Here is a 47,718-nt window from a genome sequence, read left to right on the forward strand (position 1 = left end):
CGATCACGTCGCGCGCGCTGAAGTGCCGGCCCTGGTAGCTGAACGGCTCGCCGCTCCAGTGCAGCGGGAGCACGTCGAGGGCCTCGTCGAACAGGGCGTTGCGCTCGTCCATGTCGACGCCGAGGGCGTAGAACTCGCTCTTCTGGTATCCGGTGCCGAGGCCGAGGGTCAGGCGTCCCCCCGAGAGCTTGTCCAGCGTCGCCGCCGCCTTGGCGAGGAGGAAGGGGTTCCGGTAGGGGGCGACCGCCAGGTGGGTGAGCAGCCGTAGCCGTTCGGTCGCGCCGGCCACGTAGCCGAGCGCGACCAGCGGGTCGAGCGTCTGGTGCCCGCCGGAGTTCAGCCAGCGGGTGCCCGGTATCGGGTGCTCGCTGAACGACAGGCCGTCGAAGCCGTACCGCTCGGCCGTGACCGCCACCTCGCGCAGCGGTCCGGCGTCGAGGAGGTCGCCGTCGGGTCCGTTCTTCTCCGGGTAATGGAAGATGAAGCGCATCGTCACCTCTGGAACCTGGCGGCATCGTCGGGAGCCGTGCCGGTCATGGATTGAGAACCATCCATGCCGGAATCCTACTAAGGTTCCATACTTTTACAAGAGTGACGCTCTCTGTTGAGAGAAAGTCGTTCTCATCTCCTCCGGTCCCGGCCCGGCGGGCTACACGGTCTGCGGATGTACGGGGACCTACGCCGGGAAGGCGGCCGCCAGATCCCGCGAGACGCTGGCCCTGACGTGCTCCCACTCCCCCTCGCCGACGTACTGCCGGAGGGCCTGCAAGACCGTCTGCACCAGGCGTTCCATGCCGTCCTGGACGTCGTAGCGGAACTCGCCCCTGACCCGCCGCAGGAACTCGTCCTTGCCCATCTTCTGCGGCACTTTGCTCGGGTCCCAGCCGTCGTAGTACACGCCCCGGACCAGGAGCGGCAGTTGGGCGGCCAGTTTCGCGGACTCCTCCACGGTCAGCCGGTCCCGCAGCGCGTGCAGGACCGCCCGCAGGGCCTCGTACGACTGGTTCCGCCGATCTTTCGGCCACCCGTAGGCGTGCTCGATCTCCTTCAGCAACCGGTTCGTCTTGTCCACGGTCGTGTCGAAGGTCGGATATCCGGTACCACTCATTTCGCTGCTCGCCTCCCTGTCTGGACGGAAGGCCGGCCACGAGCCGCTGCGGGCGCCGCGCGGCGGGAGCCGGCGCACTTGGAAGCACCTCCCACGATGTGCGAGCCGGCGCCGCCGCGTATCCCCAGGCCGGATAGTTCCGGACCGCGCGAGCGCGGCCGCCGCCCACGGCGAACGGTGCCACGGCCGGTCAATCCCGGCGCGCACCCGATCCCGCCGCACCTGCCGGATCAGCGCGCTACGCGGCGATCTAGCCGGTCATCTGTGGACAAAGCCGGAAGCGATCACTAAGTTCCACGACGACAGGCAGGACGACGACGCTCCAGGGAGTACCGGTGGCGGCCCAGCACACGATGCCCTCGCCGGTCCGGACCGTCCGGGTCCTGCTCCTCCTCGCCGCGCTGCTGACCTTGATGGCGGCGCTGGACGGCGGCCTCCGGATCGGCGGCTCGGAGGGGTTCGGTGTCGCGTTCGCGTTCGCGCTGCCCGCCGTGGCCGGCCTGGCGGCGGCCTGGGCGATCGAGAAACGCCCGAGCCGGAAGCTGTGGATCGCCGTCATCGTGCTGGAAGTCCTCTACCTGTTCTGGCAGTTCGGCCGGATCTCCGACGGCGACCCCTTCGGCCTGCTGGGACTGGTCTTCCCGATCGCGATCCTCGTCCTGGTCAGCCGCTCGTCGGCACGGGACTACTTCTACCGCGCCCGGTGAGGCGCGGGCCGGGCCACCCCCCGAAGGTGATCCGGCTCACGGAGCCGGCCCTGACCTGGGCCCACGGGCAGGCCCTTGTGACACCCGGTTCATTTAGGTCTCCGGACCCTGGGAACCGGGGGCGACGATCACTAGCCTCCCGGCTGAGGTGATCTGTGTGTTTTTGCCCCAGCGTCGCTCCCCGCGTTCACCGGCGCAGCCTGGTGACCGCGGCGAGGGCGCCGCCCCCTACATCGGCGTCATCATGCTGGTGGCCGTGCTGGTGGGCGCGCTCGTCACCTCCAACATCCCCGCCCGCATCTACACCGGCGTCGGGACCGCCATCTGCGAGGTCTCCCAGGACCCCGGGTGCGACCGGCCGAGCCCGTCGGTCGTCCAGGTCAGCGGCGGCCCGCGGGACCCGGCCCACCTGCCGGCCCACCAGCTCGCGGGGCAGGAGTCCCCGGACGACGGCAACTGCTGGGACTGGCTGAGCTGGGCCTGCAGCGCCGTCGACGGGCTGCGGCTGGGCACCTGGGACGTCATCACGGACGCCTGGGACGGGATCACCTTCGTCGGCTGCCTGGTGCACATCTGCAGCCACGAGGGGTTCAAGAGCAACTGGGGCAGCATCGGCGCGCTGTTCACCACCAACCCGCTGACCACGCTCGAGACCATCTGGAACGAGGCCACCGAACCGGTCCGCACCGACTGGAACGAGGGGCGCGAGGTCCGCGCCGTCTTCCGGGCCATCCCCAGCGTTCTCGGCATCGTCTTCGGCGGCAAGGGCCTCACCAAGCTCAAGAACCTGGGCAAGGGCGACCAGAAACCTCCCGATCCGCCACCGACCCGCCATGTGCCCGCCGAACCTCCAGACGTGCGGATCATGTCCAGCAGGCAGAATCCCACGCAGAACATGCGCGTTTTCCAGGAGGCGCAGATAGGGGACGGATTCAGCGGCGTGTACGATACGAGGACCGGCCATTTCGAGGCACGCCTGAGCAGCGGCCCCAATGCCGTGGTGGATCGTTATGGCGGGCACGGGAAGACCAATGATGAGGTGTTCGGCGGTTCTCGCCAGACTGTCGGGTTCGTCGCCATCCGAACTGAATACGGATATGAGATCCGCTGGAACTCCTACAGCGTGAACAACGAGAACTGGGGCGACCGGGCCGCACCGCAGCAGTACCGGCAAGGCGTCATCGACGCGATGAAGGCGGCGACGGGACTGGAAGTCCGGGGCTAGTTCCTCGGGAGGGCGACATGTCACATTCGATTGGCGGGCTGGAACTTCCGCAGGAGCTGGTTTCGGCCATTCAGTCGGGCCGGTGGACGCCCCCCGAGGACACCGGAACATACCTGTCCGTCTTCGGCGAGGAGCCCGAGCAGCCGGAGTTCTACGACCTTGACGGAATGGCCCGCCAGAACGAATCCTGGCAGCGGCTGCCGAGCGAGAAGGTTTTCGGCGAGGAGATCGCCGGGGTCAGCCTCGGCATCGACCCCCGGCGCTCCCTGGTGATCGGCGATCTCGGCCCCGACCTGCCGATCGCCCTCGACTACCGCGCCGGCGGCGATCCGAGAGTTCTCTACCTGGCGTACCAGGGCCGGCCCGTCTGGAAGCTGGTCGCGGCGGACGTGGAATCGCTGCTGCTTCGGCTCGGCGCCTGAGGCTTCCCGGCCCACCCGGCCCGCAGAGGCGCTCCCCCGCCGGTCCCGGCGCGGGATCATGACCCGTCGCCCCAGGTCGTGGCTTGATCGCCGGATTACGTGAAGAAGATTCACAAATACCTCAGGGTCTCATTGTCGTTACCCAGCGCTATAGACGGAACTACTCGCAGATATTGACTGGTTGTCAGGCATCGGATTACATAGCGTTATCTCCTGCGGTGAAGGTACGAAAGAACGGCGCCGCAGACTTCAATGGGGCGGACTTTTCACCTGAAATGCTGCCGCCCCGGAAGGGGGTCTACCTTATGCCGCGATACGGGTAATTGCGGACAAAGGCAACGGGTTCCTCAGTCCCCGATGCTCCGCGACCGTGTTCGCGGTGGCCGTCCCTTCGCCCATTTCTCGGAGCGGGGCGAAACCAACCTCCACCCGTTCCGGAACGGTATGAAGAAAGGAGCAGGAGAATGTCCGACAACCTCATCGAGACCGTGGCCCCCCACCTCGCGCCGCCCATCACCAGGCAGCCCGGTGGGACCGCCGCCGACAGCGGCGAGGGCGCCGACCTGGCCATGATGTGCGTCATGCCGATGATGTTCGCCGGGGACGACGACGACTGACGACCACGTCGTCCTCCCTGGTAGGTCACCCGCCGTAGCAGGCCGCGGCGCGTGACCGGTACGGGTGGTCACCGGCGGAGCACGGCACCCCGCCGGTGATCATCCTCCCGTCCGACTCGCTTCGCGTAGCGCCGCGCCCTCCCGATGGAGCGTCTTTGGATGAGTGATGTTCCCGCCCTTCCCGGACTGGCCGAACTCTGGCGCCAGACCACGGGAGACGAACAGATTCGCATCGCCGTCATCGACGGCCCCGTGGACCGCGACCACCCCGTCCTGGCGGGTGCGAATCTCTCCCGGCTGGCCGGAGTGTGGCCGGAAGAGGGCTTCGCAGGGGCCAAGGCCGCGCACGGCACGGCGGTGGCGAGCGTCATTTTCGGCCGGCACGACGGCGAGGTCTCCGGAATCGCCCCGAACTGTAGCGGGCTGAGCATTCCGGCCTTCTCCGACCGGCGATCAAAAACCTCCCAATTGGAGATCGCCCGCGGTATCGAACTGGCGGTGGAGGCCGGCGCCCACGTCATCAACATCAGCGGCGGGCAGCTCAGCCCCTCGGGCGAGGCCGAGGACGTCCTGGCCGGCGCGGTGCGCCTGTGCCAGGAACGGAACGTGCTGCTGGTGGCGGCCGCGGGCAACGACGGCTGCTTCTGCGTGCACGTCCCCGCCGCGCTGCCCTCCGTCCTGGCGGTGGGGGCCCTGGACGACTCCGGGCACCCGCTGCCGATGAGCAACCGGGGCCCGGAGTACCGGCACCAGGGAATCCTGGCCCCCGGCGAGAACATCCTCGTCGCCGCGCCCGGCGGCGGCACGGCGCGGCGGACCGGGACCAGCCTCGCCGCCCCCATCGTCTCCGGCGTGGCGGCGCTGCTGCTGTGCCTGCAAGTCCGGTCCGGCCGCGCTCCGGACCCGCTCGCGGTCCGCGCCGCGCTGCTCGCCGGCGCCGACCCCTGCCCGTTCGAGGAACCCGACACCTGCCTCCCCTACCTGTCCGGGGTGCTGAACATAGAGAGAGCGGTGGAAGCCGTGACGACCAGTCCGATCGAATCAACCGAGCCCGCAGCGCAGACGCCTCCCGCCGAGGAAGTGCACGCCACCACCACGCCGTGCGCCTGTACCGGGGCCGCGCCGCCCCCTCCGGCGGTGGTGGTCTCGGCGGAGGAGCCCGCCCCGAAGCAGCAGTGGAACCCGCTGGTGTACGCCATGGGGGTGCTGGGCTACGACTTCGGCACCGAGGCCCGCCGCGACTCGTTCAAGCAGATCATGTCCGCGGTGACCATGGACGGCACCGCCGTCCCGGCCAACCCCTACGACGCGCGGCAGCTCGTCGACCACCTGGAGGCGCACCCCTCCGAGGCCAGGACGCTGATCTGGACGCTGAACCTGGAACTGACCCCCATCTACGCAATCGAGCCGACCGGCCCGTACGCCGCGGACGTGTACCAGCTGCTGACCCGGTTGCTGTCCGGCGAGACCGCCGGCGAGGAGCACGCCGACTACATCGAGCGGATCGCCATCCCCGGCCGGCTGACCGGCCGCACCGTGCGGCTGTTCTCCGGTCAGGACCTGCCCGTCATCGAGGTCGAGCAGCGCCGCGGCATCTACGGCTGGGAGGTCAACCGGCTGGTCCAGGCCGCCACCAGCGCCGCCGACACCCAGCCCGGCGACACCGACCCGCAGGCCGTCAACCGGACCCTGCGGGAGTTCCTCACCCGGGTGTACTACGACCTGCGCAACCTCGGCGCCACCTCACGCGACCGCGCCCTCAACTTCGCCGCCACCAACGCCTTCCAAGCCGCCCACACCATCTCCTCCGCCGTCGCCCAAGGCATGGCCCTGGACACCATCCAGGTCGAAAAAAGCCCCTTCTGCCGCATCGACAGCGACTGCTGGGACGTCAAACTCCGCTTCTTCGACCCCGAAAACAGCCGCCGCGCCAAACGCATCTACCGCTTCACCATCGACGTCAGCGACATCCTCCCCGTCACCCTCGGCGACGTCCGCACCTGGTCGGAGACATGACCGGGGCGCGGACGGGCCGGGCGGACCTCCTGCCGAAGCAGGCCGCGCCGGTCCGCAGACCCGAACTGATCCATCCGCACCGCACCGTGGACGTCGTGCACGGCACCCCGGAACAGCTCATCGCCATGCGCCTGCGGCTCGTCCACGGCGCCAACTTCAACGACCCCCAGCGGTTCGAGTACCCGAGCTTCGATCGGATGAGGTTCTCCATGCAGGAACGCCCATGACCGGGCCCGCGAAGCCGGCCGCGCCCCGGCCCAAGCGACCGCGCGCGCCACGGAAGAGCACCCGGAAGAGCCCCGAGCAGAAGCGGCCGGACGACCGGCCCGTGCCGATCGCCCCCGAGTACCACCTCGACACCGGGCTGGCCGAGTACGGGACGTGGGTGCGCCTGTTCACCGAGGCCGTGCCGCTACCGGACCCCGGCACCTTCCGCCGCGGCCGGATCTGGACGTAGGTGGTCATGCCCACCATCGAGGAGCTCCCGGACGTCCGGGACCTGTGGGAGGACACCCTGGGCGACCCCGGCCTCACCATCGGCCTGGTCGAGAGCCTGCCCGACCTCTCACACCCGTGCTTCGCCGGGGCCGACCTGACCCTGCTCGACCCCGGGTGGCTGCCCGAGACGCCGGTGGACGACTTCTACATGTTGCACGCGACGTTCGTCGCCAGCGTCCTGTTCGGCCAGCACGACGGTCCGGTCAAGGGGTTGGCGCCGCGGTGCCGGGGCGTCGTCGTCCCGGTGCTGCGCGAGGAGGTCACGGCGCTGGACCCGATGAACTACGCCCGGGCCATCGACGCGCTCCTCGACGCGGGCGCCGACATCATCCACTTCGCCGGCGGGCAGCCCACCGTCTCCGACGGCACCGACGAGCTGGTCAGGCGGGCGGTCGAGAAGGCCACCGCCGCGGGTGTCCTCGTCGTCTCCCCGGCGGGCAACGACTACGGCCGGAGCCGCCGCACCCCCGGCATGCTGCCCCAGGTGCTGGCCGTGGGGGCGATGGACGACCAGGGCCGGATGTTCAACTTCAGCAACTGGGGCCCGCAGTACCGCGACCACGGCATCGTCGCCCCGGGCGGCAACATCGTCGCGGCGGTACCGGGCGGCGGCACCGAGGCGCGCAAGGGGACGAGCGTCTCCGCGCCGATCGTCACCGGCGTCGCCGCGCTGCTGGCGAGCCTGCGCCGGGCGCGCGGGCTGCCGGCCGACCCGCTCGCGGTCCGGGACGCCCTCCTCGCCGGCGCCCTGCCGTGCACGCCCGAGCAGAGCCGCGGCGAACCGGACCGCTGCCTGTCGGGCCGGCTGCACATCCCGGGGGCGCGGCGGTTCGCCCTGGACCCCGGCGTGGTGACCTCGGCGCGGGAGCCGGACCGGCCGCCGCAGGTGTACGCGCTGGGGGTGCTGGGCTACGACTTCGGCACCGAGGCGCGGCGCGACTCCTTCACCCAGGCGATGGAGTCCGGCGGCCCGCACGACGCCCGGCGGATGGTCGACCACCTGGAGGCGCACCCCTCCGAGGCCAAGGGGTTGATCTGGACGCTGAACCTGGAACTGACCCCCATCTACGCGATCGAGCCGGCCGGCCCGTACGCCGCGGACGTGTACGAGTTACTGGTCCGGTTGCTGTCCGGTGAGACCGCCGGCGAGGAGCACGCCGACTACATCGAGCGGATCGCCGTCCCCGGCCGGCTGACCGGCCGCACCGTGCGGCTGTTCTCCGGGCAGGTCCTGCCCGTCATCGAGGTCGAGCAGCGCCGCGGGGTCTACGGCTGGGAGGTCAACCGGCTCATGTCGGCGGCCGTGCGGGCCGCCGGCGGCGACGAGCGGGCCGTCCAGGGGCCGCTCCGGGAGTTCCTCACCCGGGTGTACTACGACCTGCGCAACCTCGGCGCCACCTCACGCGACCGCGCCCTCAACTTCGCCGCCACCAACGCCTTCCAAGCCGCCCACACCATCTCCTCCGCCGTCGCCCAAGGCATGGCCCTGGACACCATCCAGGTCGAAAAAAGCCCCTTCTGCCGCATCGACAGCGACTGCTGGGACGTCAAACTCCGCTTCTTCGACCCCGAAAACAGCCGCCGCGCCAAACGCATCTACCGCTTCACCATCGACGTCAGCGACATCCTCCCCGTCACCCTCGGCGACGTCCGCACCTGGGTTGAACCATAGAAAGGAATCGCGAATGTCCGAGCTCAACAGCAGGGCCGGTGAAATCGATGTGCCCTGGAACCTCATCATCCCGGAGGCCGACATCTACCTGGTGGGTTACGGGATGCGGATGCCCAACGACTTCACCCTCGAAATGCTCGCCGTCCTCAAGCGCTGCCAGCGGATCTTCGCCGTGCCCCCGATCAACGCCCCGGAGTTCGGCATCCCGCGGATGGAGAACCTGCTGCACTTCTACGCCCCGGACAAGAACCGGCACAAGACCTACCGGGAGATGCTGGAACTGATCCTGGACGCCGCCGCCGAGGACGCCCCGGTCGCGCTGGCCACGTACGGCAGCGCCATGGTCGGCACCTTCGTCGCCCACCGCATCCTGGAGGAGGCGCCCGAGCGCGGCCTCACCGTGCACGTGACCAACGCCGTGTCGTCCTTCGACGGCATCTGGGCGGACCTCAACATCGAGCCCTTCTACGGGTTCGAGATCTGGGAGGCCACCGCCTTCGTCAAGCTGGAGATCCAGCCCGACCCGCGGGTCAACCTGCTGCTCCCGCAGGCGCCCATCTTCGGGGTGGCGAAGGGCCCGGACATCTCCCGGCTGACGATGGAGACCAGCTCGACCCTGGTCGACCTGCGCGACTACCTGCTGCGCTTCTATCCCCCCGAGCACCGGGTGCACTTCATCAAGACCGGCTCCGGGGCCGGGCCGCGCTCCGTCGGCCCGGCCATCGAGACCCTGCCGCTGGCCGAACTCCACCGCTCCGGCCGGAACCAGGGCAGCACGCTGCTCGTGCCCCGCATGGACTCGGGCGAGGAGTTGAACTTCCGGCAGCCGGCCGCGGCGACCGAGATGCCGGCCGTAGCGGCCGGCTGACCGACCGCGGGACGGTCGGGGGCCCCGGTGCGCTCCCGGCCGTCCCGCTCCCACCGGCCGGGACCGGATCGGGCGATCTCCGGCCCTGTCGAACCTGGCACCCCGGCCGAACCGGCCGGACTGGGCATCCCGGCCGGACCGGGCTGACCGGGCTGACCAGGCGGACCGGGCGGACCGGGCGGACCAAGCGTCCCTGCCGAACCGGGCGGACCGGGCGTCCCTGCCGAACCGGCCGCCTCGGCCGAACTGGCCGGACCGGGACGGTCAACCGCGGTCGTCGGGCGGAGGGAGGGCGAACGGGTCCTCGGCCGGGAAGCAGCCGTAGTCCTGCAACGGCCTGGGGTCGTCGAGCACGATCTGCTGGAGTTCGCCGGCCGGGGACAGGCCGTCGGGGCGATCCGGCACCCGCCGGCCCGGCAGCGGCCCGCCCCGGCCGATCATCATGTCCGGCGCGTCGTCCGCGAGCCGGCCGAACCGGTCCAGCAGGACGTGCACGGCGTCGTAGACGTCGCGGACGGTCTCGGCCGCGCTCTCCTCGGTGGCATCCGGGTGCAGGTCGCGGTACGCCTGGCGGGCCGTGGCGAGGAAACGCTCCGGATCGACGATCACCACGTCCCGGCGCGTCCGGACGCTGATGGTCATGCCCTCTGCCGGAACCGCGGTCTCGTCCACCGGACGAAGGTACTCCGTCTCCCTTCCCACGGCCACGGGGCGGCCGGGGGGCACCGGCCGCCCCGCTCCGCCGGCCGGGGTCGGGACGGTGCACCGTCCCGGCCCCGGCCGAACCCGCATGGGACGGTGACCCGACCTCCGCCATGCAGGTGCTTCGTGGGGTCGTTCTCAGAAGACGCGGCCGATGTCCTGGCGGACGATGGTGGCCATGCTGTGCTCGGCCAGGGCCGCGATGGTCATGGACGGGTTGCAGGCGCCGGTGGAGCCCGGGATCCGGGCGCCGTCCAGCACGTACAGCCCGCGGTGGCCCAGGACCCGGCCGAAGCGGTCCACCGCACCGCCCATCGGCACCCCGCCCAGCGCGTGCCAGGTGGAGTTCTCCCGCGCGTTCGTGTCGATCATCTGGCCGCCGCCGACCCGGACGAACTCGTCCATCCGGGCGCGGATCAGCGCCTGGAGTTCGGCGTCGCCCGAGGCCGGCCAGGTGAGCTGGGCGTCGTCCTTGGCCGCGTCGTAGGTCCAGGTGCCGGCGGGCTGGTTGATGCCGAAGCCGACGACGACCATCGCCTTGATGCCGGGCGGCAGCAGGGGCGACCCGGCGTGGATGATGGTGAGCGGGATCGAGCTGTCGGGGTCGCGGCCGCCGACGCAGGCCGGGCCGCCCTGCGGGAAGCCCGGCTCGCCGTTCATCTGGACCCACTGGTAGATGCGGTCGCCGTTGTTGCCCCACTGGGTACCGATGGCGTCGGGCAGGTTCGGGATGAGGTTCTTGCCCTTGGCCTTGACCATGAGCCGGGTGGTGCCCGGGGAGCCGGCGTTGAGGAACACCGCGTCCGCGACGATCCGCTTGCGTTCCTGGAGGACACCGTCGGTGTCGATCCGGTCCACGTGGACGACCCAGCGCCGGAGCAGGTCCATCGAGATGTCCCGCACCACGTGCAGGGTCTCCACCCGGACCCGCCCGGTGGCCTGCGCGGCGGCCAGGTAGGTGACGTCGATGGAGTGCTTGCCGCCGTTGTTGACGCCGAACGCCAGGTCGCTGGTGATGTAGGTCGGCTCGTACCGGCCCGCCAGCTCGCCGCGGACGAAGCTCCAGTCGATGGGCAGCGGCACCTTGAAGGTCTCCAGGCCCGCCTGCGGCGCCACGTCCATGAACAGCCGGGACGACTTGTAGGGGTCGGTGGCGAGGATGTCGTCGGGAATGGTGGTGATCTTCAGCATCTGGGCGACGGTGGGGTAGGCCCACCGGTTCAGTTCCGCGTAGTCGCCCGCCATCATCGGGATGGACTGGGCGAAGTACTCCGCGGTGGGCTGCAAGGTCATCCCGTGGTACATCAGCGACCCGCCGCCGACCGCGGCACCGCAGTTGATCGTCATGCCCTGCCCTTTCAGGGTCTCGATCAGTCCCGTGTAGGGCTCCCACGTCCCGGGGATGCCCGGGAGGCCGCTGCGGTCGGACAGCCAGGTCGAGCGGCGGTCCACGTTGGCGATGCGGGGGAAGGTCGTGGCGTTGGGGCCGGTCGGCCAGCGCAGGCCGCGCTCCAGGACCAGCGTCCGCACCCCGGCGCGGGCCAGCCGCAGCGCGGTCACGCCGCCGCCGAAGCCGGTGCCGATGACGACGGCCCGCTCGCGCTGCTCGATCGTGCGGACCCGGGCCGGGGCCGGGCTCGGCGCGGCGTGCGCGGCTCCGCCGGAGCCGAGCGCGGCACCGAGCCCGCCGAGGGCGGCGGCACCGAGCACCTTCCGGCGGCCGACGCCGGGTGCGGAAGCGGGGTGGGGGGAGGTGTTGTCGGACATGGCGGGCTCCAAATCATCCGTCGCAGGCCGGGCCCGGCGACCTCGGGGGCACGAGGCGGGAGCACCGGGACGGGCCGTGCGGGGGGTGGGGACGGGAGCAGAGGCCGCTGACCAGGAACGGAATGACGCCAACTCTCGCGATAGTCAAATTCTCGTTGACAAAGGCACTCATATCCGTTTCTTGCCAATGACATTCTCCGCCGAGGAACATATGACTCGCATCACGGGTCGGCAAGCCCCTGGTTCCTGCCGCACCTCAGCACTCACCCCGGCAGAACTGTCACGAACGGACAACCAAAAAAGCCCCTCAGCGCCCCGCTGAGCAGCGAACCCACCAAGATCGGCCGACTTCCCCACCGCCCCGACCAGGCACCCCGGCCCCTCCGAACGGTGTAGCCGAGCACAACCACCAAGCGGTAAGTCGCGGACCCCGCCCACCCGGTCCCTCGGCACCCGGAAACCCGACCAGCCGCGTGCCACCGACCTCTCCGAACAGAACACCCCGGGCAGCCGCACACATAAGTGATCGTTGAGGATGGGTGGGGCCAGGGCCCCACCCATCCTCAACGATCATGATGGTCAGGGGTCAGGGGCGGCCGGTGCTGCTGCGTAGCAGGACCTCCTGGGCCACCGAGGCGACCAGGGTCCCGTCGGTGGTCCGGATCGAGCCCTGGGCCAGGCCGCGGGCGCCGACGTGGGCGGCGGAGTTCATGTCGTACAGCAGCCACTGATCGGTCCGGGGCGGCCGGTGGAACCAGAGGGAATGGTCCAGGCTCATCATCGAGTCGTAGCGCACCCGCGACTCCGGCGACCGGGCCGCGTTCACGACGACGAGGTCCGACAGGTAGGTGAGCAGGCACGCGTGCAGGTCCGGTTCGGTGCCGACGGGCATGGTCACCCGGGCCCAGAACGGGTGGGTCAGCGGGAACCCGTCGGGGTCGGGGGTGACGACGGGCCGGATCTCGACGGGCGCGTCTTCCCCGAACAGCCAGGGGAACCGGATGGGGTGGAGGTCCTCCGGCGGCGGCACGGCCGGCGGGGCGGGCGGCTGCCAGTCCTCGCCCGGTTCGGGTTCGTGGAAGGAGGCGACCATCTCGAAGATCGGCTTGCCCTCCTGCACGGCGGTCACGTGGCGGGTGGAGAAGGCACGCCCGTCCCGGGTCCGGGCGACCTCGAAGCGCACCGGCTCCGCCACCTGGCCGGGGCGGAGGAAGTAGGAGTGCAGGGAGTGCACGAGCCGGGGTCCGTCGATGGTGCGGCTCGCGGCGCGCAGGGCCTGCGCCGCCACCTGCCCGCCGAAGAGCCGGCCCTGGCTGAACCCGTCGGGGGCGGCCACGAACAGGTCGCCGTCCCGCTGTTCCAGGTCCAGTGCGGTCCGGAGCGGTGATGTGTCGGTCACGGGGTTCCTCCCACCCGGGCGAACGGGTGGGGCTTCCGACGACCACGACCCGTGCGTTGTACACACGATTTATAACGCACGTGACGACAGGCCGGATGATCTACCCCCGCCGGGGGTCAGGCGTCGCGGCGCAGCGCGATCAGGGCGACGTCGTCCTCGCGGTGGCCGAACTCGGCGATGATCCGGTCGCGGAAGGTCTCCAGGTCGCCCTCGGTCTCGGTGCACAGCCGGCGCAGGCGTTCCAGGTTGTCGTCGATGGGGATGCCGCGGTCCTCGATGAGGCCGTCGGTGAACAGGACGGCCGTGGCGCCGGGCGGGATCTCGGTCTCCTCCAGGGCGACCTCGTCCACCGGGAAGCCGAGCAGGATGCCGCCGCCGGCGCCCCACCGGGCCCGCCCCTCGTGCAGGAACAGGACGGGCAGGTGGCCCGCGCTGGCGACCACGGTGCCGCCGGTGGCGGGGTCCAGGGTCAGCAGGCAGACCGTGGCCGTCTGGTGGGGGTGGTAGCGCTGCATCACGCTGTTCATCCGGCGCAGGATCTCGGTGGCGTCCAGGCCCTGGTCGGCGAACGCCCGCAGGGCGTGCCGGAGCTCGCCCATCACCGCCGCGGCCTCCAGCGAATGCCCCTGGACGTCGCCGATGGCCACCAGCACCCGGCCGTCCAGGTCGAGCATTTCGTAGAAGTCGCCGCCGATCTCGGCGGTCTCGCTGGCGGGCTCGTACCGGACGGCGACGCTCCAGCCGGGCAGGTCGGGGATGCCCTGAGGGAGCAGGCTGCGCTGCAGGGTGAGCGCGATCGTGTGCTCCTCGGTGTAGTTGCGCAGCGCCTGCACGGCCAGCGCGAGGGTCTGCGCGAGCTGCTGGAGGATGGTGTACTCCTCCGCGTCGGGGATCCCCCCGGCGGCGACGGCGATGCAGGTCGGCGGGCGGCCGGGCTTCGTCCGGGTCAGGACGGCGCACGCGTCGTGGCTGGTGAGCTTGTCCGGCTGGAACTCCCGCCACCGCGCGTCGGGGACGACGCCGCTGACGGTTCCGGCCGCGTCGCCGTCCATGCCGAGGGCTGCGCCGATGCGGGCGAGCACGTCGGGGGCGAGCGTGGAGATCACCGGCTCGTCGTCGGCCGACAGGACGGTGGCGCGGCGCGGCGGGCCGTTCGGCGGGGCGATGTAGGCACCGGCCGGCACGGCGAAGATCTCCGCGGCCGACTGGGCGGCGATCGCGGCCAGCTCGTCGAAGCTGGTCGCGGAGTTGATCGCCAGGGTGGCCCGGGCCAGGGCGGCCATCCGGCCGGCGAGCTGCTCGGCGCGGCGGCGGGCCCGGTAGTAGCGCAGGACGGCGTCGACGGTGGCGATGAACTCGCCCGGGTCGATCGGGTCGGTGATGTAGGCGTCGGCGCCCTGCCGCAGGCCGTGGGTGCGGTCGGTCACCGCGGTCGCCGACGCCGAGATGTGGATGACCGGCAGCGAGCCGGTCTCGGGACCGGCCTTGATCTGCTCGCAGACCTCGAACCCGCTCATGTCGGGCAGCCGGACGTCGAGGATGACCAGGTCGACCGCGTGCTCGGCCAGCCGCTCCCAGGTCTCGGCCCCCGACGCCGCCTCCACCACGGTGTGCCCGGCCCGGCGCAGCCAGCTGCTGATGATGTAGCGCTTGGTCGCGGTGTCGTCGACCACGAGGGTGGTGACGCCGGCGTGTTCAGGCACCGGTGCTTCCTCTCCCGGCCCGGCGGATCGCGTCCGCCAGGATAGGCCAGGTCAGCCGGGCCTTGTCCACCCACGCCCCGGCCCGGTCGAGCCGGGGGTCGGCGAGGGCGGCCGGGTCGATCGCGGTGACCAGCACGACCGGGATGCCGGGGGCGAGCCCGTCCAGCACGTCCATCCCGTCGCCCTCCGGCATGCGCAGGTCGAGCAGCACCAGGTCGGGGGCGTCCCCGGCGGCCAGTTCCAGCGCCGCGAAGCCGCCCGCCGCCTCGCTGAGCCGGTCGCTCACCGGCCCGACCAGCTCGCGCAGCGCCGCCCGCTGCCCGGCCTCGTCGTCCACGATGAGGACGTGCCCCAGGCCCGACACCTCCGCCGGGACGGGCAGCCGGAGCGTCACCGTCGTGCCCTCGCCCGGGGCGGAGACCAGGTCGAGGTCGCCGCCGAGCGCCTCCGCCAGCCGGCGCGCGTACGGCAGGCCCAGCCCGGTGCCGGTGGTGGCGCGGCCGGGCACCCGGTAGAACTCCTCGAACACCAGCGCCTGGTGCTCGGGGGCGATGCCGGCGCCGGTGTCGGTGACGGCGAAGCAGGCCATCCGGTCCTCGGTGCGGGTGGTCAGCCGCACCTCGCCCTCGGTGGTGAACTTCAGCCCGTTGGCGAGCAGGTTACGCAGGATCCGGGTGAGCATGACCTCGTCGCTGACCAGCGTCTCCGGCCCCGCGGAGCCGTCCAGGAGGAGGGTCAGGCCGGTCTGCGCGGCCACCGGGGCGAGCTCGTCGGACAGGCCGGCCAGCAGCCGCGGCACGTCCACCACGCCGAGTTCCGGCTGCAACCGGCCGCCCTCGGCGCGGGCCATGTCCAGCAGCTCGTTGACCAGGGCCAGCAGGGTCTGCCCGGAGTCGCCGATCAGGGTGATCTGGTGCCGCTGCTCCTCGCCGAGCGGGTCGGCGCCCTCGTCGAGCAGCAGCCGGACGAGGCCGATCACCGAGTTGATCGGGGTGCGCAGCTCGTGGCTGACCGTCGCCCAGAACCGCTTCCGGGCCTCGCCCGCCGCACGGAGCTGGTCGGACTTCTCCTCCAGCTCGGCGTTGAGCGCGACGACGCCCAGGTTGGTCTCCTCCAGCTCGGCCGAGAGCTGGGTGTAGAGGGCCAGCACGCCGGCGTTGGTCTCCTCCAGCTCGGCGTTGAGCGAGCGCAGCTCGTCGCTCTGCCGGCGCAACCCCTCCAGGGTCTCGACGAGCTCGGCGTTCTGCTGGCGCAGCTCCTCGACCGCGGTGACCGGCGCGAGGTGCGCCAGCCGCTCCCGGGTCGCGCCCAGGTCCGCGCGGGCCGGGACCGGGCCGGACGGCAGCCGCTTGCGCAGCCGGACGACGACCCGGTCCCCCTCCCTGGTCCGGTCCACCGTGTCCATCAGGCGCGCGGCGGCGTCCAGGCCGGTGGCGGGCGGCTCGCCGCTCTCGTGCGGGTGGCTCATCTCCAGCAGCAGCGCCTCGCCCGCGGCGCCGTCGAGGACGAACCGGACGGCGACCTCGCCCGCCTGCGCGAACAGCTCCCGCCCCACCTCGCTGAGCGCGGTGGCCACCCGCACCTGGTCCTGGGTGTCGAGCCCCGCCGCGGCGGCGGCCTCGCGGCCGACCCGCCGGACGGTGAAGATGTCCTCCTCGCCGCGGATCTCCGTCGCGAGCAGCTCGTCACCCATCGTCCACCGCCTTGACCGCAAGAATCGCGCGATCGTCCCGGCGTACCCCCGCATCGCGCATCAAAGCGCCGGCCGCGACCAGCGGGCCGCGGGAGAACAGGCCGGGGTAGTCGGCGGGCTTCCACCGGTCGGTCAGCCCGTCGGAGTGCAGCAGGACGGTGGCGCCCGCGGGCAGGGTGTACCGGTGCTCCCGGAACGTCCTGGCCTGGTGGCCCGCGATGCCCGGGGCGGAGATCATCCCCTGCCGCCCGTCCGGCCGCACGATCCAGCCGGCGACGTTGCCGAGGCCGGCGAAGGCCACCGAGCCGCGCCCGGCGTCGATCGCCGCGACCGCGAGCGCGCCGCCCCGGGTGCCGGCCAGGGCGGCGTGCAGCCGGCGCAGGATCGCCTCCGGGCTCGGCCGGCCCGGCAGGTCACGGAACGCCCGGACGGCCTCCTCGCTCGCCCGGGCGGCCAGCGGCCCGTGCCCGAGGCCGTCGCACAGCATCGCGTACCCGACGCCCTCGCTGACGCAGAACGCGAAGCGGTCGCCGCTGACCTCCTCGCCCAGCAGCGGGCGGATCAGCCCGCCGGTCGCGTACCCGCCCTCGGGTTGCGGTTCCAGCGCGAACCGCGCCGTCATGACCGTGCCGCGGTCCGGCAGCGAGTGCAGGTCGAACGCGTCGGCCAGCCGCGAGATCGTGCCCAGCCCCACGCCGAGCGTCCCGCCGGTGGTGTGGCCGTCGCGCAGCGACCGGGAGACGTCGGCCATGCCGGGGCCGGTGTCCATGCACACCAGGTCGAGCGCGACCGAGTCGCCGGTGCGGACGGTGCTCAGCACCATCTCGCCCTGGACGGCATGGCGTTGCAGGTTCGTGGCCGCCTCGGTGGCCGCGAGCTGGATCTCCGCCAGCCGCTGCGCGGAGAACCCCAGCGGGGCGGCGATCGCCGCGGCCTGGCGGCGGGCGCCGGCCGCGGAGCTGGCCTCCTCGATCCGCAGCCAGACGGACTCGCCCGGGGCGGGGCCGGCGGTCCAGCCGGTCACCGGGTCCACTTGGTCACCGAGATCCGGGTGCCGGTGCCGGGCTCGGTTTCCAGGTCGAACTCGTCCACCAGCCTGCGGGTGCCCGACAGGCCGAGGCCCAGCCCGCTGCCGCTGGACCAGCCCTCGGTGAGCGCCAGGTCCACATCGGGAATGCCGGGGCCCTCATCGGTGAAGACGATCTTCACTCCGGTGCGTCCGGTGGCGGGGTTGGTGACCAGCTCGACCGTGGCCGTGCCGCCGCCCCCGTAGACGAAGGTGTTGCGGGCCAGCTCGCTCGCCGCCGTGACGACCTTCGTCTGGTCGACCAGCGACATCTTCACCTCGGCGGCCAGGCCGCGGACGACCTGCCGCACCCGCACGACGTCGTCGTTGGAGGTGATGGGGACCTCGGCCGGGGAGGTCACCGCAGGTCAGCGCCCGAGTCCAGCAGCTTCATGCCGCGCTCCAGGTCCAGTGCGGTGCGCACCCCGCCCAGGGACAGGCCCAGCTCCACCAGGGTGATCGCCACGGCGGGGCGCATGCCGACCACCACGGTCTCGGCGTCCAGCAGCCGGGACATCGAGGCGATCGTGGCGAACATGCGGCCGATGAAGGAGTCCACGATCTCGACGGCCGTGATGTCGATGATCACGCCGCGTGCCTGGGTCTGGACGATCCGCTCGGCGAGATCCTCCTGCAGCGCCAGGACCGTCTGGTCCTGGAGGTCGATCTGGATCGACACCAGCAGGGTGTCCCCGATCTTGAGAATGGGCACCCGCTCCATCAGCCCGCCCCCACCCGCACCCCGCTGCGCTCCAGCGCGTAGGCCAGGGCGTCGGCCAGGGTCGCCTTGGTGACGATGTCGCCGAACTCGATGCCGAGCGCGACGATCGTCTGGGCGATCTGCGGCCGGATCCCGGAGATGACGCACTCGGCGCCCATCAGCCGGGCCGCCACGACGGTCTTCAGCAGGTGCTGGGCCACCTCGGTGTCCACGGCCGGGACGCCGGTGATGTCGATGACCGCGTGCTCCGAGCCGGTGTCCACCAGGGTCTGCAGCAGGGACTCCATGACGACCTGGGTCCGCGCCGAGTCGAGCGTGCCGACCAGCGGCACCCCCACGATGCCCTCCCAGAGCTTCACCACCGGCGTCGAGAGCTCCAGCAGCTGCTCGGCCTGGTCGGCGATCACCTGCTCGCGGGTGCGGGCGTAGGTCTCGAAGGTGAGCAGGCCGAGGTCGTCGATGTCCTTGGAGAAGGACGCGAACTCGCGGTAGACGACGACGCCCGTGCCGCCCCCCGCCTCGATCTCGTGCAGGACGGCGTCCTTCAGCCCGAAGACGCTGACCGCGGTCTCCGACGGGCTGAACCCCTGGCGGGCCCGGGTCCGCGAGAGCTCCTGCAGGGCGGCGCTCAGCTCACCGGCGGCCGTCCCGTCCTCCTCGCCCATCGCCTGCACCACGAGCTCGTACAGTTCGGCCAGCTGCCCGCGCAACTCGGCCTGCGTCGTCCGACCACGCACCGTGTTCAGAACCGCGGCCACCCAGTGGTCGAGGACGCCCTCCCGCCGTTCTCGCAGCAAGGTCGCGATGCGCTGCTGCCTGCCTGCTCCCAAGGTCATCCGGCTACTCCCGAATACGGTCGGAACGTCCGCAATGGTCGGCGCAACACTACCGTCAGCGACGAGAACCGGGCACTCCACGTGGGATAACAGCTCGAGGTCGGCTTTTCCCCCAAGACGAACCAGCCCGCCGCCGGCGCCTCCCGCGAGCCGTGCTCGGCCCGGGTTCCCGTCGTGCCCGGCGGGCGCGATTCCGGAAAAAGCGCACCTCATCCCTCCGGCGAGGTACCGCTGTCGCGGTGTTCGCACCGGGACGGTTCGCGCACCGCGGCGGGGCCGGCGCCGAAGAACGGCAGAACCGTGACGGCGGCGGAGATCAGGGCTTCGGCGAGGCTCGCACCGTTCGCCAGCGCGAGACCGATCACCCCGCCCGCCACGGCGCTCATGACGATCGCCGACCGGATCGAGATCATGTCACGCCCCGATCCATTGCGGGACCTTCGCGGGTCCGCGTCTCGTGGAGCGCGCATCCATTTTTCGCCACTTGTTGACCCCCAGTCCGGTTGATCGGTGAATCCCCGTTCCCGATCTGTCCCAATGCGCGAAGGACGATTCCATTCCTTGCTGGGTCAATCCCGTGCCGATCTCGGCCGTCCGCGGGCTTGTTTCGGACACTGCGGGACAGCTTGGGACGCCCGCCAAACACATTCCCGGCCGTCCCGATAGGCGTCCGTTAAAGGTGACCCCGGGAGGGACCTGGTCATTCTCCGCCGGCCCGGCGGAGAGCGGCAGAGTGCACAGATCTGGTGTGCCGTTCGTCGGTACCGTTGAGCCGGGACAAGCCGGGACAACCTGGGACGGCCAAGAGCGACGGGAGAGAACCGATGGCTCCGCGACCGGTGGATGACATCGACCCTTCGGCGGCTGAGACCAAGGAAGACCTGGCTCGCTGCCTTCGTATGGTGCGGGCTCGCGCCGACAACCCGTCATATCGGAACCTGGAAAAGCAGGCGATCACCCGCGGGCAGGTCATGCCCCGGACGACCCTCGGCGAAGTGCTGAACGGACGCCGATTTCCCAGCAAGATCTTTCTCCGCACATTTTTGAAGTTGTGCGGCGTCGACCCCGACACCGATCCCCGCTGGGAACAGACCTGGAACCGGATCGCGGTCGCCTCGCACACCATGGACGGCCCGCCGGCCGGCCTGGAGCCACGGGGGGCCGGCGCCGGGTACGGCCCGTCCGGCGCCCGCCCGCCGGGGACGTTGCCGCGCATCTGGAACGTCGACCCGCGCAACCCGGAGTTCGCCGGCCGGGAACGGCTCCTGGACGAGTTGCACCAGCGGCTGGGCAGCACCGGGCACACCGTCGTCCAGGCGCTGCGCGGCATGGGCGGCGTCGGCAAGACCCATCTGGCGATCGAGTACGCGCACCGGTTCTCCGACCGGTACGAGCTGGTCTGGTGGATCTCCGCGGAGGACGCCTCGCTCATCGGGGAGCAGTTCTCCGCGCTGGCCGTCCAGCTCGGGCTGGCCGAGGTCGGGGCCGACACGGTGGCCGTCGCCGGGATGCTCAAGGCCTACCTGCGCGGGCGCGGCAGGTGGCTCCTCATCTTCGACAACGCCGAGGCCGTCGAGGCCGTCCGCGAGTGGCTGCCCGGCGGGCCGGGGCACGTGCTCATCACCTCGCGGGCCGGCGGATGGGAGCGGGTGGCGAGCGGCCTCACCGTGGACGTGATGGACCGCTGGGAATCGGTGACGCTGCTGCGCAACCACCACGGCGAGCTGACCGAACCCGAGGCCGACGAGCTCGCCGCGGCGCTCGGTGACCTGCCGCTCGCGCTGGCGCAGGCGGGCGGCTTCCTGGCCGAGACCGGCACGTCCGTCACCGACTACCTGCGGCTGCTCTCCGACCACCCGGACGCCGTCATGGGCGTGGGCGCCACGGACGGGTACCCGCGCCCGCTGGCGGCGGCCATCGCGCTGAGCACGACCAGGCTGGGCCGCGACGACGCCGTCGGTTCCGCGGTCGTGCGGCTGTGCGCCTTCCTCGCGCCCGAGACCGTCCCCGTGCAGTGGCTGATCAGTGCTCCGCGGGCCGAGGGGGGCCCGCTCGGCGAGCTCAGCTCCGCGGGCGGCGGCCCGATGGCGGTGCTGCGGGGGGTGGGGGCCGTCAGCCGCTTCGGCCTGGCGGTGGTGACGCGCGAGGGCATCCGCCTGCACCGGCTCACCCGCGGGATCATCCAGGACCAGCTGGACCGGAGTGACCGCGAGGCCGCGCTGGAGCACGCGCGGCTCCTGCTGGTCGCCAACCGCCCGGGGGATCCGGAAGCGCCGGTGAACTGGCCGCAGTGGGCGCAGCTCGTCCCCCACCTGCTCGCGGTCGAGCCCGCCGAAGGCACCTCGGCCGAACTGCGCCGGGTGTCCTGCGACGCCGCCTGGTACCTCATCGAGCGCGGCGACGCCGAGGCCAGCCGGCGCCTCGCCGACGGCGCGGTCCGGAACTGGCGGGAGACGATCGGCCCCGACCATCCGGACACGCTGCTGGCCACGCGGTGCCTCGCCCGCGCTCACCGGGAGATGGGGCGGTACGGGGAGGCGCTGGGGCTGTACGAGGCGACGCTGCCGCGCTATCGCGGCGCCCTGGGCGACGACCACCCCGACACGTTGCGGTTCGCCCACGGGATGGCGATCGCGCTGGCCCTGCTGGGCCGCCACGAGGAGGCGCGCTCGCTCCAGGCCGACACGCTGGGCCGTTACCGGCGGGTGCTGGGCGCCGACCATCCTCATGCGCTGCATTCGGCCAACCACCTCGCGGTGGCGCTGCGGGCGCTCGGCGAGATCCAGGAGGCGATCCGCCTGCATCAGGAGACGTGGGACAGTTACCGCCGGGTCCTGGGCGACGACCATCCGGACACGCTGCGCTCGGCGGCCAATCTCGCGCTGGACCTGAGAGCGCGGGGCCTCCTCGACCGGGCGCACGAACTCCAGCGGCAGACCCTGGACGAGCGGCGACGCATCCTGGGCGACGACCACCTTTACACCCTGCAGTCGGCCCGCGAACTGGCCGAGACCCTGTTCCTTCTCGGCCGGGCCGAAGAGGCCCTCGCCCTGCAGCGGAACGCCCTTGAGCGGGCCAGGACGACACTCGGTGACGATCACCCGGAAACACAATTCGCAAAGCGAAACATAGCAGACATTTTCAATGTGATTCCGTCCGACAAAAACCTCAGTGGTTTCGAAGGAGGAGCCGAGCCTTAGGATCGACGCAAATCCCCTTGGTGCCGTTTGTCGACCAGTGGCCGTGTATGGTTCGATCCAGTCGACAAAAGGAAAGGATTGATCATGTCGGTAGCGCAGTTGAAGATCGCTCTCGTCACGGCACGACAACGACCCGAAGTAAATGTCGATCATGACATGTCGTCGCTCTGCCAAGCGCTCTTGGACGCCGGAGTGAGCGCCGAGGCGGCGGCCTGGGACGACCCCTCTCTGGAGTGGTCGTCCTTCGATCTCGTGGTGATCAGATCGCCCTGGGATTACTCGTGGCGCTCCACCGAGTTCCTTTCCTGGGTCGACGAGGCGGCGACGAAAACGCGGCTGGCCAACCCCGCGAAACTCGTGCACTGGAACGCGAACAAGGAGTACCTGAAGGTACTGGCCGAAAAAGGCGTTCCGGTCGTTCCAACGTCGTATATCTGGCCCGAAGACCCGATCGAGCTTCCGCGCGACCACGAGTTCGTGGTCAAGCCGGCCGTCGGCGCGGGTGCCCGCTACGCCGCCCGGTACCGGCCCGAGGAGTCGGCCGCCGCCGCCGAACACGTCGCGAAGATCCAGGCCACCGGTGTTCCGGTCATGATGCAGCCCTACCTCCACAACATCGACGTCACCGGGGAACGCGCGCTGGTCTTCCTGCACGGCACGTTCCTCCACGCCATCCGCAAGCGCGCCGTCCTCAGCCCGGGGCTGCGCTTCGACGCCCCCCGCGACGCGCACCCGGGCACCGAACCGTGGACACCCACCGCGGACGAGAGGGCGCTGGCGGCCCAGGCGCTCGAAGCGGTCCCGAACTCGCGCGACCTCCTCTACGCGCGGGTCGACATGGCCGACGGGCCGGACGGCCGCCCGATCATCACCGAACTCGAACTCGTGGAACCCGGCCTGTACCTGCGGTTCCACAAGGGGTCCGAACGCGTCTTCGCCGACGCGATCATCCGCCACGCCCAGTCGGTCACCAGGGAGGGCGCGTAGAACAGTGGTTGACCGGCCGGCGCAGGTCGCCTGTCACAACTTCTGGCATGGAGATCACGTATGGAACACCCCCGTGTCATCCCCTTCTCATGTCCGGAGCCACTCGCCGAACCCGCAGAACTAGCCGAACTACGCGAAACCGAAGGGCTCGCCCGAGTACGCACCTCCACCGGCCATCCCGCCTGGCTGGCCACCCGGTACGACGACGTCCGCTCCCTGTGCGCCGACCGCAGGATAGGAAAGAGCCACCCCGACCCGGCGCGCGCCCCCCGACTCTGGAACGCAGAACTGTTCGCCCCGGAACGCAGAGAACCGGAAAAGGAACTCGACGAACGCCGGAGGGTGCGAGCCGTCGTCATGTCCACGTTCGGACGGCAGCGCATCGAGGGCCTGCGGCCGAGCGCGACGGAAACCTGCGAAGACCTGCTCAGCGGCCTCGTAGCACGCGGGACGACCGCCGACCTCGTCGCGGAGTTCGCCGAACCCTTCGCCACCGACCTGTTATTCGATTACCTCGGAATTCCACTGACCGACCGGGAGGCGGTCCGCGCCGGAATCATCGCCGTCAGGAAACCGGGCGGCAGTTCCGGGATGCGCGCACAGATGCGCTCCTACTTTCACGACCTGATGCAGGAAAAAAGCCGGAACCCGGGCGCCGACGCGCTCTCAGAAATGATCTCCAGGCTTGCGTCCCCCACCGATATCACGCTACTGAGCGGCTTCTTTCCGGCCCTTGCCGAGTACGACACCATCGCCAACAGGATCGGCTACGGGCTGCTGGCGCTGCTGGCGCACCCCGGCCAGCTCGCCGCGGTGCGCCGGGACGGATCGCTCGTCCCCTCCGCCATCGAGGAGATCATGCGCTTCGCCGTGCCCGGCGGTAGCTGGCTCCCCCGCTACGCGCTGGTCGATTTCACCTTCCAGGGCGCCGACATCCGCCGCGGCGACCTCATCGTCTGCTCCGCGCAGTCCGCCAACCGGGACAGCGGTGTCTTCGCCGACCCGGACACGTTCGACGCCGCGCGGACACCCAACCCGCACCTCGGCTTCGGGCACGGCAAGTTCTACTGCCCCGGGGCACCCCTGTCCCGCATGATGCTGGAGATCGTGATCGTGGCCGTGTTCCGCCGGTTGCCGAACCTGCGGCTGGCGGTGCCCCCCACCGAACTGCTCGTCGATACCGGGAAGGTGACCGGCGGCCTGGTGGCCCTGCCCGTGTCCTGGGACGCGAACTGATCCGGGCCCGCTGGTCCGTCCGCCCGTGCTACGCGGCGGGGCGGAGGGGCCAGGAGCCGTCCGCTGGTTTGTTCTGGCCCTGGGAGCGCCAGTAGCTGGTGAGTTTGTCGGCCCACTGGCGGGACCAGCCGATCTGGTCGCGGTAGAGCTTGGCCAGGTCGGCGTCGCCGACCTCGGCCGGGTACTTCCGGGCGAGGCGCCAGGCGAGGCGGGCGGCGGCCAGCGCGTCCTCGGCCGCGTCGTGGGCGCCGCCGTGCCGCACCTTGTAGTGCCGGCAGGTCTCCTCCAGGGTGCGGCGGCCGCGGCGGTGGTCGAGTGCCCGGTCGATGACGTGGGGGTCGACGACGGGGCCGGAGATGGTGAGGGCGGTGCCGCAGTGCCGGCGGAGTTCGCGGTCCAGGACGGTGAAGTCGTAGCTGACGTTGTAGCCGATCACCGGGATCCGGTCGGACCAGGCGGTGGCGAGCCTGCGGGCGATCTCCCGGATGGCTTCGGCCGGCTTGCGGCCCCCGGCGCGGGCCTGTTCGGTGGTGATGCCGTGAATGGCGGTGGCCTCGGCGGGGATCTCGACGCCGGGGTCGATGAGGAAGTCGATGGTCTCGGTGGGTTTTCCGGCGCCGACGAATACGAGGGTCGCGGTGACGATTCTGGCGGTGTCACGATCGGCACCGGTCGTCTCGGTGTCGAAACCGCACAGCCGACCATCGGCCCAGCCCACAAGCACACCGCCATTCTGTTCGGAGAAATCCCTCGGCAGCGGCGCTCACCTTATCGGCAGCCCCCGACAAGCCGCCCAACGCGCCATTTTCCCATGCCGATGGGGCATGCACCGGCTTTTCGCCGGGTGGTGGGAGACTCCGCGGGACGCTGGCGCCCAGCAGCGAGATTGCGGAGGTCGTCTGGCTGGGCCATGCCGACCGGGACCGGGTGTCCCCCGTCGACCAGATCATCTTTGACCATCTGCACCGGGCGGGGCGGCTCGGCTGACCGGATGCTGCCATCTCCGGATGGGCGCGGACGGTTCCCAGTACGGTGAGCCACTGCCATGAACGATCTTCCGGAGGCGTGCCGTGCTGATGTTCTACGGAGGCGTCGGTCTCCTCGTCCTCGCGCTCTGGATCTTCTGCCTGCTCGACGTGATCACCACGAACGAGTATGCCTGCCGTAACCTGCCGAAAACGCTCTGGCTGATCCTCGTGCTGATCCTGCCGACCGTGGGCTCGATCGCCTGGCTGATCGCGGGCCGCCCCCAGGCCGACCACTCGCCGGGCCTTCCCTACAAGGGCAACACCGCGAGCAGGTTCCCCGAGTACGACCGTCCGGGGCGGGCCGTGGCGTTCAATCCCGAGGACGACGAGGCGTTCCTGCAGAGCCTGCGCGATCGCGCCGAGGAGCAGCGCCGCAAGGCCCGCGAGCAGAGCCGGGAGAAGGACAAGGACGGTCTCTAGACCGAGTCCGGCCTGGGTTGACGCCAGGATGAGATAGGACATATCAGACCAAGATCGCAAATTTACTGAACTATCAATATATGACCGCACCACCCGGGTACTGGCGGTTAGTAGCCTGTGAAATCTCTACAACCGTCCCGCCCTCGGCGGACGGGATGGCCCCCACCATCACCGAGAAAAGGGGGCACGACCATGGCGACCCGAACCGAGCTCGTCCTCGAACCCGCCGCGCAGGAACTCGTCGACACCACCTCGCGGCCGCCCTTCCTGTACGAGCTGGAACCGGCCGCGGCGCGCAAGTTCATCGACGACATCCAGGCCGCGCCGATCGACAAACCGCCGGTCGACGAGGAGTGGATCACCGTGCCGGCCGAGGTCGGCGACGTGCGCGTGCGCATCGTCCGGCCGCGGGGCGCCACGGGCACGCTGCCCGTCGTGCTGTACATGCACGGCGGCGGCTGGGTGCTGGGCAACGCGGGCACCCACGACCGGCTCGTCCGCGAACTCGCCATCGGCGCGGGGGCGGCCGTCGTCTTCGTCGAGTACACGCCCGCACCGGAGGCGCGCTACCCGGTGGCCATCGAGCAGGGGTACGCCGTCGCCCGGTGGGTCACCCGCAAGGGCGCCGACCGGGGGCTGGACGGCGGGCGGATGGCGGTCGCCGGCGACTCGGTCGGCGGGAACATGGCCGCCGCGCTGGCCCTCATGGCCAAGGAACGCGGCGACGTCACCTTCGTCCACCAGTCGATGTACTACCCGGTGACGGACGCGGCCATGGACACCGGCTCCTACGAGGAGTTCGCCAGCGGCCACTACCTCAGCCGCCGGCTGATGGAGTGGTTCTGGGACGCCTACACCACCGACCCGGCCCAGCGCGCGGAGATCACCGCGTCACCCAACCGGGCCACCGCCGAGCAGCTCGCCGGGCTGCCACCGGCCTTCCTGCTGGTGGACGAGGTGGACGTGCTGCGCGACGAGGGCGAGAGCTACGCGGCCAAGCTGCGCGCCGCAGGGGTGCCGGTCGCGACCGTCCGCTACGACGGCACGGTGCACGACTTCATGATGCTCAACCCGCTCAACGACACCCAGGCGACCCGGGCCGCCGTCGCCCAGGCCGGCACGGTCCTGCGGAACGCGCTCCATACCAGGTGAGCGCGCTGTCACAACCGAGGGGGGCTGTCTTGTCCTACCTGACGACCGGATACCGTCCTCCAACAGGGGAGGCAGACCAATGCGAGGCGACACGTCCACCGACGACCTGGCCCGACAGCGCCGGTTCACCGCTGACGCCGCCCACGAGCTGAGCACACCTCTCGCGGGGCTCAGGGTCGAGCTCGAAGAGGCCCGGCTGCACCCGGAGGAGACCGACCTGCACCGGCTCATCGACTCGGCGATCCGCGACGTCAACCGGCTCGAGGCGATCGTCACCGACCTGCTGCTGCTCGCGCGGGTCACGGGCTGCGCGGCCATGCAGTGCCGGCCCATCGACCTCGCCGACACGGTCCGCTCCCATGTCATCCCGCGGCCGGGCGACCCGGACATCCGGCTGCGGACGGTACCCGAGGTCATGGTCAACGCGGTCCCCGCCCACCTGGGCCGGGCGGTCACCTGCCTGCTCGACAACGCCCGCCGGCACGCCCGGCGCCTGGTGCAGGTCCAGGTGAGCCGGTACGACTGCACCGCCGAGCTCACCGTCACCGACGACGGGCCCGGCATCCCCGTCCAGGAGCGCGAGCGCATCTTCGAGCGCTTCGCCCGGCTCGACACCGCCCGCGACCGTCATCAGGGGGGCACCGGTCTCGGCCTGACCATCGCCCGCGACATCGCCCACGCCTACAGCGGCACCCTGCACGTGGAGGAGGCATCGGGCGGCGGGGCGCGTTTCGTGTTCCGGCTCCCCTTGCACCGCGTGGCGTGAGCCGCTGGACCGAGGGAGGAGTTCATGCGTTCGAAGCGGCCACCGGAACCGGAGGCGCTCGACCACTTCCTCGGCCTGCGTCCTCGGCTCTTCGGCATCGCGTACCGCATCCTCGGCAGTTCGGCCGAGGCCGAGGACATCGTGCAGGAGGTCTGGCTGCGGTGGCAGACCACGGACCGCTCGGTCGTGGTGGCCCCGCCGGCGTTCCTCGCCACGATGACGACCCGGCTGGCGATCAACGCCGCCCAGTCCGCCCGGCGGCGGCGCGAGAAGTACGTCGGCCCCTGGCTGCCCGAACCGGTGGACACCAGCGCCGACCCCACGGCCGGGGCGGAGACGGGAGAGGCGCTGGAACTGGCGGTCCTCCTGCTGCTGGAGCGCCTGTCGCCCACGGAACGGGCGGCGTACGTCCTGCGGGAGTCGTTCGACTACCCGTACGGGCAGATCGCGGACATCCTCCAGCTCACCGATGCGAACGCCCGGCAGCTCGTCAGCCGGGCGCGCAAGCACATCTCCGCGCAGCGGCGCCGGCCGGTGAGCACGTCCGCGCACCGGCGGCTCCTGAAGACCTTCCTCGCCGCGGCCCGGCGGGGCGACCTCGCCGCCCTCGAAGAACTCTTCGCCGAGGAGGTCGTCAGCTACTCCGACGGCGGGGGCGTGGTGCGGAACGCCGCGCGGATACCCGTGGTCGGGTCCAGGCGGGTGGGAAGGCTGCTCGTCGCGTTCGCACCGCGGTTCTGGCCCGACACGGAGGTCTCGTGGGTCGAGGCGAACGGCTGGCCGGGCGCGCTGGTCCGGCGCGGCGGGGAGCCCGTCGTGTTCGTGACCGTGAGCGCCTCCGAGCACGGCATCGACCAGATCCTGTGGGTGATGAACCCGGCCAAACTCACCCGGATCGCGGCGGCGCCGGCGGAGCCCTCCCGGATCTGATCGCCCGTCACGGGCCGGGGCGCGTGGCCTCGGGGTGGTGCTCGGCGGCCAGGCGGGCGAGTTCGAAGCGGGAGGCGATACCGAGCTTGCGGAAGACCTGGCGCAGGTGGAATTTCACCGTGTGGGCGGAGACGAACATCTGGTCGGCGATCTGGGGGTTGGTCAGCCCCTGGGCGACGAGCGCGGTGACCTTGCGTTCGGTACTGGTGAGACTGTCCCAGCCGCGGTCGGGGCGTTCGGCGCTGGTCCAGTGCCGGCGGCGGACGCCCAGGTTCCGCAGCCGGGCGCGGACGCGCGCGACGTCGCGGAGGGCGCCGCCGCGCTGGTAGCCGTCCAGGGCCTGGTCCAGGGCGTCGATCGCGGCCGTGCGGTCGGCGTCCTGGTCCGCCAGCAGGACGCCCAGGTCCTCGGCGATGGAGGCGCGGCTCCATCCGCCCAGGTGGGTGCAGGCGGCGGCGCGGGCCACGGGGCCGGCGTCGCGGTGCAGGATGCCGTGGGCGTGCTCGGCCGCGGCGGTCAGGAAGGGGAAGTCGGGGTTGGTGGCGGCCAGTTCCGCGGCGGTGGCGGCGATGACTTCGGCACTGGGGCGGTCTCCGGCGGCCAGTGCGGTGCGGACCAGCCAGGCCGCGGCGTTGGTCTCCGCCAGGAGCAGCCAGCGGCGCTTCAGCGGGTCGGTGTAGTAGGGGCGGGCGATCCGCAGCGCTCTGTCGAGGTCGCCGCGGGCCTCGGCGACCGTCGCCATGATCCAACTGCTCCACATGCGCGCGTACATCACGCCCTGGCCCTCGCAGTACAGGGAGTCGTGCCGTTCGGCCTGCCGGGCGGCGGTGTCGAGGTCGCCGCGGCGCACCGCGACCACGGCGAGCACGGCGATCCCCACCAGCACGAAGGCGTGCACACCCAGCTCGTCGGCCATGGCCAGCCCGGCCCGGGCCTCGGCGGCGGCGTCGTCGAGCCGGTCGGCGGCAAGGCGCAGCCGGGCGCGGAACAGGGCGGGGCTGGGGGCGTGCGCGGTGTGGCCCAGCGCGGTGATCTCCTCGTCGGCGGCGCGCAGAACGGTCTCCGCCTCGTCGAGCAGCCGGAGGTTGGTGAGCACGGCGCCCAGGGGCAGCGCGGGGTGCGCGTGCCGGGCCCGGATCGGCCCGGAGGCCGCGACGCGCACCGCCTCACGGCTGTGGGCGAGCGCTTCGGCGGCCCGCCCGCTCATCCACCGCACGTTGATGAGCAGCATGTGCGCTCCGGCCAGGACGGCGTGGCTGTGGCGTTCCGGATGTGCCACGACGGCCTCGGCTCGCTCCCGCCCGCGCGCGTGGTCGAGGGTGAAGTACAGCGCCCGGAACAGTACGTGCTCGGCCTGGCCGCGCAGTTCGCTGGAGATGCCCTTCTCGGCGAGTGCCCGCTCGGCCTCGGCGATGGCGTCGGTCGATCGGCCGGCCAGCAGCAGGGCGTAGGCCAGCTCGTAGCGCAGCCGGGCGACCTGCTCGGGGCGCAGGGCCTGGCCCAGCGCGGTGCGGGCGAGTTCGGCCGCCTCGGCCAGCCGCCCCCCGGCGGTCAGGGCGTAGACGGTGGTCACCGACCGGTCGAACCGGTTCGGGTCGGTGGCGGCGGTCAGCTCCACCGCCCGGGCCGCCAGCTCGGCCGCGGTCTGCGGCGAGGACGACAACACCTCCTGCACCGCCTGGTCCAGGGCGACCAGGGCCTTGGTGTCGCCGGGGCGGGTGTAGCGCATCAGGTGGCCGGCGGCGGGGATGGCCGAACCGCCGCGGGCCAGCAGCATCTCCCCGGCCTGCCGGTGCAGGGCCAGCCGCACCGGCAGGGGGAGGCCTTCGACCACCGCTCGCCACATCAGGTGGTGCCGGAAGGCGAGCAGACCGCCATCGGGTGTCACGACCCCCGCGGTCTGGGCCTCCTCCAGTTCCGGCAGCAGGGCGCCGGCGGGCTCGCCGAGCATCTCGGCCAGGTCGTCCACCGGGAACGAGCGCCCCAGGACGGCCGCGACCTCCAGCAGATGCCGGGTGCTCGCGCACAGCTTGCCCAGCCGCCGGCAGACGATCGTCTGCACCCGTTGCGGGACCTGGTGGGAGATCAGCCGGGCCCGGCCACCGGCCCGCTCGACCGCGCCCTCGTCCAGTAGCCCCTCGAACAGTTCGGTGAGCACGTAGGGGGCACCGCCGGCCTCGTCGGCCAGGGCGAGGAGAGCGGGATCAGGTTCGGCGCCGAGCACGTCGATGGCGACCTCGGCCGTCGCCGCGCGATCCAGTGGTCGCAGCTCGATCCGGGTGGCGCCCTCGCCCGCCAGGACGTCGAAGAGCCGTTCGGCGTCGCCGGGGTCGTCGCCTCCGGTGGTACGGGACAGGATCCACACCAGCGGGTAGGAGGCCAGTTCGGGGACCAGCGACCGCAGGGCCAGCAACGCGGTGGGGTCGGCCCAGTGCAGGTCGTCCAGCACGACCAGCATCGGGCCGCGCGCGACCCGCTCCTCCAGCCGGGCCTGCAACCGCTCCAGCAGCCACAACCGCAGGTCGGCCGGGTCCTGGTGGATTTCGCTCCGTACCGCCCGCAGGGTGTGGGCCGATTCCCGCAGCGCAGACATCAGCGGCTCCAGCGGCCGCAACCGGCTCGACTCGTCGGCCACGCCCCGGGCCAGCAGGAAACCGTGCCCGGCCGCGACGTCCACCGCCTCGGCCAGCAGCCGGCTCTTCCCCACCCCGGACCGGCCCTCCACCAGCAGCACGCCGCCCCGGCCGCTCTCGGCGGCGGACAGCAGTTCGGCGATGGCCCGTGACTCGCGATCCCGGCCACGCCAGCCGGGCCGCGACGGCCGCTCAAGACCGGCACCGGTCACGGTGTCGTGGGCAGTCGGTGACGAACCTGCCATAGCTCAATAAAACACCTGGCAGCCACCCTTATGCCCGATCATGCTCCGCGACTCGATCGGGCCCTGGACGACGGGCCGGCCTTCCGCCGTTCCCGCGCGCCCGAACGGCCCCGGCCGCCTTCGCTCGCGCAGCGCATCCCCGGGCGGCTATGCGGTGTCCGTTTCGGGGTGGTGCTCGGTGGCCAGGCGGGCGAGTTCGACGCGGGAGGCGATGCCGAGCTTGCGGAAGACCTGGCGCAGGTGGAACTTCACCGTGTGGGCGGAGATGAACATCTGGTCGGCGATCTGGGGGTTGGTCAGCCCCTGGGCGACGAGCGCGGTGACCTTGCGTTCGGTGTCGGTGAGGGCGGCCCAGCCGGTGTCGGGGCGTTCGGCGCTGGTCCAGTGCCGGCGGCGGACACCCAGGTCGCGGAGGCGGGCGCGGACGCGCGCGGCGTCCCGGGGGGCGCAGCCACGCTGGTAGCCGTCCAGAGCCTGTTCCAGGGCGCCGATCACGGCCGTGCGGTCGGCGTTGTGGCGTGCCAGCAGGGCGCCCAGGTCCTCGGCCGCGGAGGCGCGGCCCCACACCCCGAGGTCGGGAGAGGCGGCGGCGCGGGCCAGGGCCTCGCCGTCGCCGTGCAGGATGCCGTGGGCGTGGGTCGCGGCGGCGGCCAGCGAGCGGAACTCCGGGTTGGCGGCGGCCAGTTCCCCGGCGGTGGTGGTGATGTCTTCGGCGGCGGAGCGGTGGCCGGTGGCGAGTGCGGTGCGGGTCAGCCAGGGCGCGGCGTTGGTCTCCACCATGAGCAGCCAGCTGCGCTTCATCGGGTCGGTGTAACAGGTACGGGCGACATCCATCGCCCTGCCGAGGTCGCCCTGAGCCTCCGCGACCGTCGCCATGATCCAGGTGCCCCACACGCCTCCGTACAGCACGCCCTGGCCCTCCCGGTACAGGGAGTCGTGCCGTTCGGCCTGCCGGGCGGCGGTGTCCAGGTCGCCGCGGCGCACCGCGACGAGGGCGAGCACGGCGATCCCCATCAGCACGAAGGCGCGCACACCCAGCTCGTCGGCCATGGCCAGCCCGGCCTGGGCCTCGGCGACGGCGTCGTCGAGCCGGTCGGCGTTGAGCCGGACCCGGGCGCGGAACAGCGCCGGGCTGGGGGCCTGCACGGTGTGGCCCAGCGCGGTGATCTCCTCCTCGGCGGCCCGCAGTGCGGCCTCGGCCTCGTCGAGTCGCCGGACGTTGGTGAGCAGGGCGCCCAGGTGCAGTGCCGGGTGCGCGTGCTGCGCCCGGATCGGCCCGGACGCCGCCACGCGCACCGCCTCCCGGGCGTAGTCGAACGCTTCGGCAGCCCGCCCGTCCGTCCACATGACGTGGATGAGCAGCATGTTGGCCCCGACCAGGACGGGGTGGCCGTGGCGTTCCGGATGCGCCAGGACCGCCTCGGCCCGATCCCGGCCGCTCCGATGATCGAAGCCAACGAAAAGCGCCCGGAACAACACATGCTCGGCCAGGTCGCGTAGTTCGTCGGAGATGTTTTTCTCGGCGAGGGCTTGTTCGGCTTCGGTGATGGCGTCGGCGGGGCGTCCGGCCAGCATGAGGGCGTAGGCCAGTTCGTAGCGCAGCCGGGCGGCCTGTTCGGGGCGCAGGGTCTGGGCGAGCGCGGTGCGGGCGAGTTCGGCCGCCTCGGCCAGCCGCCCGCCGGCGGTCAGGGCGTACACGGCCGTCACCGACCGGTCGAAGCGTTCGAGGTCGGTGGGGGCGGTGAGTTCCACCGCTCGTGCGGCCAGGTCGGCGGCGGTCTGCGGCGAGGTCGGCAGGACTTCCTGCACCGCCTGGTCCAGGGCGGCCAGGGCGCACTTGTCTCCGGGGCGGACGTAGCGCATCAGGTGGCCGGCGGCGGGGATGGCCGAACCGCCCCGGGCGAGCAGCATCTCGCCGGCCTGCCGGTGCAGAGCCAGCCGCACCGGCCGGGAAAGGATCTCGGTCACCGCTCGCCACATCAGGTGGTGCCGGAAGGTGAGCAGGTCCCCGTCGGGCGTCACGACGCCCGCGGTCTGGGCTTCTTCCAGTTCGGGCAGCAGGGCGCTGGCGGGTTCGCCGAGCATGTCGGCCAGGTCGTCCACGGGGAAGGAGCGGCCGAGGATGGCGGCGACCTCCAGGACGTGCCGGGTACGCGGGGACAGCCTGTCCAGCCGCCTGCGGACGACCGTCTGCACCCGCTGGGGGACCTGGTGGGAGGTCAACCGGGCCCGGCCGTCCGCTATCTCGACCGCGCCTTCGTCCAGCAGTCCTTCGTACAGCTCGGTGAGCACGTAGGGGGAGCCCCCGGCCTGGTCGGCCAGGGTGAGCAGATCCGGCTCGGGCTCGGCGCCGAGGATGTCGGTGGCGATTTCGGCTCGCGCCGCGGCGTCCAGCAGTCGCAGCGCGATCCGGGTGGCGCCCTCGGCCTCCAGGAAGTCGAACAGCCGCTCCGCGCTGCCCGGGTCGTCGCCGGTGGTGCGCGACAGGATCCACACCAGCGGGTAGGAGGCCAGTTCGGGGACCAGCGACCGCAACGCCAGCAACGCGGTGGGGTCGGCCCAGTGCAGGTCGTCCAGCACGACCAGCATCGGGCCGCGCGCGACCCGCTCCTCCAGCCGGGCCTGCAACCGCTCCACCAGCCACAACCGCACGTCGGCCACGTCCGGGCGCAGTTCGGCCTGCGCCGCGCGCAGCGAGTGGGGGGATTCCCCCAGCGCCGACATCAGCGGCTCCATCGGCCGCAACCGGCTCGACTCGTCGGCCACACCCCGGGCCAGCAGGAAACCGTGCTCGGCCGCCGTGTCCACCGCCTCGGCCAGCAGCCGGCTCTTGCCCACCCCGGACTGGCCCTCGACCAGCAGCACCCCGCCCCGGCTGCCCTTGGCGGCGTGCAACAGATCCGCGATCGCTCGTGCCTCGCGACCCCGGCCACGCCAGCCACGGCGGGACGGCCGCTCGAGACCGGATCTGTTCTCGAGCCGCAGAGCAGATGGCAACGTGAGCGTCACAGTTCGATAAAGCACCAGGTCACAGCCTACATGGTCATCCTCTCCGACTTACCGGTCACGAGCAGATCGGCGGCCACCGGCGGCCAGAACCCGTGAGATCGGGGTTCTGGCCGCCGGTGGCCGCCGGTATGTCCGTCCCGGCCGTACCGTGGTCCGCTCAGCTCGCTGCGGCGGCGCACGCCCGGGTCACCGCCCCGGACGGTCCGGCGGCGGGAAGCCGGAGGACGAACCGGGCGCCGCCCATGGCCGACTCCTCCACCCGCAGCAGGCCGGAGTGCGCCCGGGCGATGTCCCAGGCGATCGCCAGGCCCAGCCCCGCGCCCCCCGGGTCACGGTCACGCGCCGCGCCCAGCCGGGTGAACCGCTGGAAGATCCGTTGCCGATCGGCCTCGGCCACCCCGTCACCGTCGTCCTCGACCACCAGTTCCGCGCAGTGCCCGTCCCGCCGCACCTGGATCTGGAGAACCTGGTCGGCGTGCCGCTGCGCGTTGTCCACCAGGTTGGTGAGCACCCGGACGAGCTGGGTGGGAACGGCGCTGACGGCCACTCCCGGCTCCAGCCGGAGGCTGATCGGAACGCGGCTCACCCGCCGCACGACCTCGGCGCGGACCATCGTCGCCAGATCCACCCGCCGCTGCCCGTCGGTCATCCCGGCCTGCGCCTTGCTGAGGAGCAGCAGGTCGCTGATGATCGCGTCCAGCCGGTCGACGCTGTCCAGCGCCCGGGCGAGCACCTGGTCGATGTCGGTCTGCCCGGGGTGGTGCAGGGCGTCCTCCAGTTCCGCCCGCAGCCCCGCCAGCGGGGTGCGGAGCTCGTGCGAGGCGTCGGAGACGAACCGCTGCTTCTTCTCCAGTTCCCGTTCCAGTTCCCGCACGGTGCCGGTGTCGATCTGGTCCGTCCGCGCGATCTTGCGCTCGCCGGACGTGGGGGTTATCTCGTCGTACAGTGCGGTCAGGGGTTTCATCGCAGAACCTCTTCTTCCGGGCGGGTTCCGCCCCCGCTTGTCTCCGCGGGGAACTGGAAGTACACCCCCCATGGTGACCAGGCGACCCCGTCCCGCACACCACCCATCCGGCTAGTTACGAACCCAAAGGACCCAAACGACCGGGTAGGCCCCAGGTCAAGAGCCCGGGGATGCGTCCAGAACCTGGAAGATCACCGCACGGACGGGATGACCGGGCCGGTCGCCGCCAGGTCGAGCACCCGGACCGGTAGAACGCGCACGGGCCCCCGGAAAACGCCACGGCCGGGGACGCCTCGCGAGGCGTCCCCGGCCGCCGGTACCGGACCTCAACGCGAAGCGGCCAGGCCGGACCGGAGAATCGGGTGCGGATCAGTCCGGGCAGGTGTGCCGGTACTCCTGGAAGGTGCTGCTGGGGGCGCCGGGCGCCGGGCACAGGAACTTGCTGTAGCGGGTGTCGTCGTCGACGTAGCGCTTGAGCCAGGCGATGGAGTACTTGGCGATCGGGGTGTTGGCGGAGATCCACGACATGTGGCCGTAGTTCTCGAACAGCAGGTACGCCTTCTCGGGGGCGTTGGTGAGGTTCTGGTAGAAGGGCTGGGCGTGGTTGCCGACGCCGGCGATGAAGTCGTTGTCGGCCGCCTGGATCATGGTCGGCACGCGAACGTTGCGCCAGTCGCCGTGCAGGTGCCACGGGGCCAGCGGGATGGCCGCCTGGAGGGAAGGACGCATCTCGGCCGCCCGCAGGGTGCCGCCGCCGCCCATCGAGTGGCCCATGACCGCCAGGCGGGAGGCGTCCACCCGGCTGCGGACGCTGCTGCTGCCGGTCAGGTAGTCCAGCGCGGCGAGGAGCTGGTTCGCCCGGTCGTCGGGGAAGTTCAGGACCGAGAAGGGTTCCAGGGTGAAAACGACGAAGCCCTGGGAGGCCAGGCGGGGCCCGTACCAGCTCATGGTGGACTCGGGCTCGATGAAGCCCGGGATGATCGCCACGGCCCCGAAGGTGCCCTGGGAGGTGTCGGTGGGGTAGTAGATCGTGCCCCGGTTGAAACCGCTGGCCGAGTTCGCCGGTACGGTCGCCGTCGCCACCTGGAACGGGCCCCGCTCGGCGGTGATGGTCTGCTCGGTCGGGTCGGGGCCGCGCTCGTACGGGCTCGCCGCCGCCTGGGCGGTGGTGGGAGCGGCCGCCATGGCGGCGACCAGCGCGGCGGCCGCCGGGATCAGGTGAAGCGCTCGTTTCACACGGGGGGTCATCTGCCGGCCGTCCTCTCGCTGCCGAAGCCTGGGCGAGAGATATGTAAGCCGGATCGACCCCGTGATTCATGTCACTCAACCACACAGATTGGCGACACACTCCGTCCAAAACAATCCATGAATTGGATCTGTCCAGGTAGCCGTGCCGATCCGCCGGAATAGCGCTCCGGACTTTTCTCCGGGTGCGCCCGCTCAGCGGTGGGCGCGGAGCACCGCGTGGTGGTCGGTGCCCGCCGGGCCGTCGGGGTCGGTGTGGACGGTGGCGGCCCGCAGCCGGGGCAGCTCGTGGATGAGCCGGTGCTCGGCCTCCACCGCCACGGCGTGCGCCTGGACCAGGGACAGGGACGGGGCGAGGACGATGTCGGCCTCGGCGCGCAGCGCGTGCCCGACCCAGCGCAGCCGGACCGCCCCGACCCGGCGCACCCCCTCGACGCCCGCCAGGATCCGCTCGGCCCGGGCGACCAGGTCGGGTTCGACGGCGTCCATCAGCCGGTGGTAGATCTCCCGGGCCGCGTCCCGCAGCACGAAACAGATCGCGAGCGTGATCAGCAGCCCGATGACGGGGTCGGCGAGGGGGATCCCGGCCGCGGTGCCACCGGCGCTCGCCAGCACGGCCAGCGAGGTGAACCCGTCGGTGCGGGCGTGCAGGCCGTCGGCGACCAGCGCGGCCGAGCCGATCTCCCGGCCGACCCTGATCCGGTACCGGGCCACCCATTCGTTCCCGGCGAAGCCCACCAGCCCGGCCACCGCGACCCAGCCCAGCGCGCGCACGTCCTGCGGGTCCACCAGGCGTTGCACGGCCTCGTGCCCGGCGAAGGCCGCGGACGCGGCGATGACGGCCACGATGGCGATGCCCGCCAGGTCCTCGGCCCGGCCGTACCCGTAGGTGAAGCGCCGGGTGGCCGCCCGCCGCCCGAGCAGGAACGCGACCGCGAGGGGGACGGCCGTCAGCGCGTCGGCGACGTTGTGCAGCGTGTCCCCCAGCAGGGCCACCGAGCCCGACATCACCACGATCACGGCCTGCACGGCGGCGGTGAGGGCCAGCACCGCGAACGAGACGCCCAGCACCCGCAGCCCCCTGCTGCTGGACTCCAGCGCCGCATCGGTCTTGCCGGCGCTGTCGTGGCGGTGCGGCACGAAGGCGTGCCGCACCCGCGCCAGGACGCGGCCCGCCCGGGTGTGCCCGTGCCCGTGCTCGTGCTCGTGCTCGTGCCCGTGCTGCGGCCGATGACCGGTCATGGCATCAGGATTACGGACAAATCCGGTTGCAGCATCTCCACAACAGCCCAGGTACCGCAGCTGCGACCGCACCGCGACGGCGACCGGGACGCACCCGGCGGAAACCACCCGGCCAGGAGGTCGTTTGTTCAACGGTCCGCCGCCCGCTTCGATGTCTCCGGGCGACGGGAGGGCGGGTCGGCATGCGGGCGAGGCGGTCGCTGGGGCGGCGGTTCGGGTGGCTGTGGGCGTCGTACGCGGTCAGCGCGTTCGGCACGAGGCTCGCGTTCGACGCGTTCCCCCTGATCGCGATCCTCGTGCTGGACGCCGGGCCGGCCGAGGTGTCGGCGCTGGCGGCGGCGGGGCTGGTGGTGGGCGCGGCGGTGGCGGTGCCGCTCGGCCCGTGGGTGGAGTTCCGCCGCAAGCGGCCAGTGATGATCAGCATGGATCTGGTCCGGTTCGCGGCGCTGCTGAGCGTCCCCGCCGCGTACGCGCTCGGCCGGCTCGGCTTCGCCCACCTCCTGGTCGTGTCGGTCGTCGTCGCCGCGGCCGACCTCACCTTCGTCGCGGCGAGCGGCGCGTTCCTGAAAACGCTCGTCCGCCGGGAGGACCTGCTCGTCGCGAACGGGCGGCTGGAGTCCACCACCTGGACGGCCACCATGCTCGGGCCGCCGCTCGGCGGGGCCGCGATCGGGCTGTTCGGCCCGGTGACGACCATGGCGGCCGACGCGGTCAGCTACCTGCTCTCGGCCCTGGGGATCCGCGCGATCGGCGGCACGGAGCCGCGCCCCGCGCGCACCGGCGCCCCGCGGCTGCGCGCCGGCGACCTGCTCGACGGCTGGCGGCACATCCTGGCCCACCCGGCGCTGCGCCCGCTGTTCCTCAACACGGTCCTGGTCAACGGCCTGATCATGGCGACCTCGCCGCCGCTCGCCGTCCTCATGCTCGGGGACCTCGGGTTCGCCCCCTGGCAGTACGGTCTCGCCTTCGCCGTGCCCTGCGCCGGCGGCCTGATCGGCGCCCGGCTGGCCCCCCGGCTCGTCGCCCGGTTCGGGCGGCACCGGGTCATGCTCACCGCCGGGGCCCTGCGCGCGTGCTGGCTGCTCGGGCTGGCCTTCGTCGGCCCCGGCACCGCCGGGCTCGTCCTCGTCATGGTCGTCGAGCTCGGGCTGATCACTTGCATGGGCGTGTTCAACCCCGTGTTCGCCACCTACCGGCTCGACCAGACCGCCCCGGACCGGATCGTCCGCACCCTGTCCGCATGGTCGATCACCAGCAAGATCACCATCGCGGTCATGACCGCCCTGTGGGGCCTGCTGGCCGCTCTCACCGGCCCCCGCACCGCGATCGCCGCCGCCGGCCTCCTCATCCTGGCCACCCCGCTGCTGCTGCCCCGGCGCGACCACGCGGCACGGCACGGGCAGGAGCCGCGCGTGCCACCTGACGTCCCTCGCACGTGATGAACCGGCGGGCGGTTCCGGATCGGGGCGGCGTCCGGCGAGGGTTCGCCGCGGCCGGTGTCCGCGCACGGTCGAACGCCCGCCGGCGGGTAGGGGATCTGCGCGGCGGCGCGCCGGACGCCCGCCGGCCGAGGAGGGCCGAATGGACGAGCGACCGCCGCTGCCGCCGTTCACCGAGGCGACGGCGATCCGGAAGGTGCGGGCCGCCGAGGACGCCTGGAACACCCGTGACCCCGAGCGCGTCTCCCTGGCGTACACGGTGGACAGCAGGTGGCGTAACCGCGACCTGTTCCTGCGGGGACGCGCCGAGATCGTGGAGTTCCTGACCGCCAAGTGGGCGCGCGAACTCGACTACCGGCTGGTCAAGGAGCTGTGGGCCTACACCGGCGACCGCATCGCGGTGCGGTTCGTCTACGAGAGCCACGACCGGGACGGCCGGTGGTGGCGCTCGCACGGCAACGAGAACTGGGAGTTCGACGCGACCGGCCTGATGCGCACCCGGCACGCGAGCATCAACGACCAGCCGATCAGCGAGGCCGAGCGCAGGTTCCGCTGGGACTCCGCCGGCCCGCGCCCGGCCGACCATCCCGGGCTGTCCGACCTCGGCCTCTGATCACGTCCGCGTCGGCTCGACGACGCGGTGAACGCCCGGCGCCGGCCGCCCTGTGATGGACGTGCGCGTGTTCCGCACCCGCTGGTGCCTGGGGTCAGGGCCGGTTTCACGGGGAGGTGGCGGTGCGGCGGTACCGCCAAGGGCTGCCGGCCCCACTTTGAGACAGGCCTCAGGGGTGTCTAGGGGGTGAGGACGATGCGGCCGCCGGCGCCGCCCCCCTCCAGGAGTTCGTGTGCCGCGCGGGCCTGGTCGAGCGGGAACGTGCGGGTGACCCGGGGGGTGAGGGCCCCGTCGTCCACGAGTTCCGACAGCCGGGCGAGCCGGTTCCCGTCCCCGAGGACCTCCTGGACGATGACGCGGGCGCCCCGGGTCGGCGGCGGGGCGAGCAGCGCGACGTAGGCGCCGGTACAGAGGGCCCTGGCGTCGATCGAGGCGTCCGGCGGGTTCCGGCGCACGGCGGCGCCGACGTCGTCGGGGGACGTGACGATCTCGGTCGCCAGGTCCCGGACGCCGTCCGCCTCGTCCGGGCGGACCAGGGCGATCGTGTGCAGCCCGCGCATCCCGGCGAGTTCGAGAACGAACCTCCCGACGCTCCCGGCGGCGCCGCTGACCAGCAGGGTCCGGCCCGGCTCCAGGTCGACGAGGTCGAGGGCGCGGTCCGCCGTCAGGGCGTTCAGCGGCAGCGTGGCGGCGACGGTGAGCGGGACCGACGCCGGGGCGGGCGCGAGGGCCGACTCGTCCAGCACCACGTATTCCGCGTGCGCGCCGCCGGCGAACAGCAGGTCACGCAGCCCGATCACCGCGTCGCCGGCCCGGAACCGGGTGGTGCCCGGCCCGACGGCGTCCACGTGCCCGGCGACGTCCCAGCCGAGCCCGTACCGCGGCATCGGCGGCACGAGACCGGCGGCGGTGAGGCGCCCGGTCCGGGCGGACAGGTCGATCAGGTTGAGGGAGGAGGCCACGACCTTGACCCGGACCTGCCCTGGCCCGGCCTCAGGCTGGGGGGTCTCGGCGATTTCAAGGACGTCCGGACCTCCAGGTTTGCGAACGATGACCGACTTCATGGAATCAACGTTACGCAGAGACTGTTGACCTGCGAAGACGGAACTTAGGCGACCCTAAGGAACCAGGAGGAACCTACATGGCCACGACGAGTGCCATGCAAGGGTGCAGGCACCCCGAGTGCGACGCCAACGTCATCGGAGGCCCCGGCCACGAGGTGCTCGTGATGTTGAGCGACAAGTGGGTGACCCTGATCGTCAGCGCCCTGGCCGGCGGGCCACGGCGGCACAGCGAGCTCGCCCGGACCGTCCACGGCGCGACCCGGAAGATGCTCACCCAGACCCTGCGCAAGCTGGAACGCAACGGCCTGGTCACCCGCACTGTCACACCCTCGGTCCCGCCACGGGTGGACTACGAGCTCACCCGGCTCGGCCGGAGCCTGCTCCCGCACCAGCGCGCCCTCAAGTCCTGGGCGGAATCCAACATCGAGACCATCTACGCCGCCCGCGAACGCTACGACGCCGGCCAGTGACCGCCGCCGCCGATCCGGAGCCCGCCCGCTCCCGCCGGGCCGCCGCTCCGGCCGCCCCGCCGGCATGGCCGCGAAACTCCCCTAGCCTCGCGCCACGCCGTCGCCGCGAGCGCTCTTATAGGCCCCGTACAAGGCCTCCATGCCTCCGATGACCATCAGGACCACGCCGACCTTGGACGGCGTGAAGATGAAGACCTGCTCATCCGATCCGAACAGCCAGAGCGCCAGTCCCACCACAAAGGTGATCGAACCGGTGAGGAGCGTCCTACGGGCAGGGGCCATGAGCGATCCTTCGAAGAGGGATGAACGCATCGCATCTTCAAAAAACCCTAGTCAGGCCGCACCCGCACGGCCTCCTGCCGATTGAGGAAACCGGGCCTACATCCTTCGATCGACACCGCCGCCCTGTTCGACTACGCCTGCCGAGGCCACCGCGTCAGGGCTCCACGGGTCCGCACCGTCAACCGGTCAGGCTGCGTACGAGGTGCTGGCGCATGTCGGGGCGGCTCGCGGCGACCATCGTGAACGTCGCCTCCCGGACCAGCCGCTGGGCGTGCTGGCCGATCAGCAGCGCGGGGCCGCCGACCCCGGCCACCAGCGCGCCGGCCGCCCGTAGCGCGAGTTCTGCCGCGCCGGCCCGGGCCGACGGCATCGTCGCGGGGTCGTGCAGGCCGGCGTCCAGCGCGGACCGCACGTGGTCGAGGCGGGCGGTCAGTGCCGTGGCGGCCTCCGGGTGGCCCGCCTCCGCCAGCAGGCGGATGGCGCGGTGGGCGATGCCGCAGGCCACGCAGCCGTTGAGCCGGGATCCGAACGCCTGGTAGGCCAGGAAGTCCGCGTGCGGGACGGTCCCGGTGATCTGATCCGTGGGCAGCAGGTAGCCGTCGAAGCGCAGCCGGACGGTGTTGGTGGCCTGCCCGGCGACCAGCCGGACGGGTTCGGCGGTGAGCCCGTCGCCCGGCCTGGCGTCGATCAGCCCGGAGACGATGGTGCCGGTCTCGCCGGAGTCGCGGTCGCGCCCGGACACCTGGAGCAGGTCGATCACGCCCCACCCGCTGACGAAGGGCGCCTCGCCCTCCAGCAGGTAGCCGCCCTCGACGGCGCGGGCCCACAGCCGCGGCGGGTTCGGTATCACCCCGGCGAAGGCGACCCCGGCGCGGGTGCGGCCGGCCACCAGGTCCTCGAAGTGGCGCTCCCGCAGTGCCGTGTTGCCGGAGCCGCCCAGGTTGAGGACCGCGCCGTTGTGCTGCATCCAGGTGAAGGTGGTGGACAGGCAGCCGCCGGACAGCGCCTCCAGCACCTCCACCACCTCGGCGAAGTCCAGTTCCTGCGCGCCGAAGCCGGCGGCCAGCCCGTAGAAGCCCTCGCGGGCGAGCAGGTCCCAGTGTCCGGCGGGCACCTGCCCGGTCTCGTCCACCGTGTTGGCGGCGGGGAAAAGCACGTCGTCGGCGATCTGGTGGGCTCGGCGGACGATGGGGGGCGCGACCTTCCTGGGCTCAGACATGAGGTTAGGCTAACCTAATCAACACCGCCGGGAAGTGGTGTTGGAAGAACGCGCACCGATGACCTGTCGTCCCGCCGAATTGCGCGCCACAGGCCCCCATCAACCGCCTTTCCGGACCTCATCACCCCTGGTCTTGGACGTTTCTGTCGTCCACGCTAGGCTAGGCTCACCTAAGTTAGGTAAGCCTAAAATCTCTGGCCTGCCGGTTCCGGCCGGCCGAAACACGGCTACCTGGCGGAGGTCCCCGGAACAAAGGAAACCCCCCATGCTCGTAACTCACAAACCGGTGCGCCTACTCACGGCGCTCGCCTCGTTCCTGCTCGCCGGAAGCCTGCTCACCGCGTGCGGCTCCGACGAGCCCGAAACACCGGCGGCGGCAGGTACGGCGGGGAACGCGTTCCCCGTGACCATCACGCACAAGTTCGGCCAGACGACCATCAAGGCGGAACCGAAGCGGATCGTCACGGTCGGCCTCACCGACCAGGACGCCGTGCTGGCACTGGGCAAGGTGCCCGTCGCCACCACCGAATGGTTCGGCGGGTACCCCGGCGCCATCGGGCCCTGGGCACAGGGCAAGCTCAACGGCGCGCCCGTGCCGACCCTGCTGAAGGACCCCGGGACCGGCCCGCAGGTCGAGAAGATCGCCTCGCTCAAGCCGGACCTGATCCTGGCGCTGTACGCGGGCCTGACCGACAAGCAGTACGAGCAGCTGTCGAAGTTCGCGCCCGTCGTGGCCCAGCCCGCGCAGTACGCCGACTACGGCATCCCGTGGCAGGAGCAGACCAAGACCATCGGTAAGGCGCTCGGCAAGGAGGCGGAGGCCGGCAAGCTGGTCAGCGCCCTTGAGCAGCGCTTCGCCAAGATCAAGACGGACAACCCCGAGTTCGCTGGCAAGACCGCCGTCACGGCCACCCCCTACGAGGGCTTCTTCGTCTACGGCCCCCAGGACCTCCGGTCGCGGACGCTCGCGCTGCTCGGCTTCACCCTGCCCGCCGATCTGACCAAGGTCGTCGGCAAGGAGTTCGGGGTCAGCATCAGCAAGGAACGGCTGGACCTCCTCGACCAGAACGTCATCGTCTGGACCGTGGGAAGCATCGACAAGGACCGGCCGAAGCTGCACGCGGACGCGCTCTACGCCGACCTCAACGTGGTCAAGCAGGGCCGGGAGGTGTACGTCGGGGAGGACACCCCCTACGGCATCGCCTACTCCTACCAGACCGTCCTCAGCCTGCCGTACGTGCTCGACCGGATGGTCCCGCAGCTCAAAGCGGCTCTCGACGGGAACACCGCGACCAAGGTCGAGCCCGCCAGTTGACGCCGCTCCGGAGGGTCCGGCCCACGGGCCGGACCCTCGATCACAAGGGGCCGGTGACCCGGTGGCGGCCGATCCTGCTGCTGGCGGGACTGGCCGGATGCCTGGCCCTGCTCTGCCTGCTCTCGCTGGCGCTCGGCGCGCTGCGCGTCCCGCTGGGTCAGGTCGCCGACACGCTCCTCGGCCACCCGCCGAGCCGCATGGTCGACAACGTGGTGTGGACGGTGCGGCTGCCCCGCACCTGGCTCGCCCTCGCCACCGGCATGGGGCTCGGCCTGGCCGGGATGCTCATGCAGGCGCTCACCCGCAACCCGCTGGCCGACCCGGGCCTGCTGGGTGTGACCGCGGGCAGCTCGTTCGGCGTCGTCATCGCGGTCGGGCTGCTGGGCTTCGGGTCGCTGTACGAGTACGTGTGGTTCGCCTTCGCGGGCGCGGCGGCCGCCTCCGTCGTCGTCTACCTGCTCGGCCGGATGGGCCGGTCCGGGCTGACCCCGGTGAAGCTCGCACTCGCCGGAATCGCGATCACCGCGCTGCTGAACTCGCTGACCAGCGCGATCGTCGTCCTCGAACCGGACGCGCTGCGCCGCTACCGGTACTGGGCGGCGGGCTCGCTGGCCGACCTGCCCGGTGACGTCGTGAAGAACGTGCTGCCGTTCCTGGCGGTCGGCGCGGTCCTAGCGCTGGCCTGCGCGCCCGCGCTCAACAGCCTGGCGCTCGGCGACGACGTCGCCCTCGCGCTGGGCCGGCGGGTCGGCCTCATCCGGTTGCAGGGGGTGCTGGCCATCATGGTGCTGGTCGGGGCGTCGGTGGCGGTGATCGGCCCGGTCGTGTTCCTCGGCCTGATCGTCCCGCAGATCGCCCGGGTGCTGGCCCAGTGGGCGGGCCTCGGCCCGGACCACCGCTGGCTGCTGCCCCTGTCCGGGCTGCTCTCGCCCATCCTGCTGCTGGCCGCCGACATCCTCGGCCGGGTGATCATGCGGCCGGTGGAGATCCAGGCGGGTGTCCTCATCGCGTTCATCGGCGGGCCCTTCTTCATCGCGATGGTGCGCCGTCGCCGGCTGGCGGAGGTGTGAACCGTGACCACGCATAAGACAGCCACGGCCCCGGACGCGCGGGCGTTCCGGCTGCGGACGCCGCCGGTGTCGGGCCTGCTGCGGCTGCGGCTGGTCGTGGTGTGCCTGGTCCTGTCGGCCGCCACGTTCCTGCTGGTATGCCTGAGCGTGACGATCGGCGAGTTCCGGATGGGGCTGGGCGACGCGTTCGGCGGCATCGTCGGCACCGGCGACCCGGGCAACGTCCTGATCGTCCGGGAGCTGCGGCTGCCCCGGGTGCTCACCGGGCTGCTGGTCGGAATCGCCTTCGCGCTGTCGGGCGCGCTGTTCCAGACCATGACCCGCAACCCGCTGGCCAGCCCTGACGTGATCGGCCTCACCGAGGGCTCCGCCACGGCCGTGGTCGCGGCGATCATGCTGGGCTGGCACAGCGGCGCCGGCCTGCAGACGCTGGGCCTGCTCGGCGGGTTCGGCTGCGCGCTGCTGGTGTACCTGCTGGCCTGGCGGGACGGCATCACCGGATACCGGATCGTCCTGGTCGGCATCGGGATCTCCTGGATGTGCGCCAGCGCGACCGACTTCCTGCTCGCCCGCGGCGGCCAGTTCCAGGCCCAGGCGGCGATCGGCTGGCTGGTCGGGAACCTCAACGGCCGGGACTGGGCCGAGACCCTGCCGCTGGCCGTCGCCATGGTGGTGCTCGTCCCCGCAGCCCTGGGACTCGGCCGGCTGCTGCGCACCCTGCAACTCGGCGACGACGTCGCGATCGGCCTGGGCACACCGGTCCAGCGGGCCCGCCTCGCCATCGTGTTCACCGGGGTCGGGCTGATCGCCTTCGGCACGGCCGCTGCCGGGCCCGTCGCGTTCGTCGCGCTGAGCGCCCCGCAGATCGCCCAGCGGCTGGGCGGCACGGCCTGGCCGCCGCCCGTCACCTCGGCGGTGACCGGCGGGCTGATTGTGGTCGCCTCCGACCTGATCGCCCGCACCGTCATACCGGGCACGGAACTGCCCGTCGGGATCGTCAGCGGCGCGTTCGGCGCGCCCGTGCTGATCTGGTTGCTGATCCGCGCGAACCGCGCCGGCTCTGGAGGTTGACCCTATGAACGCGAAAGCCCCGGAGCCGCACGCGGACGCCCGCACCCCGGATGCGAGCGGGCCGGAGCTGCGCGCGGACGGCCTCACCCTGGCCTACGACGGCGCCCCCGTCGTCGACGGCCTGGACTTGGCCGTGCCGCCGGGCCGGATCACCGCGATCGTCGGCGCCAACGCCTGCGGCAAGTCCACCCTGCTCCGGGCGCTGGCCCGGCTGCTGTCCCCCCGGGACGGCGCGGTGTACCTGGACGGCCGGAAACTCCAGTCGCTCCCCACCCGGCAACTGGCCCGCGACCTGGGCATCCTCCCGCAGGGCCCGGTCGCCCCCGACGGCCTGACCGTGCTGGACCTGGTCAACCGCGGCCGATCGCCGTACCAGACCTGGTGGCGGCAGTGGTCGAAGGACGACGAGGCCGCCGTGCACGCCGCGCTGGCCGCGACCGGCATCACCGACCTGGCCCACCGCGCCGTCGACGAGTTGTCGGGCGGGCAGCGCCAGCGCGCCTGGATCGCAATGGCGGTGGCGCAGGGCACCCGGGTCCTGCTGCTGGACGAACCAACCACCTACCTGGACATGGCCCACCAGATCGACGTCCTCGACCTGGTCGTCGACCTGAACCGGCGCGAGGGCCGGACCATCGTGATGGTCCTGCACGACCTGAACCAGGCCGCCCGCTACGCCGACCACATGGTGGCGATGAAGTCCGGCCGGATCGTCGCCGAGGGCGCCCCCACCACGGTCATCACGGCCGCCATCGTCGAGGACGTGTTCGGCCTGCGCTGCCAGGTCACCACGGACGAGATCAGCGGCACCCCACTGGTCCTCCCGATCAGCCGCCACCACGCAGGCCGCAAACCGACCAGCCCACCCGAAGCCCACCCGCCGACCCCGCGCCCGGCGTAACACCCACCCCCGACAGCTTCCCCACCGCCCCGGACGCCCGTGATCCTGGAGTTTTCAGGGGGTTATAACCCAATGCCACTAAGTTAGGCATGTTGCGAGGACGCGGATGGTAGGCGGCTCATTGTGTCGAGTTCCGCGATGATGGGGTTTCTTGACGATATAAGCGTTGTGGCGACCTCGTTTGATCACGCGTGGGT

The 47,718-nt window shown here is 71.7% G+C and carries 44 protein-coding genes (1 of these 44 only partly in view); 23 read left to right on the top strand and 21 right to left on the bottom strand.

Annotation, left to right across the window (positions count from 1 at the left end):
- Together DPM19_RS30100 and DPM19_RS30105 are read right to left on the bottom strand one after the other, a co-directional pair.
- Positions 1–490, bottom strand: the 5' portion of a protein-coding gene (locus DPM19_RS30100; RefSeq protein WP_111871457.1) for an LLM class F420-dependent oxidoreductase. It extends 422 nt beyond the left edge of the window; only the first 490 of its 912 coding nucleotides appear in the window; it begins with the start codon at positions 488–490; its stop codon lies off the left edge, out of view.
- 186 nt (positions 491–676) lie between these two features.
- Complete coding sequence (locus DPM19_RS30105; RefSeq protein ID WP_111871458.1) at positions 677–1,108, bottom strand: DUF2267 domain-containing protein; 432 nt, start codon at positions 1,106–1,108, stop codon at positions 677–679.
- Between the two features lie 335 nt (positions 1,109–1,443).
- On the opposite strand from DPM19_RS30105, the gene DPM19_RS30110 reads away from it, so the two are divergent.
- The 9 genes from DPM19_RS30110 to DPM19_RS30145 all read left to right on the top strand — a co-directional run bounded on the left by DPM19_RS30110 (position 1,444) and on the right by DPM19_RS30145 (position 9,133).
- On the top strand, positions 1,444–1,815 hold the full coding sequence (locus DPM19_RS30110) for a hypothetical protein (protein WP_111871459.1): 372 nt from the start codon (positions 1,444–1,446) through the stop codon (positions 1,813–1,815).
- A gap of 157 nt (positions 1,816–1,972) precedes the next feature.
- Positions 1,973–3,040: a hypothetical protein gene (locus DPM19_RS30115; protein WP_146779048.1), complete on the top strand. Its 1,068-nt coding sequence runs from the start codon at positions 1,973–1,975 to the stop codon at positions 3,038–3,040.
- Between the two features lie 17 nt (positions 3,041–3,057).
- Positions 3,058–3,462, top strand: a complete 405-nt coding sequence (locus DPM19_RS30120; protein WP_111871461.1) for an SMI1/KNR4 family protein — start codon at positions 3,058–3,060, stop codon at positions 3,460–3,462.
- 464 nt (positions 3,463–3,926) lie between these two features.
- A complete protein-coding gene (locus DPM19_RS35520) occupies positions 3,927–4,079 on the top strand; it encodes a hypothetical protein (RefSeq protein WP_158566942.1) in 153 nt (50 codons plus the stop codon).
- Positions 4,080–4,238: 159 nt separating this feature from the next.
- Positions 4,239–6,095: a PatA/PatG family cyanobactin maturation protease gene (locus DPM19_RS30125; RefSeq protein WP_111871462.1), complete on the top strand. Its 1,857-nt coding sequence runs from the start codon at positions 4,239–4,241 to the stop codon at positions 6,093–6,095.
- Complete coding sequence (locus tag DPM19_RS30130; RefSeq protein WP_111871463.1) at positions 6,092–6,322, top strand: cyanobactin biosynthesis system PatB/AcyB/McaB family protein; 231 nt, start codon at positions 6,092–6,094, stop codon at positions 6,320–6,322. The genes DPM19_RS30125 and DPM19_RS30130 overlap by 4 nt, the downstream gene beginning before the upstream one ends.
- Complete coding sequence (locus DPM19_RS30135) at positions 6,319–6,552, top strand: hypothetical protein (protein ID WP_111871464.1); 234 nt, start codon at positions 6,319–6,321, stop codon at positions 6,550–6,552. Before DPM19_RS30130 ends, DPM19_RS30135 begins: the two co-directional genes overlap by 4 nt.
- A gap of 6 nt (positions 6,553–6,558) precedes the next feature.
- Complete coding sequence (locus DPM19_RS30140; RefSeq protein WP_111871506.1) at positions 6,559–8,265, top strand: PatA/PatG family cyanobactin maturation protease; 1,707 nt, start codon at positions 6,559–6,561, stop codon at positions 8,263–8,265.
- A 13-nt stretch (positions 8,266–8,278) separates the two neighbouring features.
- Complete coding sequence (locus DPM19_RS30145; protein ID WP_111871465.1) at positions 8,279–9,133, top strand: SAM-dependent methyltransferase; 855 nt, start codon at positions 8,279–8,281, stop codon at positions 9,131–9,133.
- 264 nt (positions 9,134–9,397) lie between these two features.
- On the opposite strand, the gene DPM19_RS35925 is transcribed toward DPM19_RS30145, so the two are convergent.
- The 10 genes from DPM19_RS35925 to DPM19_RS30195 form a co-directional block, all read right to left on the bottom strand.
- Entirely contained in the window at positions 9,398–9,805 is a 408-nt protein-coding gene (locus DPM19_RS35925) for a hypothetical protein (RefSeq protein ID WP_111871466.1), read from the bottom strand.
- A gap of 168 nt (positions 9,806–9,973) precedes the next feature.
- Positions 9,974–11,602, bottom strand: a complete 1,629-nt coding sequence (locus DPM19_RS30155; RefSeq protein WP_111871467.1) for a GMC oxidoreductase — start codon at positions 11,600–11,602, stop codon at positions 9,974–9,976.
- 586 nt (positions 11,603–12,188) lie between these two features.
- On the bottom strand, positions 12,189–13,001 hold the full coding sequence (locus DPM19_RS30160; RefSeq protein WP_158566943.1) for an acyl-CoA thioesterase: 813 nt from the start codon (positions 12,999–13,001) through the stop codon (positions 12,189–12,191).
- A 116-nt stretch (positions 13,002–13,117) separates the two neighbouring features.
- Positions 13,118–14,704 (bottom strand): fused response regulator/phosphatase, encoded by a 1,587-nt coding sequence (locus DPM19_RS30165; RefSeq protein WP_111871469.1) that lies wholly within the window; start codon positions 14,702–14,704, stop codon positions 13,118–13,120.
- A complete protein-coding gene (locus DPM19_RS30170) occupies positions 14,697–16,397 on the bottom strand; it encodes an ATP-binding response regulator (RefSeq protein WP_111871470.1) in 1,701 nt (566 codons plus the stop codon). Before DPM19_RS30170 ends, DPM19_RS30165 begins: the two co-directional genes overlap by 8 nt.
- Complete coding sequence (locus tag DPM19_RS30175) at positions 16,390–17,421, bottom strand: ATP-binding protein (RefSeq protein WP_233510928.1); 1,032 nt, start codon at positions 17,419–17,421, stop codon at positions 16,390–16,392. The genes DPM19_RS30170 and DPM19_RS30175 overlap by 8 nt, the downstream gene beginning before the upstream one ends.
- Positions 17,418–17,825 (bottom strand): ATP-binding protein, encoded by a 408-nt coding sequence (locus DPM19_RS30180; RefSeq protein WP_111871472.1) that lies wholly within the window; start codon positions 17,823–17,825, stop codon positions 17,418–17,420. The genes DPM19_RS30175 and DPM19_RS30180 overlap by 4 nt, the downstream gene beginning before the upstream one ends.
- Positions 17,822–18,184, bottom strand: a complete 363-nt coding sequence (locus DPM19_RS30185) for an STAS domain-containing protein (protein ID WP_199485361.1) — start codon at positions 18,182–18,184, stop codon at positions 17,822–17,824. The genes DPM19_RS30180 and DPM19_RS30185 overlap by 4 nt, the downstream gene beginning before the upstream one ends.
- Positions 18,184–19,020: an STAS domain-containing protein gene (locus tag DPM19_RS30190; RefSeq protein WP_111871473.1), complete on the bottom strand. Its 837-nt coding sequence runs from the start codon at positions 19,018–19,020 to the stop codon at positions 18,184–18,186. The genes DPM19_RS30185 and DPM19_RS30190 overlap by 1 nt, the downstream gene beginning before the upstream one ends.
- Positions 19,021–19,229: 209 nt before the next feature.
- A complete protein-coding gene (locus tag DPM19_RS30195) occupies positions 19,230–19,433 on the bottom strand; it encodes a hypothetical protein (RefSeq protein ID WP_111871474.1) in 204 nt (67 codons plus the stop codon).
- Positions 19,434–19,919: 486 nt separating this feature from the next.
- Here DPM19_RS30195 and fxsT point away from each other — a divergent pair, with 486 nt between their 5' ends.
- From fxsT to DPM19_RS30210, 3 genes are all read left to right on the top strand, one after another.
- Positions 19,920–22,220 carry an FxSxx-COOH system tetratricopeptide repeat protein gene (gene fxsT / locus DPM19_RS30200; RefSeq protein ID WP_158566944.1) on the top strand — a complete coding sequence of 767 codons (2,301 nt, stop codon included), beginning with the start codon at positions 19,920–19,922 and terminating at the stop codon, positions 22,218–22,220.
- Between the two features lie 84 nt (positions 22,221–22,304).
- Positions 22,305–23,207: an ATP-grasp domain-containing protein gene (locus DPM19_RS30205; protein WP_111871508.1), complete on the top strand. Its 903-nt coding sequence runs from the start codon at positions 22,305–22,307 to the stop codon at positions 23,205–23,207.
- A 60-nt stretch (positions 23,208–23,267) separates the two neighbouring features.
- Entirely contained in the window at positions 23,268–24,443 is a 1,176-nt protein-coding gene (locus DPM19_RS30210; RefSeq protein WP_111871476.1) for a cytochrome P450, read from the top strand.
- A gap of 28 nt (positions 24,444–24,471) precedes the next feature.
- Here DPM19_RS30210 and DPM19_RS30215 read toward each other — a convergent pair whose 3' ends face one another.
- The gene (locus DPM19_RS30215; RefSeq protein ID WP_199485362.1) at positions 24,472–25,167 is read right to left on the bottom strand and encodes an exonuclease domain-containing protein; all 696 of its coding nucleotides are present in this window, start codon (positions 25,165–25,167) and stop codon (positions 24,472–24,474) included.
- Between the two features lie 352 nt (positions 25,168–25,519).
- Between DPM19_RS30215 and DPM19_RS30225 the strand changes: the two genes are divergently transcribed.
- The 4 genes from DPM19_RS30225 (at position 25,520) to DPM19_RS30240 (ending at position 28,739) form a co-directional block, all read left to right on the top strand.
- Positions 25,520–25,891: a PLD nuclease N-terminal domain-containing protein gene (locus tag DPM19_RS30225; RefSeq protein ID WP_199485364.1), complete on the top strand. Its 372-nt coding sequence runs from the start codon at positions 25,520–25,522 to the stop codon at positions 25,889–25,891.
- Positions 25,892–26,083: 192 nt separating this feature from the next.
- Positions 26,084–27,043, top strand: a complete 960-nt coding sequence (locus DPM19_RS30230) for an alpha/beta hydrolase (RefSeq protein WP_111871479.1) — start codon at positions 26,084–26,086, stop codon at positions 27,041–27,043.
- Positions 27,044–27,122: 79 nt separating this feature from the next.
- The gene (locus DPM19_RS30235; protein WP_111871480.1) at positions 27,123–27,809 is read left to right on the top strand and encodes a sensor histidine kinase; all 687 of its coding nucleotides are present in this window, start codon (positions 27,123–27,125) and stop codon (positions 27,807–27,809) included.
- A 24-nt stretch (positions 27,810–27,833) separates the two neighbouring features.
- Positions 27,834–28,739, top strand: coding sequence for an RNA polymerase sigma-70 factor (locus DPM19_RS30240; protein WP_111871481.1), 906 nt, complete (start codon positions 27,834–27,836; stop codon positions 28,737–28,739).
- A 7-nt stretch (positions 28,740–28,746) separates the two neighbouring features.
- On the opposite strand, the gene DPM19_RS30245 is transcribed toward DPM19_RS30240, so the two are convergent.
- The 5 genes from DPM19_RS30245 to DPM19_RS30265 all read right to left on the bottom strand — a co-directional run bounded on the left by DPM19_RS30245 (position 28,747) and on the right by DPM19_RS30265 (position 38,077).
- Positions 28,747–31,617: an ATP-binding protein gene (locus DPM19_RS30245; protein ID WP_111871482.1), complete on the bottom strand. Its 2,871-nt coding sequence runs from the start codon at positions 31,615–31,617 to the stop codon at positions 28,747–28,749.
- A 147-nt stretch (positions 31,618–31,764) separates the two neighbouring features.
- Positions 31,765–34,641: a helix-turn-helix transcriptional regulator gene (locus DPM19_RS30250; RefSeq protein ID WP_111871483.1), complete on the bottom strand. Its 2,877-nt coding sequence runs from the start codon at positions 34,639–34,641 to the stop codon at positions 31,765–31,767.
- A gap of 142 nt (positions 34,642–34,783) precedes the next feature.
- Complete coding sequence (locus DPM19_RS30255; RefSeq protein ID WP_158566945.1) at positions 34,784–35,590, bottom strand: sensor histidine kinase; 807 nt, start codon at positions 35,588–35,590, stop codon at positions 34,784–34,786.
- A gap of 369 nt (positions 35,591–35,959) precedes the next feature.
- Complete coding sequence (locus tag DPM19_RS30260; RefSeq protein ID WP_233510929.1) at positions 35,960–36,826, bottom strand: alpha/beta hydrolase family protein; 867 nt, start codon at positions 36,824–36,826, stop codon at positions 35,960–35,962.
- Between the two features lie 204 nt (positions 36,827–37,030).
- A complete protein-coding gene (locus DPM19_RS30265) occupies positions 37,031–38,077 on the bottom strand; it encodes a cation diffusion facilitator family transporter (protein ID WP_111871486.1) in 1,047 nt (348 codons plus the stop codon).
- Between the two features lie 182 nt (positions 38,078–38,259).
- On the opposite strand from DPM19_RS30265, the gene DPM19_RS30270 reads away from it, so the two are divergent.
- Together DPM19_RS30270 and DPM19_RS30275 are read left to right on the top strand one after the other, a co-directional pair.
- Positions 38,260–39,516 (top strand): MFS transporter, encoded by a 1,257-nt coding sequence (locus DPM19_RS30270; protein WP_111871487.1) that lies wholly within the window; start codon positions 38,260–38,262, stop codon positions 39,514–39,516.
- A gap of 142 nt (positions 39,517–39,658) precedes the next feature.
- On the top strand, positions 39,659–40,129 hold the full coding sequence (locus DPM19_RS30275; protein ID WP_111871488.1) for a nuclear transport factor 2 family protein: 471 nt from the start codon (positions 39,659–39,661) through the stop codon (positions 40,127–40,129).
- Between the two features lie 179 nt (positions 40,130–40,308).
- Here the strand turns inward: DPM19_RS30275 and DPM19_RS30280 are convergent, their stop codons facing one another.
- Positions 40,309–41,193, bottom strand: coding sequence for an NADP-dependent oxidoreductase (locus DPM19_RS30280; RefSeq protein WP_111871489.1), 885 nt, complete (start codon positions 41,191–41,193; stop codon positions 40,309–40,311).
- A 77-nt stretch (positions 41,194–41,270) separates the two neighbouring features.
- Between DPM19_RS30280 and DPM19_RS30285 the strand changes: the two genes are divergently transcribed.
- Complete coding sequence (locus DPM19_RS30285) at positions 41,271–41,663, top strand: winged helix-turn-helix transcriptional regulator (protein ID WP_111871490.1); 393 nt, start codon at positions 41,271–41,273, stop codon at positions 41,661–41,663.
- A gap of 81 nt (positions 41,664–41,744) precedes the next feature.
- Here the strand turns inward: DPM19_RS30285 and DPM19_RS30290 are convergent, their stop codons facing one another.
- Complete coding sequence (locus DPM19_RS30290) at positions 41,745–41,945, bottom strand: DUF5708 family protein (protein WP_111871491.1); 201 nt, start codon at positions 41,943–41,945, stop codon at positions 41,745–41,747.
- Between the two features lie 178 nt (positions 41,946–42,123).
- A complete protein-coding gene (locus tag DPM19_RS30295; RefSeq protein WP_111871492.1) occupies positions 42,124–43,164 on the bottom strand; it encodes an acyl-CoA dehydrogenase family protein in 1,041 nt (346 codons plus the stop codon).
- 265 nt (positions 43,165–43,429) lie between these two features.
- On the opposite strand from DPM19_RS30295, the gene DPM19_RS30300 reads away from it, so the two are divergent.
- From DPM19_RS30300 to DPM19_RS30315, 4 genes are read left to right on the top strand one after another with little or no spacing between them, the layout of a single operon-like run.
- Complete coding sequence (locus DPM19_RS30300) at positions 43,430–44,479, top strand: iron-siderophore ABC transporter substrate-binding protein (protein ID WP_111871493.1); 1,050 nt, start codon at positions 43,430–43,432, stop codon at positions 44,477–44,479.
- 53 nt (positions 44,480–44,532) lie between these two features.
- Positions 44,533–45,549 (top strand): FecCD family ABC transporter permease, encoded by a 1,017-nt coding sequence (locus tag DPM19_RS30305; RefSeq protein ID WP_199485363.1) that lies wholly within the window; start codon positions 44,533–44,535, stop codon positions 45,547–45,549.
- A 3-nt stretch (positions 45,550–45,552) separates the two neighbouring features.
- Positions 45,553–46,620 (top strand): FecCD family ABC transporter permease, encoded by a 1,068-nt coding sequence (locus tag DPM19_RS30310; RefSeq protein WP_111871494.1) that lies wholly within the window; start codon positions 45,553–45,555, stop codon positions 46,618–46,620.
- A gap of 4 nt (positions 46,621–46,624) precedes the next feature.
- Positions 46,625–47,521: an ABC transporter ATP-binding protein gene (locus DPM19_RS30315; protein WP_111871495.1), complete on the top strand. Its 897-nt coding sequence runs from the start codon at positions 46,625–46,627 to the stop codon at positions 47,519–47,521.
- The last annotated feature ends 197 nt before the right edge of the window (positions 47,522–47,718 follow it).

It is taken from the genome of Actinomadura craniellae, from assembly GCF_003289645.1.
Taxonomy (GTDB): domain Bacteria; phylum Actinomycetota; class Actinomycetes; order Streptosporangiales; family Streptosporangiaceae; genus Actinomadura_D; species Actinomadura_D craniellae.

What these genes read in the sequence shown, in the direction of transcription:
- DPM19_RS30105 (WP_111871458.1), bottom strand. Translation starts at nt 1,108, where the DNA reads ATGAGTGGTACCGGATATCCGACCTTCGACACGACCGTGGACAAGACG.
- DPM19_RS30120 (WP_111871461.1), top strand. Translation starts at nt 3,058, where the DNA reads ATGTCACATTCGATTGGCGGGCTGGAACTTCCGCAGGAGCTGGTTTCG.
- DPM19_RS35520 (WP_158566942.1), top strand. Translation starts at nt 3,927, where the DNA reads ATGTCCGACAACCTCATCGAGACCGTGGCCCCCCACCTCGCGCCGCCC.
- DPM19_RS30125 (WP_111871462.1), top strand. Translation starts at nt 4,239, where the DNA reads ATGAGTGATGTTCCCGCCCTTCCCGGACTGGCCGAACTCTGGCGCCAG.
- DPM19_RS30130 (WP_111871463.1), top strand. Translation starts at nt 6,092, where the DNA reads ATGACCGGGGCGCGGACGGGCCGGGCGGACCTCCTGCCGAAGCAGGCC.
- DPM19_RS30135 (WP_111871464.1), top strand. Translation starts at nt 6,319, where the DNA reads ATGACCGGGCCCGCGAAGCCGGCCGCGCCCCGGCCCAAGCGACCGCGC.
- DPM19_RS30140 (WP_111871506.1), top strand. Translation starts at nt 6,559, where the DNA reads ATGCCCACCATCGAGGAGCTCCCGGACGTCCGGGACCTGTGGGAGGAC.
- DPM19_RS30145 (WP_111871465.1), top strand. Translation starts at nt 8,279, where the DNA reads ATGTCCGAGCTCAACAGCAGGGCCGGTGAAATCGATGTGCCCTGGAAC.
- DPM19_RS30155 (WP_111871467.1), bottom strand. Translation starts at nt 11,602, where the DNA reads ATGTCCGACAACACCTCCCCCCACCCCGCTTCCGCACCCGGCGTCGGC.
- DPM19_RS30170 (WP_111871470.1), bottom strand. Translation starts at nt 16,397, where the DNA reads ATGGGTGACGAGCTGCTCGCGACGGAGATCCGCGGCGAGGAGGACATC.
- DPM19_RS30185 (WP_199485361.1), bottom strand. Translation starts at nt 18,184, where the DNA reads ATGGAGCGGGTGCCCATTCTCAAGATCGGGGACACCCTGCTGGTGTCG.
- DPM19_RS30190 (WP_111871473.1), bottom strand. Translation starts at nt 19,020, where the DNA reads ATGACCTTGGGAGCAGGCAGGCAGCAGCGCATCGCGACCTTGCTGCGA.
- DPM19_RS30195 (WP_111871474.1), bottom strand. Translation starts at nt 19,433, where the DNA reads ATGATCTCGATCCGGTCGGCGATCGTCATGAGCGCCGTGGCGGGCGGG.
- fxsT (WP_158566944.1), top strand. Translation starts at nt 19,920, where the DNA reads ATGGTGCGGGCTCGCGCCGACAACCCGTCATATCGGAACCTGGAAAAG.
- DPM19_RS30205 (WP_111871508.1), top strand. Translation starts at nt 22,305, where the DNA reads ATGTCGGTAGCGCAGTTGAAGATCGCTCTCGTCACGGCACGACAACGA.
- DPM19_RS30210 (WP_111871476.1), top strand. Translation starts at nt 23,268, where the DNA reads ATGGAACACCCCCGTGTCATCCCCTTCTCATGTCCGGAGCCACTCGCC.
- DPM19_RS30225 (WP_199485364.1), top strand. Translation starts at nt 25,520, where the DNA reads ATGTTCTACGGAGGCGTCGGTCTCCTCGTCCTCGCGCTCTGGATCTTC.
- DPM19_RS30230 (WP_111871479.1), top strand. Translation starts at nt 26,084, where the DNA reads ATGGCGACCCGAACCGAGCTCGTCCTCGAACCCGCCGCGCAGGAACTC.
- DPM19_RS30235 (WP_111871480.1), top strand. Translation starts at nt 27,123, where the DNA reads ATGCGAGGCGACACGTCCACCGACGACCTGGCCCGACAGCGCCGGTTC.
- DPM19_RS30240 (WP_111871481.1), top strand. Translation starts at nt 27,834, where the DNA reads ATGCGTTCGAAGCGGCCACCGGAACCGGAGGCGCTCGACCACTTCCTC.
- DPM19_RS30245 (WP_111871482.1), bottom strand. Translation starts at nt 31,617, where the DNA reads ATGGCAGGTTCGTCACCGACTGCCCACGACACCGTGACCGGTGCCGGT.
- DPM19_RS30255 (WP_158566945.1), bottom strand. Translation starts at nt 35,590, where the DNA reads ATGAAACCCCTGACCGCACTGTACGACGAGATAACCCCCACGTCCGGC.
- DPM19_RS30265 (WP_111871486.1), bottom strand. Translation starts at nt 38,077, where the DNA reads ATGACCGGTCATCGGCCGCAGCACGGGCACGAGCACGAGCACGAGCAC.
- DPM19_RS30270 (WP_111871487.1), top strand. Translation starts at nt 38,260, where the DNA reads ATGCGGGCGAGGCGGTCGCTGGGGCGGCGGTTCGGGTGGCTGTGGGCG.
- DPM19_RS30275 (WP_111871488.1), top strand. Translation starts at nt 39,659, where the DNA reads ATGGACGAGCGACCGCCGCTGCCGCCGTTCACCGAGGCGACGGCGATC.
- DPM19_RS30280 (WP_111871489.1), bottom strand. Translation starts at nt 41,193, where the DNA reads ATGAAGTCGGTCATCGTTCGCAAACCTGGAGGTCCGGACGTCCTTGAA.
- DPM19_RS30285 (WP_111871490.1), top strand. Translation starts at nt 41,271, where the DNA reads ATGGCCACGACGAGTGCCATGCAAGGGTGCAGGCACCCCGAGTGCGAC.
- DPM19_RS30290 (WP_111871491.1), bottom strand. Translation starts at nt 41,945, where the DNA reads ATGGCCCCTGCCCGTAGGACGCTCCTCACCGGTTCGATCACCTTTGTG.
- DPM19_RS30295 (WP_111871492.1), bottom strand. Translation starts at nt 43,164, where the DNA reads ATGTCTGAGCCCAGGAAGGTCGCGCCCCCCATCGTCCGCCGAGCCCAC.
- DPM19_RS30300 (WP_111871493.1), top strand. Translation starts at nt 43,430, where the DNA reads ATGCTCGTAACTCACAAACCGGTGCGCCTACTCACGGCGCTCGCCTCG.
- DPM19_RS30315 (WP_111871495.1), top strand. Translation starts at nt 46,625, where the DNA reads ATGAACGCGAAAGCCCCGGAGCCGCACGCGGACGCCCGCACCCCGGAT.